General features: G+C 61.0%; 52 protein-coding genes, 1 tRNA gene and 3 pseudogenes (2 of these 56 only partly in view). 35 read left to right on the forward strand and 21 right to left on the reverse strand.

Annotated elements, in window-relative coordinates; translation table 11 throughout:
* The 9 genes and pseudogenes from nifA (NKJ08_RS08765) to NKJ08_RS08805 form a co-directional block, all read left to right on the forward strand.
* Positions 1-627 (forward strand): annotated as a pseudogene (gene nifA / locus NKJ08_RS08765) (nif-specific transcriptional activator NifA); it begins 1,136 nt to the left of the window's first position.
* A gap of 237 nt (positions 628-864) precedes the next feature.
* Positions 865-2,343 carry a nitrogenase cofactor biosynthesis protein NifB gene (nifB, locus tag NKJ08_RS08770; RefSeq protein ID WP_352781658.1) on the forward strand — a complete coding sequence of 493 codons (1,479 nt, stop codon included), beginning with the start codon at positions 865-867 and terminating at the stop codon, positions 2,341-2,343.
* Positions 2,344-2,374: 31 nt separating this feature from the next.
* A complete protein-coding gene (locus NKJ08_RS08775) occupies positions 2,375-2,569 on the forward strand; it encodes a 4Fe-4S dicluster domain-containing protein (protein WP_352457023.1) in 195 nt (64 codons plus the stop codon).
* Positions 2,570-2,668: 99 nt separating this feature from the next.
* The gene (locus tag NKJ08_RS08780; protein WP_352516056.1) at positions 2,669-2,989 is read left to right on the forward strand and encodes a nitrogen fixation protein NifZ; all 321 of its coding nucleotides are present in this window, start codon (positions 2,669-2,671) and stop codon (positions 2,987-2,989) included.
* Positions 2,986-3,198 carry a putative nitrogen fixation protein NifT gene (gene nifT / locus NKJ08_RS08785; protein WP_023678250.1) on the forward strand — a complete coding sequence of 71 codons (213 nt, stop codon included), beginning with the start codon at positions 2,986-2,988 and terminating at the stop codon, positions 3,196-3,198. The genes NKJ08_RS08780 and nifT overlap by 4 nt, the downstream gene beginning before the upstream one ends.
* A gap of 38 nt (positions 3,199-3,236) precedes the next feature.
* Positions 3,237-4,142, forward strand: a complete 906-nt coding sequence (locus NKJ08_RS08790; protein ID WP_352781659.1) for an SIR2 family NAD-dependent protein deacylase — start codon at positions 3,237-3,239, stop codon at positions 4,140-4,142.
* A gap of 73 nt (positions 4,143-4,215) precedes the next feature.
* On the forward strand, positions 4,216-6,084 hold the full coding sequence (locus NKJ08_RS08795) for an ABC transporter ATP-binding protein (protein WP_352781660.1): 1,869 nt from the start codon (positions 4,216-4,218) through the stop codon (positions 6,082-6,084).
* Complete coding sequence (locus tag NKJ08_RS08800) at positions 6,084-7,979, forward strand: ABC transporter ATP-binding protein (RefSeq protein WP_352516059.1); 1,896 nt, start codon at positions 6,084-6,086, stop codon at positions 7,977-7,979. Before NKJ08_RS08795 ends, NKJ08_RS08800 begins: the two co-directional genes overlap by 1 nt.
* Positions 7,980-8,138: 159 nt before the next feature.
* Positions 8,139-8,342: a hypothetical protein gene (locus NKJ08_RS08805; RefSeq protein ID WP_352457028.1), complete on the forward strand. Its 204-nt coding sequence runs from the start codon at positions 8,139-8,141 to the stop codon at positions 8,340-8,342.
* Positions 8,343-8,588: 246 nt separating this feature from the next.
* Here the strand turns inward: NKJ08_RS08805 and NKJ08_RS08810 are convergent, their stop codons facing one another.
* From NKJ08_RS08810 to nifA (NKJ08_RS08820), 3 genes are all read right to left on the reverse strand, one after another.
* Positions 8,589-9,629, reverse strand: coding sequence for an LLM class flavin-dependent oxidoreductase (locus NKJ08_RS08810; RefSeq protein ID WP_023678254.1), 1,041 nt, complete (start codon positions 9,627-9,629; stop codon positions 8,589-8,591).
* A gap of 91 nt (positions 9,630-9,720) precedes the next feature.
* Positions 9,721-10,860 carry a histidinol-phosphate transaminase gene (hisC, locus tag NKJ08_RS08815; RefSeq protein WP_352781661.1) on the reverse strand — a complete coding sequence of 380 codons (1,140 nt, stop codon included), beginning with the start codon at positions 10,858-10,860 and terminating at the stop codon, positions 9,721-9,723.
* Between the two features lie 235 nt (positions 10,861-11,095).
* A complete protein-coding gene (nifA, locus tag NKJ08_RS08820) occupies positions 11,096-12,868 on the reverse strand; it encodes a nif-specific transcriptional activator NifA (protein ID WP_352781662.1) in 1,773 nt (590 codons plus the stop codon).
* A gap of 741 nt (positions 12,869-13,609) precedes the next feature.
* Between nifA (NKJ08_RS08820) and NKJ08_RS08825 the strand changes: the two genes are divergently transcribed.
* From NKJ08_RS08825 to NKJ08_RS08835, 3 genes are all read left to right on the forward strand, one after another.
* Positions 13,610-13,819 carry a hypothetical protein gene (locus NKJ08_RS08825; protein WP_156937379.1) on the forward strand — a complete coding sequence of 70 codons (210 nt, stop codon included), beginning with the start codon at positions 13,610-13,612 and terminating at the stop codon, positions 13,817-13,819.
* A gap of 54 nt (positions 13,820-13,873) precedes the next feature.
* Positions 13,874-15,202, forward strand: a complete 1,329-nt coding sequence (locus NKJ08_RS08830) for a dicarboxylate/amino acid:cation symporter (RefSeq protein WP_352523373.1) — start codon at positions 13,874-13,876, stop codon at positions 15,200-15,202.
* A 303-nt stretch (positions 15,203-15,505) separates the two neighbouring features.
* Positions 15,506-16,537, forward strand: coding sequence for a LacI family DNA-binding transcriptional regulator (locus NKJ08_RS08835; protein ID WP_352523372.1), 1,032 nt, complete (start codon positions 15,506-15,508; stop codon positions 16,535-16,537).
* Positions 16,538-17,118: 581 nt separating this feature from the next.
* Here NKJ08_RS08835 and NKJ08_RS08840 read toward each other — a convergent pair.
* Complete coding sequence (locus NKJ08_RS08840; protein WP_352523371.1) at positions 17,119-18,048, reverse strand: LysR family transcriptional regulator; 930 nt, start codon at positions 18,046-18,048, stop codon at positions 17,119-17,121.
* A gap of 266 nt (positions 18,049-18,314) precedes the next feature.
* On the opposite strand from NKJ08_RS08840, the gene NKJ08_RS08845 reads away from it, so the two are divergent.
* From NKJ08_RS08845 to NKJ08_RS08885, 9 genes and pseudogenes are all read left to right on the forward strand, one after another.
* Positions 18,315-18,908, forward strand: a complete 594-nt coding sequence (locus tag NKJ08_RS08845) for a NodA family N-acyltransferase (protein WP_352523370.1) — start codon at positions 18,315-18,317, stop codon at positions 18,906-18,908.
* The gene (gene nodB, locus NKJ08_RS08850; RefSeq protein WP_352523368.1) at positions 18,905-19,564 is read left to right on the forward strand and encodes a chitooligosaccharide deacetylase NodB; all 660 of its coding nucleotides are present in this window, start codon (positions 18,905-18,907) and stop codon (positions 19,562-19,564) included. The genes NKJ08_RS08845 and nodB overlap by 4 nt, the downstream gene beginning before the upstream one ends.
* Before the next feature lie 14 nt (positions 19,565-19,578).
* Positions 19,579-20,904 carry a chitooligosaccharide synthase NodC gene (gene nodC, locus NKJ08_RS08855; protein WP_352466667.1) on the forward strand — a complete coding sequence of 442 codons (1,326 nt, stop codon included), beginning with the start codon at positions 19,579-19,581 and terminating at the stop codon, positions 20,902-20,904.
* Between the two features lie 80 nt (positions 20,905-20,984).
* Positions 20,985-21,581, forward strand: a complete 597-nt coding sequence (gene nodS / locus NKJ08_RS08860) for a nodulation methyltransferase NodS (protein WP_352523407.1) — start codon at positions 20,985-20,987, stop codon at positions 21,579-21,581.
* A 35-nt stretch (positions 21,582-21,616) separates the two neighbouring features.
* Positions 21,617-21,850 (forward strand): annotated as a pseudogene (locus tag NKJ08_RS08865) (carbamoyltransferase N-terminal domain-containing protein); the annotation flags it as partial.
* A gap of 55 nt (positions 21,851-21,905) precedes the next feature.
* Positions 21,906-22,817: a nodulation factor ABC transporter ATP-binding protein NodI gene (gene nodI, locus NKJ08_RS08870; protein ID WP_023719311.1), complete on the forward strand. Its 912-nt coding sequence runs from the start codon at positions 21,906-21,908 to the stop codon at positions 22,815-22,817.
* 3 nt (positions 22,818-22,820) lie between these two features.
* Positions 22,821-23,609, forward strand: a complete 789-nt coding sequence (locus NKJ08_RS08875) for an ABC transporter permease (protein ID WP_352516374.1) — start codon at positions 22,821-22,823, stop codon at positions 23,607-23,609.
* Positions 23,610-23,676: 67 nt separating this feature from the next.
* The gene (locus tag NKJ08_RS08880; protein WP_352523367.1) at positions 23,677-24,627 is read left to right on the forward strand and encodes a LysR family transcriptional regulator; all 951 of its coding nucleotides are present in this window, start codon (positions 23,677-23,679) and stop codon (positions 24,625-24,627) included.
* 31 nt (positions 24,628-24,658) lie between these two features.
* A pseudogene (locus NKJ08_RS08885) lies at positions 24,659-24,925 on the forward strand (hypothetical protein); the annotation flags it as partial.
* Between the two features lie 111 nt (positions 24,926-25,036).
* On the opposite strand, the gene NKJ08_RS08890 reads toward NKJ08_RS08885, so the two are convergent.
* Positions 25,037-25,270, reverse strand: a complete 234-nt coding sequence (locus NKJ08_RS08890) for a hypothetical protein (protein WP_352516376.1) — start codon at positions 25,268-25,270, stop codon at positions 25,037-25,039.
* A gap of 555 nt (positions 25,271-25,825) precedes the next feature.
* Here NKJ08_RS08890 and NKJ08_RS08895 point away from each other — a divergent pair.
* From NKJ08_RS08895 to NKJ08_RS08910, 4 genes are all read left to right on the forward strand, one after another.
* Positions 25,826-26,617 (forward strand): calcium-binding protein, encoded by a 792-nt coding sequence (locus NKJ08_RS08895; protein WP_352523366.1) that lies wholly within the window; start codon positions 25,826-25,828, stop codon positions 26,615-26,617.
* 354 nt (positions 26,618-26,971) lie between these two features.
* On the forward strand, positions 26,972-28,780 hold the full coding sequence (locus NKJ08_RS08900; RefSeq protein ID WP_502896047.1) for a type I secretion system permease/ATPase: 1,809 nt from the start codon (positions 26,972-26,974) through the stop codon (positions 28,778-28,780).
* The gene (locus NKJ08_RS08905) at positions 28,755-30,068 is read left to right on the forward strand and encodes an HlyD family type I secretion periplasmic adaptor subunit (protein WP_352781663.1); all 1,314 of its coding nucleotides are present in this window, start codon (positions 28,755-28,757) and stop codon (positions 30,066-30,068) included. Before NKJ08_RS08900 ends, NKJ08_RS08905 begins: the two co-directional genes overlap by 26 nt.
* Before the next feature lie 668 nt (positions 30,069-30,736).
* Positions 30,737-31,954: a tyrosine-type recombinase/integrase gene (locus NKJ08_RS08910; RefSeq protein WP_352523364.1), complete on the forward strand. Its 1,218-nt coding sequence runs from the start codon at positions 30,737-30,739 to the stop codon at positions 31,952-31,954.
* Between the two features lie 21 nt (positions 31,955-31,975).
* Here the strand turns inward: NKJ08_RS08910 and NKJ08_RS08915 are convergent.
* Positions 31,976-32,051 (reverse strand) — tRNA-Ile (locus NKJ08_RS08915).
* 172 nt (positions 32,052-32,223) lie between these two features.
* On the opposite strand from NKJ08_RS08915, the gene NKJ08_RS08920 reads away from it, so the two are divergent.
* The gene (locus NKJ08_RS08920; protein WP_352523363.1) at positions 32,224-32,934 is read left to right on the forward strand and encodes an SIMPL domain-containing protein; all 711 of its coding nucleotides are present in this window, start codon (positions 32,224-32,226) and stop codon (positions 32,932-32,934) included.
* A gap of 133 nt (positions 32,935-33,067) precedes the next feature.
* Here the strand turns inward: NKJ08_RS08920 and NKJ08_RS08925 are convergent, their stop codons facing one another.
* Together NKJ08_RS08925 and NKJ08_RS08930 are read right to left on the reverse strand one after the other, a co-directional pair.
* On the reverse strand, positions 33,068-33,424 hold the full coding sequence (locus NKJ08_RS08925) for a hypothetical protein (protein WP_352776710.1): 357 nt from the start codon (positions 33,422-33,424) through the stop codon (positions 33,068-33,070).
* A gap of 248 nt (positions 33,425-33,672) precedes the next feature.
* On the reverse strand, positions 33,673-34,119 hold the full coding sequence (locus tag NKJ08_RS08930; RefSeq protein WP_352523406.1) for a YcgN family cysteine cluster protein: 447 nt from the start codon (positions 34,117-34,119) through the stop codon (positions 33,673-33,675).
* A gap of 223 nt (positions 34,120-34,342) precedes the next feature.
* Between NKJ08_RS08930 and NKJ08_RS38980 the strand changes: the two genes are divergently transcribed.
* Together NKJ08_RS38980 and NKJ08_RS08945 are read left to right on the forward strand one after the other, a co-directional pair.
* A complete protein-coding gene (locus NKJ08_RS38980) occupies positions 34,343-36,493 on the forward strand; it encodes an OmpA family protein (RefSeq protein WP_502896043.1) in 2,151 nt (716 codons plus the stop codon).
* Between the two features lie 237 nt (positions 36,494-36,730).
* Positions 36,731-37,246, forward strand: a complete 516-nt coding sequence (locus NKJ08_RS08945) for a TIGR00645 family protein (RefSeq protein ID WP_352523358.1) — start codon at positions 36,731-36,733, stop codon at positions 37,244-37,246.
* A gap of 30 nt (positions 37,247-37,276) precedes the next feature.
* Here NKJ08_RS08945 and NKJ08_RS08950 read toward each other — a convergent pair whose 3' ends face one another.
* The gene (locus tag NKJ08_RS08950; protein ID WP_352523357.1) at positions 37,277-38,143 is read right to left on the reverse strand and encodes an SDR family oxidoreductase; all 867 of its coding nucleotides are present in this window, start codon (positions 38,141-38,143) and stop codon (positions 37,277-37,279) included.
* Between the two features lie 180 nt (positions 38,144-38,323).
* Between NKJ08_RS08950 and NKJ08_RS08955 the strand changes: the two genes are divergently transcribed.
* Together NKJ08_RS08955 and NKJ08_RS08960 are read left to right on the forward strand one after the other, a co-directional pair.
* The gene (locus NKJ08_RS08955; RefSeq protein ID WP_352523356.1) at positions 38,324-38,590 is read left to right on the forward strand and encodes a type II toxin-antitoxin system VapB family antitoxin; all 267 of its coding nucleotides are present in this window, start codon (positions 38,324-38,326) and stop codon (positions 38,588-38,590) included.
* Positions 38,587-38,976 (forward strand): type II toxin-antitoxin system VapC family toxin, encoded by a 390-nt coding sequence (locus NKJ08_RS08960; protein ID WP_352523355.1) that lies wholly within the window; start codon positions 38,587-38,589, stop codon positions 38,974-38,976. The genes NKJ08_RS08955 and NKJ08_RS08960 overlap by 4 nt, the downstream gene beginning before the upstream one ends.
* A gap of 7 nt (positions 38,977-38,983) precedes the next feature.
* Here NKJ08_RS08960 and NKJ08_RS08965 read toward each other — a convergent pair whose 3' ends face one another.
* Both NKJ08_RS08965 and NKJ08_RS08970 read right to left on the reverse strand, forming a co-directional pair.
* A complete protein-coding gene (locus tag NKJ08_RS08965) occupies positions 38,984-39,619 on the reverse strand; it encodes a helix-turn-helix transcriptional regulator (protein WP_352523353.1) in 636 nt (211 codons plus the stop codon).
* A gap of 7 nt (positions 39,620-39,626) precedes the next feature.
* Positions 39,627-40,496, reverse strand: coding sequence for a S1C family serine protease (locus tag NKJ08_RS08970; RefSeq protein ID WP_352523352.1), 870 nt, complete (start codon positions 40,494-40,496; stop codon positions 39,627-39,629).
* Between the two features lie 170 nt (positions 40,497-40,666).
* Between NKJ08_RS08970 and NKJ08_RS08975 the strand changes: the two genes are divergently transcribed.
* Positions 40,667-41,614: a S1C family serine protease gene (locus tag NKJ08_RS08975; RefSeq protein ID WP_352523351.1), complete on the forward strand. Its 948-nt coding sequence runs from the start codon at positions 40,667-40,669 to the stop codon at positions 41,612-41,614.
* A 103-nt stretch (positions 41,615-41,717) separates the two neighbouring features.
* Here the strand turns inward: NKJ08_RS08975 and NKJ08_RS08980 are convergent, their stop codons facing one another.
* Complete coding sequence (locus NKJ08_RS08980; protein WP_352523350.1) at positions 41,718-42,629, reverse strand: arginase family protein; 912 nt, start codon at positions 42,627-42,629, stop codon at positions 41,718-41,720.
* Positions 42,630-42,745: 116 nt separating this feature from the next.
* Complete coding sequence (locus NKJ08_RS08985) at positions 42,746-43,168, reverse strand: VOC family protein (protein WP_352523349.1); 423 nt, start codon at positions 43,166-43,168, stop codon at positions 42,746-42,748.
* A gap of 66 nt (positions 43,169-43,234) precedes the next feature.
* On the opposite strand from NKJ08_RS08985, the gene NKJ08_RS08990 reads away from it, so the two are divergent.
* Positions 43,235-43,861, forward strand: a complete 627-nt coding sequence (locus NKJ08_RS08990) for a TetR/AcrR family transcriptional regulator (RefSeq protein ID WP_352776707.1) — start codon at positions 43,235-43,237, stop codon at positions 43,859-43,861.
* Here NKJ08_RS08990 and NKJ08_RS08995 read toward each other — a convergent pair.
* On the reverse strand, positions 43,794-44,750 hold the full coding sequence (locus tag NKJ08_RS08995) for a LysR family transcriptional regulator (RefSeq protein ID WP_352523405.1): 957 nt from the start codon (positions 44,748-44,750) through the stop codon (positions 43,794-43,796). The genes NKJ08_RS08990 and NKJ08_RS08995 overlap by 68 nt on opposite strands.
* Positions 44,751-44,859: 109 nt before the next feature.
* Here NKJ08_RS08995 and NKJ08_RS09000 point away from each other — a divergent pair, with 109 nt between their 5' ends.
* From NKJ08_RS09000 to NKJ08_RS09010, 3 genes are all read left to right on the forward strand, one after another.
* Positions 44,860-45,504 carry an FMN-dependent NADH-azoreductase gene (locus tag NKJ08_RS09000; RefSeq protein ID WP_352523347.1) on the forward strand — a complete coding sequence of 215 codons (645 nt, stop codon included), beginning with the start codon at positions 44,860-44,862 and terminating at the stop codon, positions 45,502-45,504.
* Between the two features lie 76 nt (positions 45,505-45,580).
* Positions 45,581-47,014, forward strand: a complete 1,434-nt coding sequence (locus tag NKJ08_RS09005) for a 3' terminal RNA ribose 2'-O-methyltransferase Hen1 (protein ID WP_352523346.1) — start codon at positions 45,581-45,583, stop codon at positions 47,012-47,014.
* Positions 47,011-49,587, forward strand: a complete 2,577-nt coding sequence (locus NKJ08_RS09010; protein WP_352523345.1) for a polynucleotide kinase-phosphatase — start codon at positions 47,011-47,013, stop codon at positions 49,585-49,587. Before NKJ08_RS09005 ends, NKJ08_RS09010 begins: the two co-directional genes overlap by 4 nt.
* 7 nt (positions 49,588-49,594) lie before the next feature.
* Here NKJ08_RS09010 and NKJ08_RS09015 read toward each other — a convergent pair whose 3' ends face one another.
* The 7 genes from NKJ08_RS09015 to NKJ08_RS09045 all read right to left on the reverse strand — a co-directional run.
* Complete coding sequence (locus tag NKJ08_RS09015; protein WP_352523344.1) at positions 49,595-49,885, reverse strand: HlyU family transcriptional regulator; 291 nt, start codon at positions 49,883-49,885, stop codon at positions 49,595-49,597.
* Between the two features lie 114 nt (positions 49,886-49,999).
* The gene (locus tag NKJ08_RS09020) at positions 50,000-50,671 is read right to left on the reverse strand and encodes a PadR family transcriptional regulator (protein WP_352776706.1); all 672 of its coding nucleotides are present in this window, start codon (positions 50,669-50,671) and stop codon (positions 50,000-50,002) included.
* A gap of 186 nt (positions 50,672-50,857) precedes the next feature.
* A complete protein-coding gene (locus NKJ08_RS09025; RefSeq protein ID WP_352781664.1) occupies positions 50,858-51,238 on the reverse strand; it encodes a thiol-disulfide oxidoreductase DCC family protein in 381 nt (126 codons plus the stop codon).
* Between the two features lie 207 nt (positions 51,239-51,445).
* Entirely contained in the window at positions 51,446-51,739 is a 294-nt protein-coding gene (locus NKJ08_RS09030) for a GYD domain-containing protein (RefSeq protein WP_352523340.1), read from the reverse strand.
* A gap of 201 nt (positions 51,740-51,940) precedes the next feature.
* On the reverse strand, positions 51,941-53,962 hold the full coding sequence (gene rpoD / locus NKJ08_RS09035; protein ID WP_352776705.1) for an RNA polymerase sigma factor RpoD: 2,022 nt from the start codon (positions 53,960-53,962) through the stop codon (positions 51,941-51,943).
* Positions 53,963-54,335: 373 nt separating this feature from the next.
* The gene (dnaG, locus tag NKJ08_RS09040) at positions 54,336-56,297 is read right to left on the reverse strand and encodes a DNA primase (RefSeq protein WP_352523336.1); all 1,962 of its coding nucleotides are present in this window, start codon (positions 56,295-56,297) and stop codon (positions 54,336-54,338) included.
* A gap of 130 nt (positions 56,298-56,427) precedes the next feature.
* On the reverse strand, positions 56,428-56,473 hold the end of the coding sequence (locus NKJ08_RS09045; RefSeq protein ID WP_352523333.1) for an RcnB family protein. It continues 344 nt past the right edge of the window; 46 of the gene's 390 nt are visible here — the last part of the coding sequence; its start codon lies beyond the right edge, outside the window — the gene reads right to left on this strand; the stop codon is at positions 56,428-56,430.

A 56,473-nucleotide genomic window follows, 5' to 3' on the forward strand; every position in this document is an offset into this window, starting at 1 on the left:
GCCGTCATAAAAGGGGAGTTCAGGGCCGACCTTTATTACCGCATCAATGTGGTGCCAATTATCCTGCCTCCGCTCAGAGAGCGACCCGGCGATATTCCACGCCTTGCGAACGCCTTCCTTAATCGATTCAACAAGGAGAACGGTCGCGCACTCGCCTTCGCGCCGTCGGCGCTTGACCTGATCTCGCAATGCTACTTCCCTGGTAACGTCCGCGAGCTGGAGAACTGCGTCCAAAGGACGGCCACACTTGCGCGTTCAAGGACGATCACGCCATCCGATTTCGCCTGTAAGAAGAGCCAGTGCCTTTCCTGGCTCCTCTGGAAGCGAGCCGACCGCTCGAATGGCGGCAATACCATCGACGATCTCGCACGGGTCAACGCAGTGCCGGTCGGATTGCGGCTGCCGGCCAGTCGCATCGGTGCCTCCGCAGGCAACGTTTCTCCCGTTACGGCCGGCGATCCGAACGATCCCGCTTGTCCCCCGCGTCTGACGGAACGCGACCGGCTGATCGACGCGATGGACAAGGCCGGTTGGGTTCAGGCCAGGGCGGCTCGTATCCTCGGCCTCACGCCGCGGCAAATCGGCTACGCCCTGCGCCGGCATGGTATCGAGGTGAAGAAATTCTAGACGTTGTGATGACGTCAAACGTAAGCCCGGAGTAGTCTCCCTCACACTCTGCGCGCCAAGGCTGGTAGCCTTCGCGACCCGATTTGCTTGTCCACTGTCGGAAGCCCGACAAAGGTGTGTCGGAGCAATCCGACGGAATCCGACACGAAAGCCAATTCGTGAACCAAAACCGCTCTTTGAGCTGGCATAGCTCTTGCGGTTTGAACTGCGACATTCACCCAGCAACGGAGCCGTTCGATGTCCGCACCGGCAATTTCGCTTGAGAGCCTCAGCACGACATTCGATGACCAGTTGCTTGCCACCGTGAAAGCCGGTGGCTGCGCGTCTTCGTCCTGCGGCTCGTCGATAAAGCCGGACGACACGGATCCGGCTGTCTGGGACAAGATCAAGGATCACCCCTGCTTTTCAGAAGAGGCGCATCACTATTTCGCGCGCATGCACGTCGCGGTCGCGCCCGGCTGCAATGTCCAGTGCAACTACTGCAATCGCAAATATAACTGCGCCAACGAAAGCCGGCCTGGGGTGGTCTCCGAAAAGCTGACGTCCGACCAGGCGCTACGCAAGGTGATCGCGGTCGCCAACGAGGTGCCGCAGCTTTCCGTGCTCGGCATCGCCGGACCTGGCGATGCCTGTTACGACTGGAAGAAGACGAAGGCAACGTTCGAACGAGTCGCCAGGGAAATCCCAGACATCAAGTTTTGCATCTCCACGAATGGGCTCGCGCTGCCGGACCATGTCGATGAGCTTGCCGACATGAATGTCGATCACGTGACGATCACCATCAACATGGTCGACCCTGAGGTCGGTGCAAAGATCTATCCTTGGATCTTTTACGACCATCGCCGCTACTTCGGCATCGAAGCCGCCCGGATCCTGCACGAGCGGCAGATGTTGGGTCTGGAGATGCTGACCGCGCGCGGCATCCTCACCAAAATCAATTCGGTGATGATCCCCGGCGTGAACGATGAGCATCTGATCGAGGTGAATAGATGGGTCAAGGAGCGAGGCGCGTTCCTGCACAACCTCATGCCGCTGATTTCGGACCCGGCGCACGGCACGCACTACGGACTGAGCGGGCAACGCGGCCCAAACGCAATGGAGATGAAGGCTCTTCAGGATCGTGTCGAAGGCGGCGCCCAGTTGATGCGCCACTGCCGGCAGTGCCGGGCAGATGCCGTCGGCCTGCTCGGTGAGGATCGTGGCCAGGAATTCACACTCGAGCGGATTCCCGGCGAGGTCACCTACGATGCCAGCAATCGCAAGGCCTATCGGGAGCTGGTCGCGGAGGAGCGCCGTGATCACGTGGCGGCTAGGAGAGAAGCGATCGGATTGGTCAAGGCAGCGAGCCCCGGCAAGTCCCTTCTCTTCGCGGTGGCGACCAAGGGCGGCGGCCGCGTCAATGAACATTTCGGCCATGCGAAGGAATTCCAGGTTTATCAAGCCTCGCTGAGAGGGATCAGTTTTGTCGGGCATCGGAAGGTCGAGCAGTATTGCCTCGGCGGCTGGGGCGGAGAAGCCGCCCTCGATGGCGTCATCGCAGCGCTTGAAGGCATAGATATCGTGCTGTGCGCCAAGATCGGAAACTGCCCGCAGGATCAGCTCGCGGACGCTGGAATCCGAGCCACCGACACTTATGCCCATGACTATATCGAGACCGCAATCAGCGCGATTTACGCCGCCGCGTGTGGGACCCCCGCACTCGCGGCGACGGCCTGAGCTGTCTCATTCATTCGGACCAGGAGTTAAAATGGCTTTCAAGATCATCGCATCCCAATGCACCCAATGCGGCGCCTGCGAATTCGAATGTCCCTCCGGCGCGATCAAGTTCAAAGGCGAGAGCTACGTGATCGAGCCCCACAAGTGCACCGAGTGCGAGGGGGTCTTCGATGCGCAGCAATGTGCCTCGGTATGCCCGGTGCCGAAGACCTGCGTTCCTGCGTGACGGACATTGGGCTGCCGACATGGTCGGGGCTGCCTGCGCAGGACGCCTGGAACGCCTTGTTCACAATCTGCAGCCTCAAGGGAAAATCAGGGAACGGACATGTCGCTCGGACGCGAAGAGGAGGTCGAAATCCGCAGGCCTCCACGATTCATGCCGGGAGAGCGGGTACGTGCCACTCGCCATATAAAAAATGACGGCACCTATCCTGGCAGGGAGATCGGCGAAAATCTCGTGCGGAAGGGCGACGAGGGATATGTGCGCGACATTGGCACCTTTCTCCAGCAGTTCTTCATCTATGCGGTCGAATGGATCGACCGTGGCACCGTCGTCGGCATGCGAGCGCGTGAACTGATGAGCCTCGACAAAGCCGAGGCGCCCTGCAGTGCTGATAGCAATACCAATGAAGGGACGGCCAGATGAAAGTCATGATCCGCAGGACCGATGCTGGCTTGTCGGCGTATGTCCCGAAGAAGGACCTCGAAGAGCCGATCATCAAGCTCGAGAAGGAAGAGTTGTGGGGCGGAACTGTGACGCTCAGGAACGGGTGGCGGCTCCTCCTACCCGATCTTCCACGGGATACGCGTCTGCCGATCACCGTCGAGGCAAGGAAGGTTTCCGAAGAGGACTGATGCTGCCCGTTCACAAGGTGCGTCGCGAGGAAACGAGCATGAACACGATCCTGACATCGGGCCACCTGGTCATCGTGCGGGACAGTTTTGCCGAAAAGCTGCTTGACCTGGCGAAGGAAGCGCTCGCCGCCGATCAGGTGATCCCCTATCTCGGTCCGGGTCTTCTTGGGTTCAACTGTGCGGAACCGCCTGTGCCGCATGCGCCCGAGGTCGTTGCCGCGGCACTCAATGCACGGGCGCCAGCCCCTTCCAGGATCCGCACCAATATGTGGTCGGTTGCGCAGTTCATCGAACAGCGCCGGCATCGCCGGACGCTTCAAGCTTGGATGACCGACATATTCGCAGCGCCGGTGGCGCCTACCCTCCTCCACGCCTGGCTCGCAAGGCTGCCGCTCTCCCTCATCGTCGACAGCTGGTACGACGGCGCGATGCGCACGGCTCTCGTAGAGACCGGCCGAACGGACGTCGTTGAGATACAAGGCGTCACGCGGGCGAACGAAATCGGTAACATTTGGACGAAAACCTACGATTTGTCCGGGAGGGAACTCGACCCCCGATCGGGGGCAAAGACGGTTCTCTATACACCTCACGGGAGTATTAGGCCGGCGCAAAACTTTCTCGTCGCAGATTCCGACTATGTCGAAGTCCTGACCGAAATCGATATCCAGACACCGATCCCAGACGTGGTGAAGGAACGGCGCATCACCCGTGGACTTTTCTTCGTTGGCTGCCGCTTCAACGATCAGATGCTGCGCACCTACGCCAGGCAGATCATGAAGCGCTCCCGAGGTCCACATTGCGCGGTAATGGACGCGGAAACGCTGACCAGAAACGAAGCGCGTTTCCTTGCGGCAAGCGGAATCACGGTGATCGACATGCCAGTAAGTGAAGCCGCGGCTCGGCTTATAGGAACGGGCACTGCTGCAGGTGGTGGACAGGATTAACAATGGCGGGCCCCTTTGATGATTGGTCCTTCGGCTTGCCTCGAAGGCGCAAAATGCAGTCGGGAATACACCCGTGAGCAGTGATGCTATCGGCAGCGCAACGAACGCTCTAAATTCGTTGACCCATGTGGAAGCGGCGCGCTGGGGCCGGGATTTGAGTACGCTGTTGCGCATCACGCGTATGAATTTGCGGCATCCCTGGCAGGTCGCCTTCGCTATGGGCTCGACGGTCCTGGCGGCAATCCTCCAGTTGCTCATTCCCCAGCTTCTCGGCCGGGCCGTCGACCTGACCCAGACAGCCATCGGGGGCGGTGTCGCGGGGACCGCGGCAGGACAAGCGCTCTGGATCCCGGCTCTCCTGCTGCTCGCCGTCAGCGCGCTACGCGGCCTTTTCACGATGGCGCAGAACTATTTTGCCGAAGCCGTCGGGCATCATGTCGCGTACGAACTGCGGCTCGCCTACTACGACAAGATCCAGCGTCTCAGCTTTTCCTTTCACGACCGGGTCCATTCAGGCGATCTGATCACCATCGGAATGCTCGATCTCCAAGGCGTGCGGATGTATTTTTCCACCGCGCTCGTTCGCGTGCTCCTGCTCACCATGCTGATCGGGATCGGCGCCTACATGATGATCTCGACCGATCCCATGCTCGGCCTGGTCGCGCTGAGCTTCGTGCCTTTTGTCGCCTGGCGCTCATCGGCCACACAGCTTAGGCTGCGCGCCACCTGGCTCGACCTGCATGAGCGGCTTTCAGTACTAAGCCGCGTGATGGAGGAAAATCTCGCAGGCATCCGCGTGGTCCGCGCTTTTGCGGCTCAAGCCTATGAGATGCTGAAGTTCGACGGCGCTTCCAAGAACGCGCTCGACCTCGCCAACGACCGCGTCGACATTTACGTGCCCAGCACGTCGGCGATGACCTTGTCCCTCTTTTTCGCAATGGGATTGGTGCTCTGGATCGGTGGCAGCAAGCTCGTCGCTGGCGAGATCAGCGTCGGAACGGTGGCGACCTTCCTGACCTTCATGACAATCCTGCAAATGCCAGTCCGCCAGATCGGCCTCATGGTCAATGCCTTTGCCCGCGCTTCTAGCTGCGGTTCGCGGCTTTTCGGTCTCCTCGACCAGGAGATCACAATCAGGGATGCTCTCGAGGCCAGACCGCTCGAGATAAGCGACGGCACTCTGCGCTTCCACAATGTCTCGTTTGCGTACCCCAGCGCCGAAAACCGCGCCATTCTGAAGAACCTCAGCTTTGAGGCCCGTAGAGGCGAGACGATCGCGATCGTCGGTCCGCCGGGTTCGGGCAAATCGACGATGGCTCATCTGGTCCCCCGCTTTTACGACGTGACCGGTGGCGCCATCACGCTGGACGGCCAGGACATACGCAATGTCACCCTCGCGACGCTTCGCAAGGCGGTCGCCGTCGTACAGCAGGATGCATTCCTATTCACCACCACGATCGAGAACAACATCGCTTATGGCGATCCCTGGGCGAAGAGACAGCGAATCGAACGCGCTGGCGAATTCGCCCAGCTCCACAACTACATCCTCGGGCTCCCAGCAGGCTACGAGACGGTCGTGGGCGAACGCGGCGTCTCTCTCTCTGGCGGCCAGCGCCAGCGTCTCACGATTGCTCGCACCATGATGCTGCGCCCCTCCGTCGTCGTTTTCGACGACGCAACGGCCGCGATCGATGCCGGCACCGAGCAGCGCATCCGCGCGGCGATGCGGCGCTTCGCCAAGGATCGGGTGACGATCATCATCGCGCACCGGCTGAGTGCGCTTATGCATGCCGATCAGATCCTTTTTGTCGATAACGGCGAAATCGTAGAACGCGGCACGCATCAAGAGCTTTTGGCGAAGCGGGGACGCTACAGGGCCCTTTACGATCTCCAGACGCGCCCGGGTGATGACATTATGACCCAGTATGGGGGCGCCCGCTGATGGCGCAGGGCCGCGCCGGCGAACTCGAAGCCGAACGTGACGACGGCAGACGCCCTCCGCGCGCGGTTGTCGGCTCGCACCGCATCGAGGAGGAGATGTTCGGCCGGGCTTTCGACAAGAGCATCCTCCGGCGCATCTGGGCCTTCGTCCGTCCCTATCGGGCCAGGGTAGTCATCACGATTGCAGCAATGCTGATCTTCACGGGGACGCAGCTTCTCATCCCGTTGATCATCCGCTACGCGATCGACCAGGGCATGAACCCGGCAAGGACCGATCGCTCAGCCCAGCTTGCGGCCGTCGGCGCGTTCGTCTTGGCGATTTTGGTCAATTTCGCTGCCGGCTACATGCAGGAAACTGTGGTTGGGAAAGTGGCCGAAACTGTCCTGTTCGACATCCGCCGCGCCATGTTTGGCCATCTGCAGAAGGTTTCGCTCTCCTTCATGGACAAGACCGAGGTCGGACGCCTCATGTCGCGCCTGCAAGGCGACGTCAACTCCATACAGGAATTCCTCGAAACCTCGGTATATTCCGTAGGCGATGTTGCGCTCCTCTTCGGCATCGTTTTCGTAATGCTGTCGCTCGACTTCCGCCTCGGCCTCCTGACGCTCTCGGTTCTGCCGGTCCTGGTGATCGTCCGCATTGTCTGGCTGCCGCGTGCCCGCGACGCCTTCATGGCCGCACACGAGACTAATTCCGTCGTCAACGGCGCGCTGGCCGAAGCCATTCACGGCGTGCGCACCGTCCAGTCAATGGACCGCCAGCAGGTGAATTTCATCCTTTTTGACGACAAGGCCCATGCCAACCTCAGGACCCACCTGATCGCTGCCAAATATGCACTGGTCATGGTGCCTATCGTCGATGGCCTCACCGGCCTCGCCATGGCCGCCGTTATTGTGGTCGGCGGCTCGATGGTCATGAATGGCCGCATAGATGTGGGCGTATTGGTTGCCTACCTATTTTACATCCAGCGCTTCTTTGACCCGATCCGCTCACTCACCCTGCAATATTCGGTCATGCAGCGCGCCATGGCCTCAGGCAAGCGCCTGACCGATGTGCTCGACGTCAAGATCGATGTTCAGGACAAACCCAATGCCGAGGTGCTTTCGCCCGAAATGGACGGCTCGGTCGAGTTCAGGGACGTCACCTTCGGCTACAATCCGAACCGTTCGGTGCTGAAAAATGTCTCCTTCCGGGTCAATCCCGGCGAGACGGTCGCACTGGTGGGGCCGAGCGGTTCTGGCAAATCGAGCGCGATGGCCCTGGTCCACCGCTTCTATGATGTTCAGCAGGGCCAAGTGCTGGTCGGCGGACATGATGTGCGCGATCTCACCCAGGAATCGCTCGGCCGCCAGGTCGCCATGGTGCTGCAGGAGCCGTTCCTGTTCACCGGGACGGTCTTCGAGAACATTCGATACCACAAGACGGAAGCCACGCGCGACAAGGTGATCGAGGCCGCCAAGGCGGTCGGCGCCCACGATTTCATAATGAGCCTCGCCGACGGGTATGAGACCCAACTTGGCGAACGCGGCGACAACTTATCTCTCGGCCAGCGCCAGCTTATCAGTTTCGCCCGCGCCCTCGTCGCCGACGCCAAGATCCTCGTGCTCGACGAAGCTACCGCCAACATCGACAGCTACACGGAAATGCAGATTCAGAAGGCTCTGGTAAAGCTGCTTGAAGGGCGCACTGGCCTCGTCATCGCCCACCGTCTTGCCACGACCCGGGGTGCCAACCGCATCATCGTGCTTCAGAATGGCCAAGTTATTGCGACTGGCAATCACGATCAGCTAATAGCCATGGGGGGCCTGTATTCCAAACTCTACAATCTCAACTACGCCTCCTTCGACGATATTCCCGAACACGATACGACCGTACAAGCCGGCTCCCAGACCTGACGTCTTGTCGGCCTTGTGGTACTGGCATTGACTTCGGGCGTGCCGGCGGACACTCAGGCCGCCGCAGACGAGGAAGCAGGCAGCATTCATGCAAAGCACTCGCGCGGATCGTGAAGACCGGCTGCGAACGATTTCCTCCAGCGTCGTTATCCGACCGCGGTGCACGCCGCGACATCGGGCGAACTCGCTCCAGGTGGTGTCGCTCGGCGTAGCAAAGCCGCTCGCGAGCGCGCCCTCAACAGCGCCGTAGCGAGTGACGGCTTTGCTACCGCCGAGCCGCTGATGAAGCTGGATGCGGGAGCCGCCACCGGCGCCGCCCCGGTCGAGAAGAACCTCTTGCGGCGGGCTATGGGCAACGACTAGCGCGAGCGCGACGAGCAGATGCGTGCCGGCATCGTGACGCGCTCGGCCATCATCTCCTTAGGATCGTGCAGTCTCACACCGTGCCCAGATGCCGGCCAACGCACAAACCTGGTAATCTGTGCCGCCGGCTCGTGGTCAGTTTGGCCTCCCTCACGATTTCCCAATCCCCACCACGTGCACGCTCGAGCAATGTGAGGGAGCGCTGTTACAACGATTTACCTTCGGATCAGACCGCGAATTTCATGGTCAGCCAAGTCGAGCCATGATTTCGGATTGAATGGTCGTCGCGGTGTATAGGGAAGCATCGAGCGGCAGATTCCCAAATGCCAGTTGACAAAGAAGGTAGTTAGCACCTGCCTCTTCCAACTGACTGAGCAGAGCTTCTCGCACAGACGCTGCTGATCCTACCACGCACAATTCACTCTCGACTGCCGCATCGAAGGTCAGCGGCAGGTTGGGTGGAGTGGGGATAGCGTTAAGCTCGTAAAGGAATTGGAAGCTCTTGAGCCATCGTTCGTAAGCAGGTGCCGCGAGCGAATAGGCATGTGTGTCACAACGCCCAACCACGACCATGCGGAGCAATCCAATAAATGGCGCTCGATCGCCCGCGCCAGTGTTGTCCTCTTGATAGGCGCGGAACGCATCAGTAGTTTTGCGAACAGAAGAGGAAGGTCCTACACACGCGATATTTGCTCCATTCGCAGCGGCCCAGGCTGCGGACTCGGGTCGATTGGCGGCGACCCATGTCGGCGGATGTGGACGCTGATGAGGTCTTAGCGTCAAAGGAACGTCATTGAGCTCAAAATGGCGGCCTTGATAGCACAGCGTGCCAACCTTCATGGCATTAACAAGTATTTCAACAAGAATTTCGCTGGCTTCCGCATAGCGGCCCGGCACCGCGTCCGCACCAATCCCGAAGTAACCCAATTCGATCGGGAGAGCACCGCGCCCTATGCCCAGTTCGAGCCTGCCACCGCTCAACTGGTCCAGCATACAGATCTCTTCGAACGCACGCAGCGGATGATAAAGCGCAAGCAGCATCACCAAGGGTCCGAGACGCAGGCGCCGGGTGCGCTGGGCGACGCTCGATAAGAACAGATTCGGCGATGGACCTCTCCCATGGGGGGTACAGTGGTGCTCTGCGAGATGATAGGCATAGAACCCTAGCTGATCGCACGCCTCTGCTAATATCAGGCGATCTTCGTACTGCCGGGCGATATCGAGGCCGTCCTCGTCCAGATGATCGAAGATGCCGAAGGCTAGGTTTGAAGGAAAGACGTTTGTCACTCGATATTGTCCCCGATTTTAAAGAAAAATGTTGTCGTGCTTGGGTGACCAAGCAAGCCTAAAGATAGCAATGTGTGATATCGGATTAGCGTCAGCGTACCGAACGAGCAGAGCCTGACGCTCCCCTGCCCGTGGCGCTTGGTATGTTTAAGCTTCCAACTATATCGCGAGCGGCAGCAAGAAATGCATCCAATTGCTCTTTTGTGCCGATGCTGACGCGGATGCAATGTTCCAAACCATTGTCCGGAAAGTAGGCAACGAGTATCTTTTGCCTTTCCAAGGCTGCTTGCCACCATGAGCCGTCCTGTCCCGCTGGCACACGGGCTAGCAAGAAATTTGCGTGGGAGGGCGTTACGGAAAATCCAAGTTGCGACAGTGCGGCTGTCACTCGCTGTCGTTCATGTCTGATGTGCTTGTGGTTCTCTGCGTAGGCGCCGCGATGCGCAAGCACGCTGATACCAACCGCATGCCCGATCACGTTCATGTTGAAGACGTTCTGGATGTTGCGCAGCCTGCCAATAATCTCAGGGTGACCGAAACCGAAACCGACGCGAATGCCGGCGGCGGCATAGCTCTTCGAAAATGTTCTCAAGATCAGAAGGTTCGAATAACGGTTGATGAGGCGCAGCCCGTGATCGGGTGCAAAGTCGACGTAGGCCTCATCAAGGACGACCAGGCGATCCGATTGTGCCACGAGGCGTTCGATATTGCTTATCGAGAGGAATGTTCCGGTCGGATTGTTTGGATTGGCCACCAGAATGAACTTGGCGTCTTTTGCCGGACCGAAAAGCAATTGCTCCATTGGCAGCGAATGAGTTTGACATCCGATCTCGAGAAACTCAGCACCATGCAACATGGCAAGTTTGCGGTTGAACGAAAACCCTGGCGATATCATCGCCACCTTGTCGCCAGGGGCGAGGAAAGCTCTGTAGATGAGTCCGAGCAGTTCAGACGACCCGTTGCCTGCGATGACCTGATCCGTGGATACGCCATAGGTATTGGACGCTGCTTCCCTCAAGCTGATGTTATCGTCGTCCGGATACAGATACTGGCGATTGAGGGCCGCCACTGCACTTTGCATTATGATTGGCGGCAACGGAAACGGGTTCTCATTCGTATTCAGCTTGACAAAACTTCTGTCCGGCGCTGGTCCGTTGGACGGCAGAGCATCTAGCTGTCGCGTCCCTTGCGGAAGAGACGAAAGCACAGCTTGCAGTTTTGCATCGGACATATTTTATCTCCGTTTCAGTCGCACAGGGGCATCCGTATGAGCTCGCAACGAGAGCAACATGGCGGACGGATTGACGATGGCAGCGTCGCCTTTCACAAGATGGTCGCAACGCCGGCTGCCACGGGAATTCGGCCAGGCTGTCCTCGGTCGGATCGACTTGACGCGGACGCGGATCTGCATCCCTGCGCGGGCCAAGCCGCTAAGCGGTCTCAGCTAATCCGCCTGAGTCATGCTTTCACAGACGCTTGACCTCGATGCCGTATTTCCTCAGCACGTAGCCAATCTGGCGCGGGGTCAGTCCAAGCAGGCGCGCCGCCTTTGCCTGCACCCAGCCACATCTTTCCATGGCAGCAATGACGCGCTCGGCGTCGGTGGTCCTCGCGCCCAATGAGTGGGTTGCTCCGGCAGGCGGGACTGTGGTGGCGGCCGAACGAGCGGCCGCATCCGGCGGCGTGGCCGGATTCGCTGCCTCTGGCACGATTGGCGCTGGTTGCAGCGCGGCCTTGCCCGATCTGCTCTTCCGCAGCGCCTCGGCAAAGCATTGGTCGTGGGAGCACGCAAAGTCGTTTCTCCCGATTGATCGTCCCTCCGCCAGGATCGCTGTCCGGTGCACGCAATTTTCAAGCTCGCGAATGTTGCCGGGAAATTCACATTTCATCAGTACTTCAATCGCACGCGCATCGAAGGTCAGCGTACGGCCGTTCTCATCGTTGAAATTCTTGAGAAACTCAGCTGCGAGGAGCGGAATATCGCTGCGCCTTTGGCGTAATGCCGGCACCAGCAAGGGAACCACGTTGATGCGATAATATAGGTCGGCGCGGAACTCATTCCTTGCAACCGCCTCTTCAAGGTTCCTGTTCGTGGCGGCAATCACGCGAACGTCGACCTTGATGGTCTGGTTGCTGCCGACGCGCTCAAACTCCTGCTCCTGCAGCACGCGCAGTAGCTTTGCCTGGAAGGAGGCCGAGATCTCGCCGATCTCATCCAGAAACAACGTCCCCTTGTCGGCGAGCTCAAAGCGACCCTTGCGGGAATTGAACGCGCTTGTGAAGGCACCCTTCTCATGACCGAACAATTCGGATTCCAGGACAGTCTCTGGCAGCGCTGCACAATTGAGTTTGATGAAGGGCCGCTTGGCGCGCGGCGACAACTCGTGAATTGCCTTGGCGACCAGCTCCTTCCCGGTACCGGATTCGCCTCGCAACAGAACCGTGGTCTTTGCCTTAGCTACCACTGCGATCTTCTCGAGCAGCGCGCTTAGCGCCGGACTATCGCCAATCATTCCCTTGACGTGAACCTTCTTGCGCTGCGGTGCAGGGTGCTTGACATCAGAGAATTGCGTTTGCAGCCGATCTTCCACCTCTGTCGGTCGTTCGCGGTCGCCCGCGGAGAAGCGGTGCAACTTGACTGTCTGTCCCACCATGTTGGCGATCATGGTGAGCAGCCGGACATCATAATCGAGCCGATACGTTGACCTGCTGTCCAAGGCGCGGTCGATAGTCAGCGTGCCTACGGCGTTCCCATCAACACGAATGGGAACGCCGATGAACGACACGGGGTCGGAGGCCCCAAGCACCTCTATGTCAGCGGCAGTGAAGGCCGAATGCACGGCTATGTTCTCGGCGACGAGCGGCGTGTCCGTCGTCACAATCCGATCGATTGCCTTGCGCGGCAGACGCATCCGGGAGCGCTCATCGCTGTTCTCGTCGCAGCCGGTGATTACGGTGATGTCCAGTATGCCCTCAGCGTCGAAGAGAGCGATGATGCCGTGCCGCATCTGCACAAACGAGGGCAGGAGATCGACGACCTTGGCCAACGTGACTTCGAGCCGGGCGGGGTCGGTGAGTACTTTCGATATTTCGAAGATGCCGGTAAGCGCGTGCTCGTGCGATGGCACAAAAGGGACCGCGGTGTTCGTCTCGGACTTTGGGTAAGCCCTTTTCGCATCCGGAAGCGAAATGCGGCACTCGCTGGCATTTTGTTCTGATTTGGGAATGTTGTGGTGCATGTGATCCTCGATCTCGCGCCATGAAATGCATGCCTGCGGCATGTGCGCCCGCGACGTCGCGGGCAAGCGCGAAAATGCTCTGACGTGAACTCGTGCCACCGCCGTGTGGTCGAGTGCAAAGCGGGTCGACCCCTGACGCATCGCTTGGCTCTCCCTCCACGAAGCTTGGTCACGTTCTCGGCTTGCACGGGGGCAACCACACGTTGATTTTCAAAAGACTGGAGCGAGGCGGGATAGTCAATCGAGCTTTCTTTCATTCGTGAAAGGAAACCTCGCGGCCTATGATAGAATTCATCAGTTCTAATTTTTGTCGGCGATGTTGAACGACAGAAATACGGCGCCGGCGATGCGGTGCCCGAGCGGCTGACCGCGCCGAGTATAAATTGCCGGGCCGTGCCATTCACCAGCGCCTGCGAACCAGGGGCGGCAGCGATAATCACTGCCGACGACACTGGTCGGTCGCGGCAACCGCCATTTCCTCGATATTGATGACGCAGATAAGGCGGCGGCGTCGCGTGTGAAGGCGCGAAGCTGGCGGTCGAGCGCGGCTTTCTCGCCGGTGCTCGGAACTTCTGAACCGCATCGTCGCGGTCAGCACCAGCGGCGTCAATCCCTACGTCTCGACGTCGCTTTCAAGCTGTCGCTGCAGCGGCAGCGCGGCAAAGAACACGGCAATTCTCCGCTCTGGTGCCAGCGATGCGGCCCTTCCCAAAGTCGGCAAACCGAGGAGCCCACCACGATGTGCAGCAAAACCGCAAGCCAGAGAGATCGACCGGCAATCTGCCGGAGAACATCAAGCGCGTGCTGGACGGCGGCCTTGTCATTCCCGTCTTGTGCCACCGCATTCATCCCATCATTGGCGAGCCCAACGTCAGTTCAGGTCATGCGGATCCATTTGGCATGGGTATTGCGGCGGCGTTGGTGCAGCGTTCGACCGGAGCGCCGCGATAGGGAGAAGCCCGGGAGAAGTCACGCCACCTCGATCCGGTCAGGGAGAGAGAAACAGTGTCAGCTGCACAAGTCCGCGGCGCGAGTCCCGCGCCCCGCAAACCCTTCTATGCCAAGCTTTACGCGCAGGTGCTTGCCGCCATCGCCCTCGGCGTCGCAATTGGCTATTTCTATCCGGGGACCGGCGAGAGCCTGAAGCCGCTGGGTGATGCCTTCATCAAGCTGGTCAAGATGATCATCGCGCCTGTCATCTTCCTGACAATTGCGACCGGCATTGCCGGCATGAACGATCTTCACAAGGTCGGCCGGGTCGCCGGCAAGGCAATGGTCTATTTCCTCACTTTCTCGACGCTGGCGCTGATCGTCGGCCTCATCGTCGCCAATGTCGTCCAGCCTGGCGCCGGCCTCAACATCGATCCGGCCTCGCTCGATGTCCAGGCCGTGAATACCTATGCCGCAAAGGCCCACGAGCAGTCGGTCACCGGCTTCCTGATGAACATCATCCCGCCAACGATTGTCGGTGCCTTCGCGGAAGGCGACATCCTGCAGGTGCTGTTCTTCTCGGTTCTGTTCGGCATGGCGCTCGCGATGGCCGGAGAGACGGGCAAGCCTGTCGTTTCCTTCCTACAGGCGCTCATCGCGCCTGTCTTCAAGCTCGTCGGCATTCTCATGAAAGCCGCGCCGATCGGCGCCTTCGGCGCAATGGCCTTCACCATCGGCAGATATGGCATCGGTTCGGTCGTCAACCTCGCGATGCTGGTCGCGACGTTCTATTTCACCGCCTTCCTCTTCGTGTTCGGGGTTCTCGGCGCGGTCTGCCGCTACAACGGCTTTTCGATCTGTTCTCTCATTCGCTACATCAAGGAAGAGCTGCTGCTTGTCCTCGCAACGTCCTCCTCGGAGGCCGCGCTCCCCTCGCTCATGCAGAAGATGGAGAAGGCGGGCGCCAGGCGTTCGGTTGTGGGTCTCGTCATCCCGGCCGGATATTCGTTCAATCTGGACGGCACGAATATCTACATGACCCTGGCGGCCCTCTTCATCGCGCAGGCGACGAACACGGATCTGTCAATCGGCGATCAGGTGCTGCTGCTGCTCGTTGCGATGCTTTCCTCCAAGGGCGCTGCAGGTGTAACAGGTGCGGGCTTCATCACCCTGGCTGCTACGCTCGCCGTAGTTCCGAGTGTTCCCGTTGCTGGGATGGCACTGATACTCGGCATCGACCGCTTCATGTCCGAATGCCGGGCGCTGACGAATTGCGTCGGCAACGCAGTGGCATCCCTCGTCGTTGCCCGCTGGGAAGGAGAATTGGACCGAGCGCAGATGAAAGCCGCCTTCTGCGGTCATCAGCTTGCCGAGGCATCAAACCGGATATCCTCCGCCGAGTAAGGGCGACGCACCGCGACCGGTTTCGCCAAGCTGGTCACATGACCTGAACGATCGACTCGCAGGCTCTAAACGGCGCCTCACGGACCATGTATCAGAAGCGCTAAATGTGTGAGTGCAAATCGTCGCCGCCCTAAGCGAATGAACCTTCCGTTATACCCGGCCGGTCTACGTCTGGAGTAGCCCAATACGCTGTCGATCATTCAGTATGCGGGCGTCTTCACTTTTGCCCACCCGAAACCATTGTCGAATCGCGCTAGGTGACAGAGAGCCAGCCTGCGTCAAAAACCAATCAGAATAGGACCCATGACCAAGCGCCCCACAATTGCCGATCTCGCCCGCGAAGCCCGAGTCAGCGTAGCAACGGTCGATCGGGTTCTGAACGCCCGCCATCCGGTGCGCGAGGAGACCGCGCGGCGGGTCCACGACGCCGCCCACGCGATCGGCTATCATGCTGCCGGGCTCATCAAGCAGCGCTTTCGGCGAGACCTACCGTGCTACCGTCTGGGCTTCATCTTGAGAAAACCGGCCCAGCATTTCTACCAAGACTTTGCGCGCGAGGTCGAAGCGTCGGTCAATTTGGCCCAGTCCTTCCACGGCATTCCGCTCATCCAATTCGCCCCGTCACATATGCCGAGCGACCTAATCGCACCGCTCAAGGATTTGGGCGCACGCTGCCATGCGATCGCGATGGTGGCACCGGACCACCCAAAAATTACAGCAGCGGTTGAGGACCTCAAGGCCAAAGGCATTCCAGTTTTCTCGCTGCTTTCCGACTTCGCCGCCGGCGTGCGACAGGGCTATATCGGCCTCAACAACCGCAAGGTGGGGCGCACGGCCGCTTGGATGGTGTCCAAGGTCGCAAAACGGCCCGGCAAGGTGGCGGTGTTTGTCGGTAGCCATCGTTTCCAGGGGCACGAGCTCCGTGACGTCGGCTTTCGCTCCTATTGCCGTGAGAACGCGCCGACGTTCGAGGTGCTCGATCCGCTTGTGAACCTGGAGAAACGGCAGATCACCTACGAGGCAACGCTTGATCTCATGCAGCGGGAACCCGAGCTCGTCGGCTTCTATGTCGCCGGGGGCGGCATGGAGGGCGCCATCTCCGCGGTCCGGGAAGAGGGTAAAAGTCGCGATCTCGTCGCGATCGTGAATGAAATCACGCCGGAATCTCGGGCGGCACTCGCTGATAACATCATCACGATGGCGGTCGCCACGCCAATGCGCCGGCTTTCCCAGGAGCTGATAACGCTGATGATGCGGGCTATCGAGACCGGCACTGCTGAAACACCAGGACAGACATTTCTGCCGTTCGACATTCATCTGCCGGAAAATATATGAAACTGATGGCTTCTATCGTAAGCGGGGAAGTTTCCTTTCATAAATGAGAGAAAGTTGATTGATGATCCCATCCACGCGGGGTAGCCGCACCCCACAGGCCTCAGCCGCGGCCCAGGATGAAGCGCCAATTGGGTGAACGGATCGGCCACGCGTTCAGGCGGAAGCGCGAGGTAAATTCCCTACATCCGCAGCGTCAATCGCGACCGGCTTCATTGCCAACATCTCGACGTTGTCGGTGCAGGGCGGTGTCGTCAAGGATGCCTCACGCCAGTAGCCGAGCGAGGCCGGCACAGTCCATTGGGATTGACCTCGTCGACCGGCATCTCCTCGCCTGGCCGCGCGTGAAAAGCCGCGGCAAGGCCGGCAAAGTTGGCATTTGAGTGGGGCTAAACATCTTCTGGGACTTCGCACGCGAAATCGGAGGCGGCAGTCAACTCAGCACCAACCCGGGCATGTGTTCTGCTCGTTCCTGGCCCTCGTACTCAGCAAGGAACTGCGCCGCTCTGCCGAGCCAAAGGCCTGACGCCCGAATGGCAACCGCTCCTACGCGATCAAGACCGCCTCCAGGAAGCCCGAGACGCTCAATAGCTTTCAAGCAATGGCGCCAGGCGAGATGCCTCCTGCAACATCATTTCCCGCATCCACAGGCTTGCCGGATCAGTATTGTGAAGCGCAGGCCATTGGACGGCCTCCGTGAATGCGGGATGAGGAAGTGGCGGCGGAAGTCCGACAATCCGCAGGGGTGTTGTTTTTGCGAAATGCTGCGCCAGCCGTAAGGGCATGGTCCCGATGCGGTTGGTGCCTGATAGGACGGGCGCGATCAGGCTAAAGCCCTGTACGACGACCTCGATACGTCTCTCGAAACCGTGCTCGAGCAAATACCACTCCTCCATGGTGGGCTGCCGGGTATGCCTGAATTTGAGCACGACATGCCCCATCGACAAGTATCGCTCGAATGTAAGTGGCTCTGACAGCTGCTTGTTCGTGCCGCAGCCTACGCATACGAGCATATCTTCGAACAGGGCTGCGCGAGGATGTTTCGACATGAACACTTCCGGCATAATCAGAAAATCAACGTCGCCGCGCCGGAGAAGCTCCTCGGGGTCGTCGCAAATAGGCAGACATTCGAAGCGGACGGCGGGAGCTTCCCGCGCAGTACGCTCTACGATCCCCTTAAAAAGCACGAGCGTGAGGTAATCGGAAAGCATGATTCGGAAGAGACGATCCGATTGGGCTGGGTTAAAGGCGTCGGAGGAAATAATCGATAGCTGGATGTGCAGCAATGCGTCCCGGACTGCTGGGGCAAGCCCCTCCGCGCGCGGTGTCAAAATGAGCTCGCGGCCGTTCATCGTAAATAGCTCATTGCTGAAGTAGGCGCGTAACCGAGCGACGGCGGCGCTCATGGCCGGCTGGCTCAGATTAATACTGTTGGCCGCGGCAGTGACTTTACGCTCCCTGATCAGAGCGTCCAGCACAACGAGGAGATTCAGATCCAGCCCCTTAAACCGCATATCCTGATCTATCCAGCGTGTGGATGGGCATCATCTAAACAATCAATTTTACGAATTTACGAACCATGCATTAGAGGAACGTAAATGACCGACGTCAAGCTCAAATCGACGGCGCCGACACGGGCGGGAACATCGAGAGAGCTCATTGGCGAGCCCCACCGGCTGGCTCACCTTCGCTAACGACAACGGTTGAGTGCAGCCAACAACGCCGCCGCTTTGGCCGGGTAATGCGGCCCGCAAGAAACTATTTTGAAGAGAGGTCCTGAATGCGCCCTCAGGTGCAGTGGAAATTGTGCTGGGAAAACGAGTTGCAGCTCTCCGATCACGTCGAGCTCGCCGAGTTCTTTCGTGATACCTACGGGCCGACTGGGGCGTCCAACGCAGAACCGTTCGTGGGTAGTCGAAGCTGGGCCGGAGCCAGGCCTGAACTCCGCGCAATCGCCTATGATTCAAGCGGTGTAGCGGCTCACCTGGGCGTACTGCGCCGTTTCATCAAGGTTGACGCGGTCGACCTGTTGGTGGCTGAGCTGGGCCTGTACGGGGTACGTCCGGACCTTGATGGTCTCGGAATCGCCCATTCAATCCATGTCATGCTTCCAATACTGCAGGAGCTTGGCGTTCCATTCGCTTTCGGAACGGTCCGGGACGCGCTGCGGAATCATGTTGAGAGGTTCGGGCGGCGATACAGCCCTTTGGCCGTTTTGTCGGGAATTCGCGTGCGCTCCACCCGACCAGAGGCGCGCCTCGACCTGCCGCCCACACGCATCGATGACGCACTCACCATTGTTCTGCCAGTTGGACGGCCGATCAGCGAATGGCCCACGGGCACGATGATCGATCGGAACGGACCAGAGCTATGAGCCGTCCCGATTGCTTGTACGAAGTGCGCCGTGAGTGCTCTGACGGCACCGGCCGTCGCAGCGTTTATCTGACGTTTGACGACGGTCCCAATCCACTTTTCACACCGGAGATTCTCGATGTGCTGGCAGAGCAGCGGGTACCGGCGACTTTCTTCGTCATCGGCGCCTACGCCTTAGAGCACCCGGATCTCGTCCAACGAATGTTTGCAGAAGGGCACGAGCTAGGCAACCACACGATGACTCATCCGGATCTGTACAAATGCGGCTTCGGCGAAGTGCAACGTGAGATCTTTGAAGCGAACGGCGCCATCATGAGGGCGTGCCCGCAGGCCTCAGTGCGCTATATTCGCGCGCCCTATGGCGCCTGGAGCGAAGAAGTCTTCACAGCGTCACAGATCGCCGGGCTGACGGCCCTCCATTGGTCCGTCGACCCACGAGATTGGTCTCGCCCTGGGGTCGACGCGATTATCGATACCGTGCTCGCCTCTGTCCGGCCGGGCGCAATCGTACTCTTGCACGACGGATGCCCTCCCGGCGAGTTGAGCCAGGGCGCTCACGCCGGTCTGCGCGACCAGACGGTCACGGCGCTGTCCCGGCTGATTCCAGCACTTCATGAGCGCGGATTTGTAATCCGCTCACTTCCTCAACATCACTGAACAAACGAGATCCCATGACTCTTCTTGGTACAACCAGCACTGTGGCCATTTCGCTTTATGCACTGCTCTCGACTGCTTATAAGAGCATGCAGGGGATTTATGCTCTGCCGACAAACGACTCATCGGCGTTGGAGGATCTCGTCGGCTCCGATCAACTGCCCAGCGTGGATGTCATCGTCCCCTGCTTCAACGAGGATCCGCGCACGCTTTCAGAGTGCCTGGCGTCCATTGCAGACCAAGAATACGCCGGAAGACTTCGGGTCTATGTGGTTGATGACGGTTCTGGAAATCGCGAAGCCGTAGGAACTGTCCACGAAACCTACGCGCGCGACCCTAGGTTCGACATCATTTTGCTTCCCGAGAATGTTGGAAAGCGCAAGGCGCAGATCGCCGCGATACGCCGCTCATCCGGGGATTTGGTGCTTAACGTTGATTCAGACACGATACTCGCGTCCGACGTCATCACCAAGCTTGTACCGAAGATGCGAGATCCAGCGGTCGGCGCAGTCATGGGTCAGTTGATTGCCAGTAACCGGAGCGAGAGCTGGCTGACAAGGCTGATAGACATGGAGTACTGGCTGGCTTGCAACGAGGAGCGCGCGGCACAGGCTCGCTTCGGTGCCGTTATGTGCTGTTGCGGCCCATGTGCCATGTACCGCCGGTCTGCGCTCCTTTTGTTACTGGACCAGTACGAGTCGCAATTTTTTCGGGGCAAGCCAAGCGACTTCGGGGAGGATCGCCATCTCACTATCCTCATGCTGAAAGCAGGCTTTCGAACCGAGTACGTTCCGGGCGCCATCGCGGCCACAGTCGTTCCGAACAGACTCGGACCGTATCTGCGCCAACAACTCCGTTGGGCACGAAGCACATTCCGGGACACGCTGCTTGGGCTGCGCTTGCTGCCCGGCCTCAATAGCTATCTCACGTTGGACGTGGTCGGACAGAATCTCGGGCCGCTACTCCTCGCCCTATCGGTACTAACGGGCCTCGCACATTTCGCACTGACAGGCACTGTGCCTTGGTGGACAGGACTGATGATTGTGTCCATGACCATGCTCCGATGCAGCGTGGTAGCATTTCGTGCTCGACAGTTTCGATTTCTGGGCTTTTCCCTGCACACGTTCATCAACATCTTTCTCTTACTTCCCTTGAAGGCCTACGCGCTGTGTACATTGAGCAATAGCGATTGGCTGTCGCGAAGCTCTGCTGTCGCTACATCGAACACTGGGGGAAAACAGGCCCCCACCCAAACTCCGATCACTGGATCAAGCAGGGCAGAATTCTCACCGCATGCGGCTCCGCTTCGCAGGCTCAATCTTGCGCGGATTCTTCGGGATTAGCGCTGTCGAGCAACATCTGCGGCGACGAGTGATCGCTAATTACCTAGGTGGACGAGAGGTGGACGAGTTTGACCCAGAACATGAATCATCAGTTGCTCGATCGGGAATTGGCCGCAGACGATCCGTGGCGCCTCGACGGCAATCCGTTCGAGCGGGAGCGCCACACGCAAATGCTCCAGCTGGCGCTTGCCCAAGGCTCCATTACAAATGCCCTCGAAGTCGGGTGCGCTGCCGGCGCATTCACGGAAAAACTAGCTCCCTACTGCCAAGGGCTCACCGTCATCGATGTCGTGGCGCAAGCGATTGCTCGAGCACGTCAACGGATAAAGGAGCCGTCGCGCATCAACTGGATAGTCTCCGATGTTCAACAGTTTTCGACCGACCAGTTGTTTGACCTGATCGTTGTGGCGGAGGTCCTATACTACCTCGAAGACATAGCCGAGATGCGCGCGGCCGTCAAAAACCTGGTGCGGGTGCTTGCGCCAGGCGGGCATCTGATCTTCGGATCGGCAAGGGATGCTAATCGCCGTCGCTGGGGTCACGCCGCTGGTGCTGAGCCGGTCATCGCCATGCTGAACGAAACGTTGATCGAGGTAGAGCGTCTTGAGTGTCGGGGCGAGTCGGCTAACGAACACTGCTTGCTCGTCCGTTTCCGGAACCCGCTTTCCGCTTCCTGATGAATCGAATTTATCGCCGTTAACGTGGAGACACTATGCGCATCTGTGGTATCAAGCTGACCCATGACGGGGCGATCGCCCTTGTCGAGGATGGACGGCTCGTCTTCTGCGTTGAGCAGGAAAAGCGGCACAACAATCCGCGTTACCAAACCATCGATAATCTCGACGCAATTGTCGCCGCTTTGGCGGAACAGGGGCTAAATCCTTGTGATGTCGATCAATTCGTTATCGACGGCTGGGATGGCGAAGACGAGTCACAGTTTCAGGTCGGGCAGGCAACCAAGCAACCGCCAGTCTTGGCGACCCTCTCGGTAAAATGAACCCATGTCCATGGTAGCGATCGATCTTACTGACGTAAGCAAAACTTATGACAAGCTCGTTGTCGACAGACTGTCGTTCCGCGTTGCAGCGGGGGAATGCTTCGGGCTCTTGGGACCGAACGGTGCGGGCAAAAGCACGATTGCGCGTATGGTCCTCGGCATGACATCGCCTGATGCGGGGAAGATTACTGTGCTCGGCGCTCCAGTGCCGGCGCGCGCGCGTTTGGCACGTATGCGCATCGGCGTGGTCCCGCAGTTCGACAATCTTGATACCGCGTTCACTGTACGCGAGAACCTGTTGGTGTTCGGGCGCTACTTCCGGATGAGCAGACGCCAGATCGAAGCGGTTATACCGTCGCTGCTTGAGTTCGCCCGCCTCGAGAACAAAGCGGATGCGCGCGTCGCCGAACTGTCCGGCGGCATGAAGCGGCGCCTGACGCTCGCGCGTGCGCTGATCAATGACCCGCACTTGCTGGTGATGGACGAGCCGACCACCGGCCTCGATCCGCAGGCCCGCCACCTGATCTGGGAACGGCTGCGATCGCTGCTGGCGCGGGGCAAGACTATTCTTTTGACTACCCATTTCATGGAAGAGGCCGAGCGGCTGTGCGATCGGCTGTGCGTTATGGAGGAGGGGCGCAAGATCGCCGAAGGCCGCCCGTCCGCACTCATTGACGAGCAGATCGGCTGTGACGTGGTCGAGGTCTACGGCGGCAATCCGCATGAACTGGGTGCGCTGATCCGGCCGTACGCACAGCGCATCGAGGTGAGCGGTGAGACGCTTTTTTGCTATGCACCCGATCCGGAGCAGGTGCTGGTGCAGCTACGCGGGCGCGCGGGTCTACGCCTTCTGCAGCGTCCCCCCAATCTCGAGGATGTGTTTTTGCGGCTAACCGGGCGCGAGATGGAGGACTGAACAATGGGCGAACGTTATGCGGCGGGCATGCCCGCCAATGCGTGGAATTGGGTCGCGGTTTGGCGCCGCAACTATCTTGGATGGAAGAAAATCGGGCTTGCATCGGTTCTCGGCAACCTCGCCGATCCGATGATCTATCTGTTCGGTCTCGGCTTTGGCATCGGAACAATGATAGGTCCCGTTGATGGCACTTCGTACATTGCGTTTCTCGCGGCTGGCATGGTTGCCACAAGCGCGATGGCATCGGCGACCGCTGAAACGGTTTACGGGAGTTTCGGCCGCATGGACCACCAGCGCACCTGGGAAGCAATGCTATGCACTCAGCTGACGCTCGGCGATATCTTACTCGGCGAATTGGCGTGGGCAGCCACCAAGGCCCTGATGGCGGGCACAGCAATCACTATTGTTGCCACCACGCTCGGCTACGCATCGTGGCCATCCATCCTCTGCTTGCTGCCAGTCATCGCTCTCAGTGGCCTCGCCTTCGCGAGTCTAGCGATGGTCGTCACGGCGCTTGCGCCCAGTTATGAATATTTCATATTTTATAATACGCTTGTTATAACACCCATGCTGTTCCTTTGCGGCGCGATGTTTCCGGTCAACCAATTGCCCGGCGCTTTTCAGGACGTCGCCTCCTTGTTGCCGCTCGCACATGCAATTGACCTCATTCGTCCGGCGATGCTTGGCCGTCCGGCCGGCAGCATGGGCCTGCATATCGGCGCGCTTTGCATATACACGGTTTTGCCGTTCTTCCTATCGGTTGCTCTATTTCGTCGTCGGCTGATGCGTTGACGCTACTCACCATTCGTAAAATTGATTCTTTGGGCGATACCCATCCACGCGTCGGATAGGTCAATACATGCGTTTTAAGGGACTCGATCTAAATCTCCTCGTTGTGCTGGACGCTTTGATCAGGGAGCGTAAAGTCACCGCCGCGGCCCGCAGTATTAACCTGAGTCAGCCGGCCATGAGCGCCGCCGTCGGTCGGTTACGCGCCTATTTCAGCGATGAGCTATTTACGATGAACGGCCGCGAACTCATTTTGACACCGCGCGCGGAGGGGCTCGCCACAGCAGTCCGGGAGGCATTGCTGCACATCCAGCTGTCGATTATTTCCTGGGACGCCTTTAACCCGGCCCGATCGGATCGTCGCTTCCGCATCATCCTTTCCGATTACCTCACACTCGTATTTTTTAAGAAGATCGTAAAGCGTGCTGCGCGGGAAGCTCCCGCCGTCCGCTTCGAATGTCTGCTTATTTCCGACGACCCCGAGGAGCTTCTCCGGCGCGGCGACGTTGATTTTCTGATTATGCCGGAAGTGTTCATGTCGAAACATCCTCGCGCAGCCCTGTTCGAAGATATACTCGTATGCGTAGGCTGCGGCACGAACAAGCAGCTGTCAGAGCCACTTACATTCGACCGATACTTGTCGATGGGGCAGGTTGTGCTTAAATTCGGGGACACCCGGCAGCCCTCCATCGAGGAATGGTATTTGCTCGAGAACGGTTTCGAGAGACGTATCGAGGTCGTCGTACAGGGCTTTAGCATGATCCCGCCCCTTCTATCAGGCACCAACCGCATCGGGACAATGCCCTTACGGCTGGCGCAGCATTTCGCAAAATTAACACCCCTGCGGATTGTCGAACTTCCGCCGCCACTTCCTGCCGCATTCACGGAGGCCGTCCAATGGCCTGCGCTTCACAATAATGATCCGGCAAGCCTATGGATGCGGGAAATGATGTTGCAGGAGGCATCTCGTATGATTACCCCGCCTAAGAGCACCGGACGTCTCAGTTGTCGGCCGAATTGAGAAACTGACCCCCTCGGTTATGAGAGGAGGCATGGATGGCGATTGGGATTGGGCGATTCCTGCATTGTCGAGAACGATGCAGGGAGAGCAGATCCTTCAGCCTGAAGAGGTGGCAGCGATGCTGCGGCTGCATGAGCTTGGCTGGGGAATGAACCGACGGGCGAAAGAATTCGGGTGCGCTCGCAACACGGTGCCTCGGTATCTAAGCGAGGGCGGGACTGATCCGTTTCGCAAGCCTGTGCGGCCGACCGCGTTTGACGGACTGGACGATTGGCTGCGGGAGCGCTTCTTCCCCCATGGCTCGGGCTGGATGACGATCTCGACCCGCTCCAGATGCGCCGGGAACGCCTTGCGCGGTCGCGCAGCACGTCGCGGCTCGCCTGTCGGTCTTGCGGCCTCGAGCTCGGACTCAATCGCGCCGAGCCCGGTCTGATTTCGAAGGCGAAGGCCTGCTGGGCACGTTCGAGCTTCTCGGAGCTGCGACCGAAGCGGCGCGCTCCAGCTGCTTGACGATCCCATGAAGGTCGGCGATCCTCTCCTGGGCAGGCTCGTTGAGTGTCGCCATCCGGACGATCTCGGCCTTGAGTGTTTCGCTCCGGAGTTGTTGCAGTTCGGCCTTCTCCGCCGCCATGGCGACGAACATCGCCTTGAGCGTATCGATTTCGTGGGGACGGGGCGAAGCGCTTCTCGTCATGACGCCGACAGAAGCTTATTGTGCACGGCCTGAAGCCCGCCTTTTGCGCCTGAGTCACTTCGCCACGGCCTATCCGGCCGACCTCGGACGCCGTCTCCGTTCGGCTCAAACGAGCCAGTCCATGCCTTCCGAGCGCCATCAGTTCGGCGCGGCAAGCCGGATCACGCCGTTCTCCACCCGCGGCCAGCGGAACTTGTCCCCGTCCAGCGCTTACGGTGCGGGTATGCCGGCGTCGAGCAAACAGAGAGAAGTTTGGGGCCGAACCAGGTCGGCCCCGTTACGAAGTGTTGTCCTGGTGGTTTGAGTGTCGAATCTTCAGATCGATTGCTTGGGCGACCAGCGTCCCCGCCGCCAGCGAGCCCGCAACTGCTCAGCAGAAGGGCGAAGTGAACGTGAGTGCATCCATTTCGTAAATGTGTGTCTATCCAAGCAATCGATTTCTCTAATTATCCGATGAGGAATATCAAGGCGTCAGGCAGGGTGCATCACTAGGAGTATTTTGCGATGGTAAAGATTATCGAGGGTGGCCCGGGTTCCGAAACACTCCTCGGCACCGAGCTTGAAGATTGGATGGAGGGTTTCGGAGGCAATGACTGGATTGAAGGTCGTGGCGGCAACGACGAGATCTCGGGTGGCGCGGGCAGTGACCGAGCCATCGGCGGCGAGGGTAACGACCGCATCTTCGGCGGAGATGGCTGGGACGATCTCTCCGGCGACAACGGCCGCTTCAACCCGCGCGTCTCCGGTGAGGACAATGACAGGCTCAGCGGCGGTCCCGGCCAGGATGTCCTCTACGTGGGTGACGGCCAGGACACGTTGACCGGGGGCACCGACAGTGACACGTTCGTGTTCCAGTTCCACAATCCGGTGCCTGGGGTTGTCGGGTCGAAGTCGGACATTTCCACTATCACCGATTTCAACCCGGCGGAGGACAAGTTCGCCTTCGATGCGGTGGGCCTCTACAACGACGGTTTTGGCGCGAACTTCGTCAACAACGCCAGCATACAGTCCGGCTACCCGGTGAGCAGCTTCTACAGTGGTGCGGCCTCGGGTGCGAACGGCGAACACGTCGTGGTGATCACTGGCGAATCTTTCAACTCTGCTTCTGAAGCCGCGAGTGCGATCTCCGGCGAGCACGCCGGCGACATCATTGTCTACCAAAGCAGCTACACCGACAGAGTCGCAACTCTGGCCTATGTGACCGCCGACAACAGCGCGCATGAGTTCGCCCACCTGGGCGGTGTGGTCACCGTGGCCGACCTAGGCCTGACCGCGTCGGACTTCACCTTCGTTTGATCCAGAAAACCCATACGGTACATCGCCCCGCCCCCCCGGGGCGGGCGCTTTCCGTTTCCGCTACTTGCGATGGGCCGGGGCGCCCGGGAGCAGTCGCAGCGTGTACAGCTTGACGAAGCCCTGCGGGTCGCGCTGGTCGTACACCGAAATCTCCCCTGAAGGTGTGGGCGGTAAGCCTGTTCGGGCCCTTGCGGCCGGCCACGATGACGTTGCCCTTCCAAACCTTCAGCCGGACGGTGTTGTTGTTGACCCGCTCCATTAGATGCCAAACCAAACATATTCGGCGGGAGCACTGATCCTGAATCAGCGAGTCGGTTGCCGCTCGGGGAGCAATATAGGGAGCTGGGTCGCCAGATCCTCACGGAGACCTACGTGAGTAACCATTCCTTGAAGGATTCAGCTTTGAGACCTTTCCCTCTGACTTCCGCTATTTGGGGAGTTCTGTTGATCAGCGGCGTGGTCAACGTGCTTGCGCTGATCTCGCCGCTGTTCATGCTTCAGGTCTACGACCGCGTTCTGGCAAGTGGCAGCGTATCGACGCTAGTGGGGCTCGTCGTGCTTGCTGCAGGGCTTTATGCGTTCCAATGCCTGCTCGACGTTTTGCGCGCCCGCGTGCTGCTGCGGATTGGCGAGCGTTTCGATGAACAGTTTTCCGGACGCGTTCACGATGCGATCGTTCGCCTTCCGCTTTTAACGCGCATGCCGGGCGACGGCTTGCAGCCGCTTCGCGACCTCGACAATATTCGCGGATTCTTAGGTGGAAACGGTCCGACAGCGTTCTTCGATCTGCCATGGATGCTGCTTTATCTTGCCATTTGCTTCCTCCTTCATTTCTGGATCGGCATGACGGCACTTATCGGGGCGATCGGTCTCACATCTCTGACACTTCTTACCAACACTCTCTCGCAACGGCCGATACGCGAGACCATTGCCCACGACATGGTGCGCAATGGCCTACTGCAAGCAGCGCGTTGCAATGCCGAGGTCGTGCAAGCTCTCGGTCTCGGAAAGCGGATCGCTGCCCGATGGCACAAGGCCAATGCCGAGTATCTGGCCGCCAACCGGAAAGCTGGGGACGTGGCAGGTGGGCTGGGTGGCATTGCAAAGTCGTTGCGCGTGCTGCTGCAATCGGCCATTCTTGCCGTCGGCGCGTACCTTGTCATCAGGCAGGAGGCTACGGCCGGGGTCATGATTGCCAGTTCGATCATGATGGGGCGTGCGCTGGCTCCGGTCGATCTGGCCATTTCAAGCTGGAAACCCTTCCTCATGGCGCGCCAGGGTTGGGCGCGGCTGGAGGACCTCCTGGGAACGGTTCCTGAAACCGCTTCTGTTATGCCAATGCCTGCACCTGAACGCGAACTGCGCCTCGAAGGCGTGACAATCGTTCCGCCCGGCGAAAGGAAGCCGACCGTGACCGGCCTTGCGTTTGCCGTTCAGGCGGGAAGCGCACTCGGGATCATCGGTGCATCGGGTTCCGGCAAGTCGACACTCTCGCGCACCATCGTCGGCGCATGGGCGCCGGTCGCCGGAAAGGTTCGCATCGACAGCGCAAGCCTCGATCAATGGGACCGGGAAGCACTAGGCCGTCATATCGGCTATCTGCCGCAAGGTGTTGAACTGTTCGACGGCACCATTGCCGAAAACATCGCTCGTTTTGAAGATAATCCTGACCCTGAGGCTATTGTCGCCGCGGCGAAAGCAGCGGGCACGCACGAACTGATCCTCCGATTTGAGCACGGCTACGAAACTCCAATTGGTGAGGCCGGATCGGCACTTTCCGCCGGGCAGCGCCAGCGTATCGGTCTTGCCCGTGCTCTTTATCGAGACCCTTTCCTTGTTGTGCTCGATGAACCCAATGCCAATCTCGATGCGGAAGGCGAGGCTGCGGTCGTCAAGGCGATCGCCTCCGTGCGCGGGCGCAAGGGCATTGCGGTTGTCGTCGCCCATCGGCCGAGCGCCATCCGCGCCGTGGATTTGGTGTTGGTGATGGAAGGTGGACGGCAGCGAGCATTCGGTGCGCGTGATGAAGCGCTTTCCAAAGTCCTGAAGGGGGCAGCGATGGCACGAGGCGCTGGCGTCAAAGCCATCGAATCTACACAGGATAACGTGGGAGAGCGCGCTGACATGGAGGATCCCGGTGTCCGGCATTCATCAGAACAATGACGTTTCCAGCTCCATTCGCCGGCACCTGGTGGCGGGCCTTCTGGCGAGCGTGATCTTTGTTGGAGGAGCCGGAGCCTGGGCGGCCTTCACGAATCTCTCCGGTGCGGTTGTCGCGTCCGGACACTTTGTCGTCGATTCCTATGTGAAGAAGGTGCAGCACCCGACCGGTGGGGTGGTGGGAGAAATCCTGGTGAGCGAAGGTGATAAAGTAAAAGCCGGCGACATCCTCATGCGGCTCGACGCCACCCAGACGCGCGCCAATCTCGCTGTAGTCACCAAGCGGCTCGATGAGCTGGCCGCCAACCTGGCACGACTCGAAGCTGAGCGTGACGATCTGGCGGAGATCGCCTTCCCGGACTGGCTGCTCGCCCGCAGAGATGTTCCGGACGTAGTTTCGGCAGTACATGGCGAGACGCGGCTGTTCGAATTCCGCAGACAATCCCGCGACGGAAGGCAGGCGCAGCTAGCGGAACGCATCACTCAATATGAGCACGAGATCGAGGGACTCAAGGCGCAGGAAATTGCTTGTGAGAAAAGCACCGAGATCCTCCAAAAGGAAATTGCTGCCCTGAGTGGGCTGCGCGACCAAGGCATTGTCTCGGACCAACGCTTGAACAGTCTGAAGACGCAGGTTGCCACTTTCGGCGGCGAACGCGGTGAGAAGATTGCACATCAGGCACAGACGGCAGCCCGCATAGCCGAAACGCGCCTGCAGATCCTGCAGATCGATCCGGATTTCAAGACGGAAGTCGGCCAGGAGCTCAGAGAGGTTCAGGCGCAGGTTGGGGAGTATGTTGAGCGCAAGGTGGCGGCTGAACAAGAACTGCGACGGATCGATATTGTCGCGCCGCAGTCAGGCGCCATTCAACAACTCGCAGTTCATACGGTCGGAGGAGTGATCACGCCCGCCGATCCGATTATGCTAATCGTGCCGGAAGGCGACGATCTTGCGCTTGAAGCACGAATCACCCCGAAGGACATCGACCAAATCCAGCTTGGTCACAAGGCCGTGCTGCGGATGTCAGCCTTCAATCTGAGGAGCACGCCGGTATTGAACGGATATGTCAGCCGGATCGCAGCCGATCTGGCGACGGACGAAAAAAACGGCGTTTCGTATTACCTGGTGCGTCTGTCGGTTCCGCATGCGGAACTGACGAAGCTCAAGGACCTGACGCTCGTGCCCGGAATGCCGGCCGAAGCGATGATCCAGACGGGCGAGCGTACGGCGCTTTCTTATTTTGTGAAGCCGCTGTCGGACCAAATCAGTCGCGCATTCCATGAGGAATGAAAGTGATCCACAGAAATATTTTGTTATTCTTGTTGGTTGTTACGCATGCATGAGAGTCATAACCGTCTGAAAACACAACCATGCCGTTCCTCAGTTGGATTGCGCCTCTGACTCAGATACGTGGTTCCGCGGTCATTTTGCCCTTGCAAGTCGCCGCCCATTCAGTTCTTGGCCTCGAGCGCATTAAGATACCCATCATCGTACACAAAGGCTGGAAAAGAGTCCGGTGTCTTGAGCGATCCTAGGTCTGGAGACCTAGGGTGAGCCTGCAAGCACAGGGCCAGGACATGATTGAGCGTCTGCAATATTCGGACAGGTGCATAGAAAGACAGGCAGGCGCCAAAGACGCGCTTTCAACGCACTAAACCGATGCTGCGCACCCCGAGCGTCTTGCCGCCCTCGCTCCCGCCGGTAGGAATCAATCGCGAGCAGGCTGCGACGTTCATCGGCGTAAGCTCAACGACCTTTGATGAAATGGTCCAGGACGGCCGGATGCCGCAGCCACGAATGCCGAGCAAGGGGCGCATTGTTTGGGACGTCGAGGAACTTGTATCGGCGTTTCGAAAGCTCCCTCACCGCCAAATCGGAGGAGCACCAAAGCTTGACGAAGATTCGCCGCCACTAGACAATCCTTGGGATCGAAAACCACGAACATGACGGATGAGCCCGTGAAGGTCGATCTTAAGGGCGTAGTGAAGGACACTGATCGCCACGGCAATGATCGGTACTATTTTCGCGCACCGGGTCGGAAGAAGGTCCGGCTCCGTGAACCGACCGGCAGCGACGAGTTCCTCGAGGAACTGCGGTGCGCGCGCGCCGAGGTCACTTATGTTCGGCCCGGCACTCTTCCCGAGATTTGCCGGCGCCTCCCCAAGCCTTCCGAGCCAGCGAAGAAAGGCACGTTGCTGTGGCTTTGCCAGGAGTATTACCGTCGGGGCGGCACGGAAATCACCCAAGACACTATGGCGCGCCGACGAGCAATTCTGGAGCGCGTATGCGAATTACCTCATCCCCTCGAAGGTGACCCGGATCCTCAGTATCCCACCAAGGGATCTCTGCCATTCGCCGGTATGAAACGGTCTCATGTTAAGGAGATCAGGGACACCAGGCTCGACGCCCTTGGCGCGGCAAACAATATCGTAAAAGCCATCAGCGCGATGTTTGAGTGGGCAAAGGACACAGAGATTCCGGGCGTCGACTCCAATCCCGCCCGCGGCATCAGACGGCTAAAGAGCGGCGACGGCTGGCACCCATGGGACGTGTCGGAGATCGTTCAATATGAGAAGCGGCATCCGCTGGGTACCGCAGCCAGACGTGCGCTCTCGATCTTCATGTTTACTGGCCTGCGGTTGTCCGACGTCGCGATCTTCGGTCGACAGCACATCACGCTCGTCTACAACGAGGAGACCGAGCAGTGGGAGAAGTGGATCAGAATTAAGCCTGGGAAGACCAGTCGTAACAAGGATGCGGTGTTGGTGGAGCTCCCGCTTCTGCCCGAACTAGAGGCGGAACTTGAGCACACGCCCTCCGACCAGATGACCTTCCTGGTCAATGAGTATGGTCGCCCGTTCTCGGAGAACGGTCTGGGCAACAAGATGCGCCAGTGGTGTGATCAAGCTGAGCTGCCGCACTGCAGTGCTCATGGAATTCGCAAGGCCGGCGCGACGATCGCCGCTGAGAACGGCGCGACGCACGAGCAGCTGAAGGCGATATATGGGTGGACTACGTACCAGCAGCCCGACCACTACATCAAGAAAGCGCGTCGCCGGAAGGTAGCGAGAGCGGCGAAATACCTGCTGGTTATCGATCGAAAAGAGAACAAAATTGTCCCACTTTCTGAGGGGGTTGAAAGAGGTGGGACAAAAATCGCCAAAAAATCCAATTAAATCAACGGCCACAAAAGCCAATGGTGGGCCCGGAGGGACTCGAACCCCCAACCAAGCGGTTATGAGCCGCCGGCTCTAACCATTGAGCTACAGGCCCCACGGCGCTGGATTAGTGTTTTTCCCTGAACCGCACAAGGCTTTCCGAGCAGGCGTTCCAAGGGGCTGGCAGAGATCGCCCAAATCAGCCCATATTGATAACCTATTGCACGTAGCCCATTGGACGCCGCTCAACACTCGGCTGTCTTGGGATCGCAGATCGAGGAGATTTCATGACCAGACGTATTTTGCCCCTGGCAATTGCCGCCGCAATCGCATTTCCGACGATCGCCGGGGCCGCCGATTCGCCGCCGCCACCGCGCATCGTCGTCACCGGCGAAGGCGAGGCGGCGATAGCACCCGATCTGGCTCTGCTGACGCTCAGCGTCATGCGCGAGGCCAAGACAGCACGTGCAGCGCTCGATGCCAATAACGACGCCATGGCCGCGGTGATCGCCGCGATGAAATCTTCCGGCATCAAGGAGCGCGACCTACAGACCGCGGGCATCCAGATCAACCCGCGCTATAACTACACCAACAAGCCCGACGGCAGCCAGGAGGCCGAGCTTGTCGCCTATCAGGTGACCAACACGCTTTCGGTGCGCATCCGCGACATCGACAAGACCGGTGACATTCTCGACAAGGCGGTGTCACTCGGCGTCAACCAGGGCGGCGGCATCTCCTTCTCCAACGACGATCCGGCGGCAGCCGTCACCGAGGCCCGCAAGAAGGCCGTCGCCAATGCTATGGCGAAAGCCAAGACGCTGGCCGAAGCGGCCGGCGTCGGCATCGGCCGGGTCCTGGAAATCACCGACCAGAATTTCGCACCACCGCCGATGCCGATCAACGCCAAGGCTTTCGATGCCGCCGGCGCATCGGTTCCGGTGCAAGCCGGCGAAAATTCCTATACCGCGCAGGTGACGGTGACTTTCGAACTGAAGTGATCATCGCTCGCAGCATGAAAAACCCCGGAGGATCGATCCCCCGGGGTTATTTGAGCCGCGCCCTTCCGTCCTGGCGGAAAGGGGCTCCGCTACTCTACCGGCTGCAAGTCAGCCGGCCGCAAGCCCGAAGATCTTAGCGATAGAGGACCGGACAGCCGCGGTCGTTGGCGAATACGATCACCACGCGGTCGCCATACTGGCGGCCAGCGACCTTGACCGTACGGCGGTTGATGTCGATGATGCGGATGCGGTGCAGGCCCATGCGTTCGGCCTTGTCGAGGGCACGCTCCGGCGAACAGGACCGGCGCCAGTTGCCATGACGGCGGTGTTCGCGGTAATTGCCATCGTCGTCGCCGGTATAGACGCCAACGCGCGGGTCCTGGTTGTTGCCGAAGCCGAGATAGATGCTGTCTGCATGGGCCGGGATGGCAGCAAGCGTGCCAAGGCCGACAAGAGCCGAAAGAGCCGCCATCTTGATGGTGTTGAACATTGTAATTCTCTCCTTGTTGAGGGTTTCCACCCGTTTTCTTCAAACCGATGGGAGGAGAATGCACCCGTCTGTCTGAATTTTTTACGAACCGGCCGTTCATCTCCAGTTCATGCGGCAGAAACGGGGATAGTCTCTCGCTCCTGGAACCGGTGCTATGGACGGCGGTGCTATATAGGGTGGATGGGCATAGGTGGATGGGCAACGTCCGTTTTGCCGTCGGTTCCGCGTCCTCGATTCCGGAGTGACTCCTACGGCTCGTCAGCGAGCATATGGTCGAAATAATCGTCCGGCTCGGCAAGGTCGGTCTCGCTGGCGCTGACGCGGCCGCGCATCGAGATGCCGGCCTCATGTACGGTCTCGTCGCTTCCCGACACCAGCCGGTGCCACCAATAGAGATCGCGGCCCTCGGCAACCAGCCGGTAGGCGCAGGTCTTGGGCAGCCAGCTGATGGTGCGCACATTCTGCGGCGTCAGCCCGACGCAATCTGGAACGCGCGCCAGCCGGTTGGCATAATCGGAGCAGCGGCAGCTTCCGGCGTCGAACAGCCGGCAGCCGACGCTGGTCCAGTAGATATCGCCGGTGTCTTCGTCCTCGAGTTTGGCCAGGCAACATTTGCCACAGCCGTCGCAGAGCGATTCCCACTCGACCGGGGTCATCGCCTCGAGCGTCTTGGTTTTCCAGAACGGCTTTTCCATTGTCGGCATGTGGCCCTCGGACGCGTCAAGGTCAAGCACGGCAACGCGTGCACCCTCGTCCGAACCATACGCGGGGACCATACGCCGGGACATACGAATGACATGAAGTCGCCTTCAAAACGCCGGTCAATCGCCCTGTACCACCGCTAAAACCTACAAACAGGAACCAAACATGGTTGCTGAAAGTTTGGGCGGGGATGGGACGCCACAAGGAGTGTTTATGATGAAACGCCAACCACGGATTCTGGCAGGCACGGCGCTTGGCCTGTTGATGGCGTCCGCGCCGTTAGGCGCGTTCCCGCTGCAAGGCAGTGCCGCATTCGGCCCCGCCCAGAACAGCGCAATGCTTATCCCGGCGCAGTCGAATTGTGCCGAAGGCGAGTCGGCCGAAGCCTGCGCCCAAGGCGGAAAGTCGGAGCCGGAACGGAAGCCTGGCAAGAGGCGCGACCGGCAGCAGCAAACCGAAGCGGCGCCCGCCGAACAATCGAGCGAGCCCGAGCAGAAGCCGCGCAGGAACAAACGCGAGCAGCAGCAGAGCGAATCCGCACCCGCCGAACAGCTTGCGCCTTCCGGCGAAGAGCAGGGCAATCAACGCAGGAAGAAAAACAGACAGCAGCAGCAGATCGAAGCCGCACCGGCCGACCAGCAGGCCGCTCCTGCGAACGATGATCAGCAGCAGCAAAAGCCACGCAGAAAGAAGCGTGACCAGCAACGACAGGAAGCCGCACCTGCTGAACAACCCGCCGAGCAGCTTGCCCCTGCAAACGACGATCAGCCGCTCACGCCGCGCAGGAAGAAGCGCGACCGGCAACAGCAGGAAGCCGCGCCTGCCGAACAGCCGGCCGAGCAGGCTGCCCCCGCAAACGACAACAACCAGTTGGGCAATCCGCGCAAGAGGAAGAACAAGCAGGACCAGCAGATCGAGGCGGCGCCGGCCGAACAGGCGCCGCGCAAGAAGGAACGCCCCGCCGGCGAGCCTCTCCCACAGACCGAGCCACTTCCAACCGACAAGCAAGCGGCTCCTGTCCAAGGCGAACAGCCCCAGGACCAGGCGAAAAAGCGCGGCAAGAAGCCCGTTGGGGAAGAGCCGGTGACAGGCGAACGGCAGCCCGCAACCGGTGAGCAGCCCGCCACGGGCGAACAGGCAGCACCCGCCGAGGGTGGGACCCCTGCTCAGGGCGAAGCCGCGGCCAACCCGAACGAGGCGCCCATCCTCGACAGCCAGAAGGATGTCAGGCGCAGGCACGGCAAGGACCAAGGCGGCCAAAACGCGGGTCGCCAAAATGGCGGCAAAACGGGTGGTCAGGAGAGCAACCAGCCTGTCGAGCAGAACGGCAACCAGGCGGAAGTCTCGAAACCGGCTCCAGTCGACCAGGGACCGCCGCCCACCGACGACCGGACAGCCCAGCAGGAGATCAAGCCTGAAAAGATCGCTCCAGTGACGGAGGAAAAAGGCAAGCGCATCGAGCGCTCGGCCGATTTCGAGGACGTTCGTCGTAGGCGCCGCCCGCAAGGCGCCAACGTTCTCAGGGAATTCGGCGACCGCGTCATCCTTCAGTTCAACAACCAGACTTACGTGGAAAGCAGCGATGCACCGCGCATGCACCGCGGCGCCAGAAATGTCTATTATGAGGACCTGTCGGGCGATCGCACCCGGGAAATCGTCGAGCGTGACAATGGTGTCCAGATCGTCACCATCCGCAACCGCTACGGTGATGTCATCCAGCGTTCACGCATCGCGCCTGACGGGCGCGAATATGTGCTGAGCTATGTCGACGAGCGCAACTATGACGATGATGCAGACTGGCGCGACCCGGGCGACGACCTGCCGCCGATGCGCCTTACCATTCCGCAAGAGGAGTACATTCTGGATTCCGAAGAGGTCGAGGATCCGGACGACTACTACACCTTCCTCGAACGGCCGCCGGTGGAGAGGGTCCAGCGCCTCTATTCGATCGACGAGGTCAAGCGCTCGGCCCGCGTGCGTGACATCGCCCGCCGGATCGACCTCGACACGCTCAACTTCGAGTTCGGTTCGGCTTCGATTTCCGACATCGAGGTCCAGAAGCTGGAGGGTGTTGCCAACGCCATGGAGAAGCTGCTGAAGAAAAACCCGGCCGAAACCTTCCTGATCGAAGGCCATACCGATGCAGTCGGCACGCCGGAAGCGAACCTCGCTCTGTCCGACCGCCGCGCCGAGGCGGTCGCCGAAGCTCTGACCAATGCCTTCGGCATCCCGCCGGAGAACCTGACGACACAGGGCTATGGCGAGGAGTATCTCAAGGTAGACACGTCGGGACCCAATCGTGAGAACCGCCGCGTCGCCATCCGCCGCATCACCCCCTTGGTGGCGCCGGTGGCCAGCGCCCAATAAACCGCAATGTGAACCGCGCGATTCGATCAACCATTGAATCGCGCGGTCATCAATCTTGAAACGCGCGATCACCAATCCCAAATTCTGGACAGGGCGTTCCCTGCCCCGTCCCGACTCCAGCGGGACACACGAGCCCCGCCGGTCCCCTCCCGGCGGGGTTTCGTTTTTTAGGACCTTGCAAACCGCCGCAGCCTGCCCGAAATACGGCGCTCCGACAACGGAGCCCGGAACCGCCGCATGAAGCGCCTCGAACTCGCCGTCGAATCGATCATTCTCGCCTCGCGCTGGCTGCTGGTCGTCTTCTATCTCGGACTGGGCGCGGCGCTTGCCATCTATGCCGTGTCCTTCGGCAAGAAGCTGTTCGAGTTCGTTTCCGTGGCCTTCACGCTCGACGACACCGACACCATCCTGAAGATGCTCGGCCTCATCGACGCCGCGCTGGTCGCTTCGCTGGTGGTGATGGTGATCATCTCGGGCTACGAAAACTTCGTCAGCCGCTTCGATGAAAATGACGGCAAGGTGCATTGGCTGGGCACAATCGATGTCGGCTCGCTCAAGGTCAAGGTCGCCTCGACAATTGTCGCCATTTCCTCGATCCACCTCTTGCAGGTTTTCCTGAACTCGGTCTCCTACACGACCGACCAGCTGATGTGGCTGACCGTCATTCATCTGGCCTTCGTTCTCTCGGCACTGATGCTTGCCTATATCGACCGGCTGATGGGTCTGGGCAAAGCCAAGAAGGCAGAGGAGTGAGCACGCGTCGGTGCCCGCTTGATATTTCTGTCAGTAGATACTTTGGATTTGGGTATCCGTCCGGTCGAACACCTCGTCCGGCACAAAAAAGTCGCCGGCGAGCGGACCCGTCGTGCCCGGCGCATAGGCCGATAAATCGCTGACGCCCTCGGCGCGCAGCACTTCTTCGTCGATGTAGAAATTGCCGGTCGCCTCGCGCGACGGCCTGACCAGAATGGCGTATGCGGCATCGGCCATGATGTCGGGCGAACGGCTCATCGCCGCCACCGTCGCGCCGCCCAGGAGGTTGCGCACCGCCGCCGTGTCGATGGTCGAGATCGGCCATAGCGAATTGACCGCGATGCCGTCCCTGGCGAACTCCGCGCTCATGCCCAGCGTGCACATCGACATGCCAAACTTCGCCATCGTATAGGCGACATGGTTCTTGAACCACTTGGCCTTCATGTCGAGCGGCGGCGCCAGATTCAAAATGTGAGGATTTTCCGCCAACTTCAAGTGCGGAATACACATTTTGGAGACGAGAAAAGTGCCGCGAGTGTTGATCTGGTGCATCAGGTCGTAGCGTTTCATATCGGTCTCCAGCGTACCGGTGAGCTGGATGGCGCTGGCGTTGTTGATGCAGATGTCGATGCCGCCGAACGTCTCCACGGTCTTGGCGACGGCTTCGGCGACCTGTGCTTCGTCCCGGATGTCGCACAGCGCGGGCAGCGCCTTGCCGCCGGCCTGCTCGATCTCTTGCGCCGCCGTGTAGATCGTCCCCGGCAGCTTCGGATGCGGCTCGGCGGTCTTGGCCGCGATCGTCACATTGGCGCCGTCGCGCGCGGCGCGCAGCGCAATCGCCAGCCCGATGCCGCGCGACCCGCCGGAGATGAACAGCGTCTTTCCCTTGAGCGACATCCTTGCGCCTCCCTGTGCTACTCTCTTTTCTCCTTGCGATCCTTGCCTGCACCGCCGACGGATACAAGCGCCCCTAACCCTTAGCGGTGGTGACGCTACGGAGGATCGTGGATTTCGCGGGGCGCGTTGAAACTGACGGCAACTTGGTATATATTCTATACGAGAAGGGAGAATATATAAATGGCTTTGTCGATCAAGAATATGGAGGTCGAGCAACTGGCACGTGAGCTCGCCCGCCGCCGCCGGGTATCGGTGACGGAGGCCATCCGTCAAAGCCTCGAGCGCGAGGTTGCGCGCGAGCGGCTTGTGCCGCGCGACGACACCGGTGACCTTTTTCAACGTCTGATGGCGATTGCCGAACGAGCCGCACGAATACCGGAGCGCAAAGACGCGATGAGCGACGATGAAATTCTCGGTTACGACGAGCTGGGTATCCCGACGCGATGATCATCGATTCCTCGGCGCTGGTCGCCATTTTACGCACGGAGCCGGGCTACGACCGCTTCGTTTTGGCGATCGCCCAGGCTGAAAGACGTTTGCTTCCGGCACCGACACTGCTCGAAACGACAATGGTGCTCGTCGGCCGCTGGCAGGACCAGATTATCGATCGCTTCGAAGCCTTTTTGCGCACCGCCTCGATCGAGACGATGCCCTTCACGGCCGACCACGCCGCGGTCGCTCGTCAGGCGTTCCTGCGCTATGGCAAGGGCCGGCATCCGGCAGCCCTCAACTTCGGCGACTGCATTGCCTATGCTACGGCCCGTATCGAAGCCATGCCATTGCTGTTCAAGGGCGACGATTTCCGGCTGACCGACATCGAACCGGCTGTTTGATCCACGGTTAGACCAGCACCAGGCCCTGCCGCATGGCGATGGCGATCGCATCGGTGCGGTTGGCAGCACCGAGCTTCGTCAGGATCGCCGCGACATGGAACTTCGCCGTGTGCACGGAGATGTTCAACCGCCGCGCGATAACCTTGTTGGGCGCGCCTTCGGCCAGCAGTGCCAGCACCTCGCTTTCGCGCGGCGAAAGCGTCGGCCGGACGATATGCTCGTCAGTCGGCTCCTCCTCGAACCGGTCGCTGTCATGAAAGGCAAAATCGTCATGCCGGTCGGACAGAGCGTGGCTGTCACGAGAGACACGGTAGCCCGCCGCCGCCAGCCGCGCGGCGGCGGCGATCAGCAACTCGTCCGCTGCCGCCGGCAGCACGGCAAACACTGTATCGGCCGGCCGCTGCCGGGTCGCCCGCGACGACAGCAGCACCCGGGGCATAGCGGCGTCGACGAGCCTGCCTTGCACGTCATGATCATCGACGATGGCGACATCCATCGCCCCGCTCCCGTCGACTTCGCCCGCCAGAACCGGCCGCAGATCATCGGTCGCGGCAAGAGCTGCGGACAGACTTCGCGCGCGCTCGACGTCGTCGAGGGCGATCAGCACCGTCAGCCGTCTGCCAGCGACCTCACCGCTTACCATCTATCCCTCAGCTCAGTGGCTTTTCGCCGATGGTCAAGGAGACCTCACGGTTCTCGCCGCCGCGCACCACGCCGAGCGTCACCAAGGCGCCGGCGCTGTCCGGCCCGAGCTTGCGGATCAGTTCGCGCGGGCCATGCACCGCCTCTGCGTTCCACGACACGATGATGTCGCCGAGACTGAGACCGGCCGCTTTCGCCGGGCCGTTATCGTCGAGGCTCATCACCATGGCGCCCTGTGTATCACCATTGCGGACCGGATGCAGACCCGCGCCAAGATAGCCGCGCGCCACATGACCCTTCTCGCGCAGCGTCGTGACTGCCCGCTCGATCGTCTCGTAAGGCATGACCAGCGCCCGCCGGCGCGGTCCGAACAGCAGCATGCCGATCAATCCGCCCTTGGCGTCGAGCACGGGGCCGCCCTCGAAACGGCCACCGGCATTGACGGCAAGGTTGATGCGCTGGTCGATCGTGCCGCCGCGCATCGAACGCCAGGCCGGACCGACCTCGCCGACCGTGCCGAAGGTGGCGAGCGCCGCACCGCCGCTATTGCCCGCGACGATCGCCAGATTGCCCGGCCGCACCGCATCCGCCTTGGTCAGCGACGGCATGCTCGGCGCGCCGGCCGGTTTCAAAACGGCCGTGCCGGTGGACGGGTCGCGGCCGACCAGTTCGGCCTTGACTGTTTCGCCCGAAGAAAACGTCAGCTCGATCTCCTCGCCGGCCTCGACCGACTCCTCGGCAGTGACGAAATAGCCGTCCCGCCAATGGAAAGCAGTTGCCGTGCGGTGGTGCGTCGCGAAGCTGGCCGTCGCTGGTGCCGCAGCTGCCGCTATGTCGGCAATGGCGTCGGAAAACGTGCTCAGATTGAAATCGCTCATGATTTGTCTCCTGGGTTCTTCGTGACCCAGATATCGCTCGGCAGGGCGTTCGCGAATACTCGCCTGACGGCTAGTTGGGCGTTTGACTGGCCATCTGGTCAGGTCGCGGCCGGTCTAGCCGCTCCGCACATATAGGCATCCTTCATTTTAAAAGACACGGAGCCCCGCAGATGGCCCTGCCCGCCCAGCAATTGCAATATGACGATGCCCTTCTCGATGCCTATTCGGCGACCGTCGCCGATGCCGTCGACCGCATCGGACCCGCCGTCTGCCGCATCGAGCGCGTCGGTGGCCCCGGCGGCCATGGCTCCGGTTTCGTTATCGCGCCGGACGGGCTGGTCGTCACCAACTTCCACGTCGTCGGCGATGCGCGCAGCGTGCGCGTGTCGATGCCGGACGGCGCCTCCAGGGAGGGCCGCGTGCTCGGCCGCGATCCCGACACCGACATCGCGCTCGTTCGCGCCGACGGCAGCTTTGCCGATATCGCGCCGCTCGGCGATTCCAAGCGTTTGAGGCGCGGCCAGATCGCCATTGCCATTGGCAACCCGCTCGGCTTCGAATGGACCGTCACATCAGGCGTCGTCTCGGCGCTCGGCCGCTCGATGCGTGCCTCCACCGGCCGGCTGATCGACGACGTCATCCAGACCGACGCCGCGCTCAACCCCGGCAATTCCGGTGGGCCGCTTGTGTCTTCGGCGGGCGAGGTCATCGGCGTCAACACCGCGATGATCCATGGCGCGCAAGGCATCGCCTTTGCGGTTGCCTCCAACACCGCCAATTTCGTCATCTCGGAAATCATCCGCTTCGGCCGCGTCCGCCGCGCTTTTATCGGCGTTTCCGCCGACACCACCAACCTGCCGCGCCGCGCAGCACTTTTGTCGCAAGTGTCGAGCAGCACCGCGGTGCGCCTGCGCAGCGTCGAGAAGAACAGCCCGGCGGACAAGGCTGGCCTCAGGGAAGGCGACATCATTGCCGCCATCGACGGACGGCCGGTCACCGGCGTCGACGATCTGGTGCGCATGCTCGACGCCGAGCGCATCGGCCACGAGACGCTGTGCACGGTGGTGCGCCGCTCCGGCATTACTCAGGTCACGGTGATGCCAGTGGCGCGAAGCTGAGCTCTCGACCATGATCCCGAAAAGTGGGAACCGGTTTTTCGGACAAGATCATGGTCAAACAAAAGATAGAGCCCCATCCCGATCCATCGGGATGGATGAGGCTCTATCGCGGCGCATAGATCCGGCTAAGCAGCGAGACCAGCAGCGCTGCCAGCTCGCCAGTCGGATCGAGATCCGGATCGAAAATGGTCATGTCCATTCCGGTGCAGCGCGGATCCGCCACCAGCGCCGCGAGGATGTCGACGAGATCGTCCGGATCGATGCCGGGGCTGCCCGGTGAATCCACCGCCGGCATCACTGTCTGATCGAGCGCATCGACGTCGAAATGCACCCAGTAGGGCCAGCCGGTTCGCGCCAGCGTGTTCCAGGTCTTGTCCAGGACCTTCGCCGCGCCAAGCTCACGCACGGCAAAGACGTCGATCAACGTCATCGCGGTCGAATTGATGTCCGGCCAGCCGAAGTCGGGGTTGCGGTTCTCGCGTTCGCCGATCTGTATCACCTGTTCGTCCGCCACAAGCGGTCTTGCGATATCAGGCCAGTCGGTCAGCAACGGCTCACCACGTCCGGTTGCAAGCGCAAGGTCCATGCCGGGGGCCGAGCCGAGTAAGGCGTTGACGTCGTAGTTGCCCGGATGGCGGAAATCGCTGTGACCATCGACATGGACCAGTGCAACCGGACCATATCGCCGTGCGGCAGCCAGCGCGCCAAGCAGGACGGCGCAGTCGCCGCCCACGACCAGCGGGAACTCGCCTCGTCCCAGCGCGCCGGCAACGACCTCGGCGAGTGCGAGATTGAAGCTGCGTATCGCGTTGCCGTTGCGCAGCCGGGTGCCCGGCTGTGGCTCGGTGAGATAGGCGGGCCGATCAAGATCAACCACCTTGGCGGGCGAAAGCATCTCGACCAAGCCGGCTTCGGTCAGAGCCTGCGGCGCGTGCCAGGTCCCCGGTATATGATGCGGCCGGAGCGGACGGAGGCCAAGGTTGGAAGGTGCGCGGACAAGGCAGATTTCACGCATGGAGAAGGCCCAAGATTGATGAACCCTAACCATAGACCGCAAAGGCGTGATCGGCCACGCGGCTGAAGCCTTCACGTCGCGTCTGCCGACAGTTCCTGCCAGCGGCGCTGTCTCGCTCAGCCCGCCGCGCCATCGGCATATTGCGCCAGGAATTCCGGGCGCGGCGGGATCGGCCTGATCACGTCGATCAGCACGCCGTTGGGGTCGCTGGTGATGAAATGGCGCTGGCCGAAGGGTTCGTCGCACAGCGTTCGCAGGATCGGCAGGCCGGCGGCGGTGATCCGCTCATAGATGGCATCCGGATCCCTGACCTCGAAATTGATCAGCAGGCCCGACGTGCGGCCCCGCCCTTCCTCCGGGATCGTCTCATGATCGCCCTGGACGATGCCGAGATTGACGCGGCGATCTTCGGCTGAGCGCAGATGCACGTACCAGTCGGCCTCGAATAGCGGCCTGAAGCCGAAATGCGCGACATAGAAGGCTGTCGTGCCGGCAACGTCGCCCGTCATCAGCACCGGATAATAGCTCGTCGTCCTCATCTTTCCTTCTCCTAGCGAATAACATACAGTCTGCATGTATATTGAATTAACATACAGGCTGCATGTATGCAAGAAGAATCCACGCGCCGCTCCAACCGCGATCGCACCGAAGCGACCCGCGCAGAACTCATCGCCGCGGCGCGAAAACTGTTCACCGAAAAATCCTATGCCGAGACCGGCACACCTGAGATCGTCGCAGCCGCCGGCGTCACGCGCGGCGCGCTCTATCATCACTTTGCCGACAAGCAGGCGCTGTTTGCCGCCGTGGTCGAGCAGGAGGCGCAGGCTGTCGCGGAAGAGATCGAGCGCGCTTCGCCGCCCTCGCTGCTTGCCCGCGACGCGCTGATTGCCGGCTCGGATGCCTATCTGGTCGCTATGCGCGCTCCCGGCCGCACGCGGCTCTTGCTGCTCGACGGACCGGCCGTGCTCGGCCGCGCCGCCATGGACGCGATCGACAACCGCCATGGCAACCGTTCGCTGCGCGAGGGCCTTGTCGCCGCGATGCGCTCGCAGTCCATGGCGAGATTGCCGGTGGAAGCGCTGACCGCCTTGCTTGCCGCCGCCTTCGACCGCGCAGCGCTCGCCATCGAAGCGGGCGCGTCGACCGAGGACTATCGCGCCGTTCTCATGGCGCTGATCGACGGTCTATCTCCGACTCCTCCTCAGGCACCTCGCCCGGCTCGAACTCGTTGAAGCAGCCGAGCTGGCGCTTGAACTGGTCGATCAGCCAAGCCGCCGCCGGTTTCGGACTGCGGTCGGCCCGGTGCATCGCATAGAGTGGCGAACGCACCTCGCTGAACGGCTCCAGATCCAGTTCCACCAGCCGGCCACTCGCCAGATCGTCGGCAATCAGCCAGCGCGGCAGCCCACCCCAGCCCAGCCCCTCGCGCATCAGCATATGCTTGGTACGCAGATCAGTCAGCCGCCAGGTGCGGTAGGCAAAGACCCCAAAGTCGCGCCCCTTGGTGCGCTCGGACTGGTCGGTGACAACGAGCTGAGTGTGTTCGCGCGCATCCTCGATCGCCACCGGCTTCGGCAGCAGCGCCAGCGGGTGGCTGGGCGCGGCGGCCAGCACTATCGACATGAAGCCGATGCGCACGAGGTGGACGTCGACCTCGCCCAGCAGGCCGCCAACACCGAGATCGGCGTGCCCGCTGACGACATGATCGGGGATCAGGCCGAGCGTGCCGATATGCAGGCGCAGCATCACGGTCGGAAACCGGGCCTCGAACGCCTTCAGCACCCGCACCAGCACCGGTGAGGGCAGCGCCGCATCGACCGACAACGCCACTTCGGCCTCCAGCCCCTGATGGTGGCCGTCTACGCGCGAGCGGATGCGCTGCAGCACACCCGTCATGCGCCGCGCATCCTCCAGCATCGCCCGGCCGATCTCGGTCAGTTGCGGCTCGCGCATACCCTCGCGCTCGAACAGTTTCAGCCCAAGCTGCGCCTCGAGGTTGGCGATGCCATAGCTGATAACGGACTGCGCCCGGTTGAGCTTGCGGCCGGCGGCCGAGAAACTGCCGGCTTCGGCGACGGCCACAAAGATCTGAAGTTGGTCGAGCGTCGGGTTGGGTTGCATCATAATATCCACTTTATAGATGGATAGTATAGAAAATATACCAGTTTTTCGAATGGGTCGATGGCCCCATATCCAGCGGATAAATTATTTCAACCCTGGAGAGCCCACCATGTCCATCCTTCTCGTCACATCGAGCCCGCGCGGCGCTGCCTCGCACTCGACCCGCATTGCGACTGAATTCGCTGAAAAGCTTGTCGCCGCCGACTGGTCGAACACGCTTGTCGTGCGCGACCTCGTCGCCAACCCGCTGCCGCATATCGATACGGATTATGCGACCGGCATCTACACACCCGTCGAATCCCGCACCCTGCGCCAAGCGGAAGTGGTCGGCGTATCTGACACGGTGCTAGACGAGCTGTTTGCGGCCGACACCGTCATTCTCGCCACCGGCTTCATCAACTTCAACATCTCGTCGACGTTGAAATCCTGGGTCGACCACGTCGCCCGCTCCGGCAAGAGCTTTGCTTATGGCGAGACTGGCCCGAAAGGCCTCGTCACCGGCAAGAAGGTCTACATCGTGCTGGCTTCGGGCGGCATCTATTCCGAGGGCGCCGCGGTGCAGCTGGACCACGCCATTCCTTACCTGCGCAGCGTTCTTGGCTTCCTCGGCATGACCGACGTCGAGGTCATCCGCATCGAAGGCGTCGGCATGGGCGCCGATGCGGTGGCAGCAGCACTCGCCAAGGCATCGGCCAAGGTCGACGCCATTGTGGCTGCGACCGGGAATACCGAGGGCGTCGCTGCGGCGGCGTAAAGCGTCAGCATCGTCTGAATTGAATGAGGGCAGGCGCCCAGCGCCTGCCCTTGTTTGTCGTTAGCGACAGCCTGTGGTGGACCACACAACCGCCATTGGTTATTCCGCTTGTCTGCGTTATCCGTCGCGGATGTTTCTTTCCGTTGCCACAACGCACCGTCCGGCCACCGATCTCGGTTTCTTGCTGCACAAGCATCCGGATCGCCTGCACGAGACTGACCTGTCCTTCGGCAAGGCGTGGCTGTTCTATCCCGAGGCAACCGAAGACCGTTGCGAGGCTGCACTCCTGCTCGACGTCGACCCGGTGGGGCTCGTGCGGGGCAAGGGCCAGGCAGAAGGCTTGCTCGACCAATATGTGAACGACCGGCCTTACGCGGCATCATCCTTCATGTCGGTGGCACTGAACAAAATGCTGCGGACGGCGATGACCGGCATATCGAAGGAGCGCCCGGAACTGGCCCACAGCGAACTGCCGCTGGAGGCCGTGGTCACTCCACTGCCGATGCGCGGCGGTGAGGCTCTGGTTCGAAGTCTGTTCGAACCCTTGGGCTGGACAGTCAACCTGACGCCGATCGAAGGAATCGGGTCTGCTGGGGCCCCTAGGTATGGCCATCTGAAGCTGACCGGCACGGGCCGGCTAAGTCGTCTGCTGAACCACCTTTATGTGCTCATCCCGGTAATGGACGATGCCAAGCATTATTGGGTCGGTGAAGCAGAGATCGACAAGCTGCTGTCCAAGGGAGAGGGCTGGCTGGAAAAACACCCGGCCAAAGACCTGATCGTGCGCCGCTATCTTGGCAATCGCAGGGCCTTGGCCCGCATCGCCCTGGAGCGACTGGCTCCCGAGACGGCCGGCGAGGCACAACTTGCGGAGCTGCGCGTCACGCCGGAGGAGGCGCTGGAGACGCCGATCCGGCTGAACGATTTGCGCATGGAAGCTGTGGTTCAGGTCATTCAGGCGACGGGGGCAACTTCGATTGCAGATTTGGGATGCGGCGAAGGCAAGCTACTCTATCGGCTCGTGCGCGAGCGATGGGTGCACAAGCTGTTCGGCCTCGACCCGGCCGCCCGCGAACTGGAATGGGCGGCAAAGCGTCTCAAGCTGAACGAGTTCGGCGGGCCGCCCGAGGGCCGGGTCACGCTGCTGCATGGATCGCTGACATATCGGGACAGCCGCTGGGCCGCGGTCGACGTCGCCGTGCTGGTCGAGGTCATCGAGCATCTTGATGAGGACAGGCTGCCGCTGGTCGAGCGCATCGTTTTCGGCGAGACGGCGCCGAAGTCCGTGATCGTGACCACTCCGAACGCGGACTATAATGCGTTGTTCGCCAGACTGGCCCCCGGCGCATTTCGCCACCCCGATCACCGTTTCGAGTGGAGCCGGGATCAGTTCGAAGCCTGGGCTGCCAAAATCGGAGAGACCTATGGCTATGCAACCGCCTTCAGCGGTATTGGCGCAGAGGACCCAGTTCTCGGCGCACCAACGCAGATGGCGGTGTTCACGCGATGAGGGAACCCGACAAGACCGACCTCGCCATTCCTGACTTCGCCCTCGTGGTGCTGATCGGCTCGACCGGATCGGGCAAGTCGACTTTCGCCGCCAGGCATTTCCTGCCGACCGAGATCATCTCATCGGATCAGTGCCGCGCACTTGTTTCCGACGACGAGACCGACCAGGACGTCTCTGCAGATGCCTTCGATCTGGTGCGCGAAATTGCCGGTAAACGGCTTAAGCACCGCAAGTTCACCGTCATCGATGCCACCAACGTACGAGCCGCCGACCGCAAGGCCTGGGTTGAACTGGCACGCAAGTGGCACGCTTTGCCCGTCGCAGTGGTCCTCGATCCAGGTGTCGAGGTCTGCGTCGCGCGCAACGCGGTTCGAGCCGACCGACCGTTCGGCGCCGGGGTCGCCCAACGCATGACGACCGAGATCCGCAAGGGTCTTGGCGGCCTGCAACGCGAGGGCTTCCGCCAGGTCTGGAAACTCACCAGCGAGACCAGCATCGACGCGGCCAAGGTCTCGCGCCAACCGCTGTGGACCGACAAGCGCGACGATCACGGTCCGGTCGATATCATAGGCGATATCCACGGCTGCGCCGATGAACTTCAGATCCTGCTCAGTCGACTCGGCTACAGTGTCGCTTGGTCCGAGGATCGCGACGAACGAACGGTCACCGTGATCCCGCCGGAGGGCCGCAAGATCGTTTTCGTCGGCGACCTCGTCGACCGCGGCCCCAACGCGCCGGACGTTCTGCGCATCGCCATGAGCATGGTCGCGGCCGGGACAGCCTACTGTGTCCAGGGCAACCACGAACGCAAACTCAGCCGCTGGCTGGAAGGCCGCAAGGTTACGGTCGCCCACGGCCTCCAGCAGACTATCGACCAGCTAAGTGCACAGGACCGTGGTTTGCGAGAGGCCCTTCCGGCCTTTCTCGACGGTCTGCACAGCCATGTCTGGCTCGATGGCGGAAGCCTCGCCGTCGCCCATGCCGGCCTCAAGGAGGAGATGATCGGACGCGGCTCCGGCGCCGTGCGCGAATTCGCTCTGTACGGCGAGACCACAGGCGAAACCGACGAGTTCGGGCTGCCTGTCCGCGCCGACTGGGCCGCGGCCTACCGTGGCAAGACAGCCGTAATCTATGGACACACCCCAACGCTAGCCGCCGAGTGGGTCAACAACACCCTGTGCATCGACACTGGCTGCGTATTCGGCGGCAAGTTGACGGCCTTGCGCTGGCCGGAACGCGAATTGATCGAGGTGCCGGCAATCCAGACCTGGTCGGAACCGATACGTCCGCTGGGCGGGTCCGGTCCAGGCAAACCGGCGCAGGCCGACGCCGACGGCGTGCTCGATTACCAGGATGTCTCGGGTCGCCGTTGGATCGAGACAGGACTGCGGGGTCGGATCGTCGTGGCCGAGGAGAACGCCTCGGCAGCACTGGAGGTAATGAGCCGCTTCGCGCTGTCGCCGCAATGGCTGATCTATCTGCCGCCGACCATGTCGCCCTCCGAGACCAGCAGCAAAGACGGCTGGCTGGAACGTCCGGAGGATGCCTTCGCTTACTTCCGCGAGCGCGGTGTCGCTCAGGTCGTGTGCGAGGAGAAGCACATGGGTTCGCGGGCAGTGATCGCTCTGTGCCGGAACGCGCAGACGGCGCGCAACCGCTTCGGGACCCTGGGCAATGAGACCGGCGCAATCTGGACCCGCACCGGACGTTCCTTTTTCAACGACCGCGCCATGACGGAGGGTCTGCTCGCGCGTCTCTGCGCCGAGGTCGAGGCGGCGGATCTGTGGAGGGAACTGAGCAGCGACTGGTTGCTGCTGGACACCGAGATAATGCCCTGGTCGGCCAAGGCCGGCAGCCTGATCGAAAGCCAATATGCGCCGGTGGCGACATCCTCTGCCGCTGGTTTCAAGGTCAGCCGTGATGCCCTAGCCCGTGCAATAGCGCGCGGCGTCGATGCAGCCGGCTTGAACGCACGTCTTGAGGACCGGGCTGCCCGAGCGGCCAAATACGCCACGGCCTGGGCGCCCTACGTGTGGCCAGTCTCGGGCGTCGACGACCTGAAGATCGCGCCCTTCCACCTGCTCGCCAGCGAGGGGCGTGTTTGGTTTGACCAGGACCACGTCTGGCACATGACGCTCGCGGACCGTCTGGCCGCTGACGATGGCGTGGTCACGCCAACGCGGTGGCGAACGGTTGATCTGGTCGACGGCAGCGCCTGTGCGGAGGCCGTGTCGTGGTGGGAGGCGCTGACTGGCTCAGGCGGCGAAGGCATGGTTGTCAAGCCGCGCGACTTCGTCAGCCGCGGCAAGAAGGGGCTCATCCAGCCGGCGCTGAAGGTCCGCGGCCCGGAATACCTGCGCATCATCTATGGCCCCGAATATGACGCGCCGGACAATCTCATCCGCCTGCGAGAACGCGGCCTGGGCGGCAAGCGCAGCCTGGCACTCAGGGAGTTCGCGCTCGGTCACGAGGCGCTGACGCGATTTGTCGCCAAGCAGCCGCTACGCCGGATTCACGAGTGTGTTTTCGCCGTACTGGCGCTGGAGAGTGAGCCAATCGATCCAAGGCTGTAGTAACGATCTACCCGAAGATCTTCTCGCCCTGCTCATCGACCAGCTGGATGCCCTTCTTGATCGAGACGTCGACGGCGTCGTCGAGCCCGGCAAAGCGGTCGGCGCGGATGAATTTGTGCTCCTTCATCACGCCGTCGATCTCCTTCAAAACCACGCCGCAGGTCTGGTATTGGCCCTCCGCCTTGTAGGGCGTGGCGCTGATCAAAAATCCCTTGTGCTCGATCTGCTTTACCGGCGCCGCTGTCTTTGGCTCAGCGGCCTCGTTGCCGCCGCCGAAAAGACGCTTCAGAAAAGACATGGGGTAATCCTCCAACGGCAATCATCCTGCACCACATAGCGTGGTGCAGGATGATTTTCAGTACCGGTCCTTGGCCGAGCGGGCAAGGGCCGCAGCTGGCTTGGCAGTCAGAGGTCAGTCGCGTGACAGCGCTTCCAAGGCCTCTGCGGCAGCTTCCAATATGCTGATTGCCTCGGCCTGCTTTCCTTCAGGCGCATCGACGATTTCACCGAGCGCGGCGCGCAGCCGGTGGCGCACGGCGCGGAACTCGTCGCGCTTTTCCGAGCGGCCGCGCCGGCCACCATCGCCGTCGTCGTTCCAGCCGAACCAGTCGCGCGCCTTCGCCATCTTCCGGCCGAAGCGCTCGAGATGGTCGAGCACGCGGTCGACCATCTCGCGATTTTCATTGAGATGCGCCTGCCCCGCCTCGGTGATCGAAAACACCTTCTTGTTGCCTTCCGCCGAAGAAACGGCATAGCCGGCCTCTTCCAGGAAGGTCAGCGTCGGATAGACCACGCCGGGGCTTGGGCTGTAGACGCCGCTGGTGCGCTCCTCCAGTGCCTTGATGATGTCGTAGCCGTGACGCGGCGCATCGGCCAGCAGCGAAAGCGTGATCAGCTTGAGATCGCCGTCGGCCAGCATGCGCCCGGCGCGGAACATGTCGCCCGGCCCGCCGCATCTGCCGCCTCTCATGCCATGCCCGAACGGGCCGAAGCCGCCGCCGCGTCCGCCGAACTTGCCGGCCGTATGCATGAAAACGCGTTCGGCGCGTTCGCCAAAATGATGATGTCCGAAATGTTTGTGCATCGTCTGCTCCTTGAGTTATGTCTTACGATATATCTCAATTAGCTACCCGCGATGGCCTCGTCAAGATATATCTTACGATGTATCTGAAGATAGCCCGGCCGGAATGATTTCTCAAGCGACGGCAGCCAGAAGGCACATGAGGGTCGGGACCGCTCCGTAAGCGTCTCCGATGCAAACGAATACCCGTCACCAGCGGCCTTTGCGCCGGTTCCAGGCATAGAGAAGATCGGCGAAGCGATCATAGGCATAGCGCGTCAGAGGCAGTGCGGCGGGATTGCCGAACAACCTCGCCAGCCAGCCTTCGCCGGGTGTCGCCCGCCACACCGCAATGGCAACGTCGGCGCCGCCCCGCAAATTGGGGGCGGCGTCGGTCGCATGCAGCCGGCGCCGGATGTCCTCCAGCCCGATACGGTATCCGGCCAGCGCCGCCGGTTCGGCATTGATGTCGCGAAATTCGATTCGCCCGGCCTTGATCGCCTCGATCAGCCGTCGTTTTTGCCGGCTGATGCCGGCATCGCAGACGGGGCAGCGCGTATTGTACCAGACGGTCAGCAGAGGCTCGGCCATGTTTCGAAACGGCACCTGAGGGACGCGCACGGATTATCCGAGAAATGCCGTTGCGCCGCAACGTGCCACGATACCGGCGGAATGGCCGGCTTCGCTGATGCATGTCGCCCAAAGGCTACGCAGCGGTTTTGCGATAACGACATGCATAAAAGAGCTTAAAGCGCGTCGCAAGGGCCGTTCAGCGCGACGCGCTTCAGGAGCAGCGGCTCACCCGAGCGAGGTGATGATCTCGCGATAGGCATCCTCCGGGAAAGCCTTGAGCGTCCGGGTCCTGACGTTGCCAGCCGTCGCCAGCATTAACGAGAAACGAGCCAAGACGGCATCGTCGGGCGCTTCGACCACCGCCACCATGTCGCAATCCCCCATGGTGAGATAAAATGCCTTGAATGATCCGCCCATGTCCCCCAACATCTTCTTGGCGGCATCGAGCCGCTTCGGCGACTCGCGCACATTTTTGGCGCCTTGTTCCGTCCAGTTGATCAGCACGATGTAAGTTGTCATGGCACACCTCCCTCCGGGGCCACGGAGCACGGCGTCAACCGCCGGGGCGGGCATCCGGGTTTGTCGCCCAGAAATGCATCCGATACGAAATTATCCTCCCGCAAGCCGCAGGCCGCAAGAGCGATAGCGTCGAATAGCCGATCGCCTATGCACAAAAAAGGGCGCCGACGGCGCCCTTTGAATCCCTAACCCTTGTTGGCCTCAGCTGTCGAGGAAGCTTCTGAGCTTGCGCGACCGGCTCGGGTGCTTGAGCTTGCGCAGCGCCTTGGCTTCGATCTGGCGGATGCGCTCGCGGGTGACCGAGAACTGCTGGCCGACCTCTTCAAGCGTGTGGTCGGTGTTCATGCCGATACCGAAGCGCATTCTGAGCACGCGCTCTTCGCGCGGCGTCAGCGAGGCCAGCACGCGCGTCGTCGTCTCGCGCAAATTGGCCTGGATCGCCGCGTCGATCGGCAGGATCGCCATCTTGTCCTCGATGAAATCGCCGAGATGCGAATCCTCCTCGTCGCCGACCGGCGTTTCGAGCGAGATCGGTTCCTTGGCGATCTTCAGCACCTTGCGCACTTTTTCCAGCGGCATTGCGAGCTTTTCCGCCAGCTCTTCCGGCGTCGGCTCGCGACCGATCTCATGCAGCATCTGCCGCGAGGTGCGCACGATCTTGTTGATCGTTTCGATCATGTGCACCGGAATGCGGATAGTGCGCGCCTGGTCGGCGATCGAACGGGTGATCGCCTGCCGGATCCACCATGTCGCGTAGGTCGAGAACTTGTAGCCGCGGCGGTATTCGAATTTGTCGACCGCCTTCATCAGCCCGATATTGCCTTCCTGGATCAGGTCGAGGAACTGCAGGCCGCGATTGGTGTATTTCTTGGCGATGGAGATGACGAGGCGCAGATTGGCCTCGACCATTTCCTTCTTGGCGATCGCGGCTTCGCGCTCGCCCTTCTGCACCTGGTTGACGATCTTGCGGAATTCCTGGATCGAAATCGCCGTCTCGGTGGCGAGGTTCTGGATCTCGGCGCGCAGGTCGTGGATCGCGTCCTTCTCGTTCTTGGTGAATTCCTTCCAGCCGCGCGAGGTCAGATTGCCGATCGAGCGCGTCCAGTTCGGATCGAGCTCCGAGCCCTGATATTCCTTGAGGAACTCTTCGCGGCGCACGCCATAGCTTTCGGCCAGCCGCAACAGCTTGCCCTCGTTCTGCACCAGGCGCTTGTTGATGTCGTAGAGCTGCTCGACCAGCGCCTCGATGCGCGCCGTGTTCAAGGACAGCGACTTCACCGCCTTGATCAGCTGGTCCTTCAGCTCCTTCAGCCGGCGGTCCTGACTGGGCGACAGCGTTCCGGCGGCGGCCAGCCGGTTCTCGACCTGCTGGTCCTGCAGCTTGCGCAGCTTCTTGTAGGTGTCGGCAATGACGTCGAGCGTCTCCATCACCTGCGGGCGCAGTTCCGCTTCCATCGCCGCCAGCGACAGGCTCGCCTCGTCCTCGTCTTCCTCGTCGTCATCCACCAGGCCACGGGTGTCGCCGCCGACATTGGTAATGTCGTCCTCGTCCTCGCGCGAACGGCGCGGCTTTTCCTCGGTCTTGGCTTCCTCGATACGCTCGACCACCGGCGCCTGCTTGGCCTCCGGCCCGGCATAGGTCGCCTCGAGGTCGATGATCTCGCGCAGCAGGATCTTCGATTCGTTGAGCTCGTCGCGCCAGATGATGATGGCCTGGAAGGTCAGCGGGCTTTCGCAGAGGCCCGCGATCATCGTCTCGCGGCCGGCCTCGATGCGCTTGGCAATCGCGATCTCGCCCTCGCGCGACAGAAGCTCGACCGAGCCCATCTCGCGCAGATACATGCGGACCGGATCGTCGGTGCGGTCGGTCGGCTCTTTCTTGGTCGTGGTGGCGGCAACGGCGGTGCCGGTCTGCTCGGCAAGCTCGTTGGCATCTTCCTCGGCATCAGCTGCGGTATCGGCGGCTTCGGGCTCCTCGCCCTGCTCGTCGTCCTCGACCACGTTGATGCCCATGTCGGAAAGCATGGCCATCGTGTCCTCGATCTGCTCGGACGTCACTTCCTCCGAGGGCAGCACCGAATTCAGCTCGTCCATGGTGACATAGCCGCGCTTCTTGGCGGCTTTGATCATCTTCTTGACAGCATCGTCGGAAAGGTCGAGCAGAGGGCCATCGGTCGCGGCCTCGCGTTCGGTCTCGACTTCTTCCTTTTCTTTTGTCGCCATAGTCTTTATTTTCTCCAAGCGGCTGAGTATCAAAGCCGCGTAAGCTGCTAGTCCGGTCAAATTGGATGCGCTCCTTCCAGAACGCGCTTTACCGGGCCAGTAACTGCATCTCTCGTTAAGTCCAGATTAACCCTGATATCTGTGGCAAGCTGACCGCCTGTCCAGTGATCAGTACCTTACATCGCTGCATTCCCGTCGATGCCGGGCGGGTTAACGTTTCGAATCGACCTGATTCCGCCATTCTGCCGGAAGGTCAAGCGCCTCTCGCATGATTCGCATGAAAAAAGCGAATCAATTACCCGACTTAGAGCACCGCACGCCCGATTCAACGCGCAAGCACGTCCTTACATTTCAGTCTTCTGGAGGCTTCTGTCTAAACGCGCCCAGCCCTGCCCGACGATACGCCAAACCCTTCGATCAGCGCTTCCGTTGCCTGCACATCACGAAATTGCGCCTGGATTTCGACCAGGTGCCGATAGTTTTCGTCCGTGGGATCGCTGGCGAGCGCTGCTTCCGCCTGCTTCAGCTCCTTATGTAAGGTGCGCGCGCTGCGCTGCAAGTGGAGAGCCTGGCTGAACGCATCGCGGGCATCGTCGAGTGCCGCTGTTTCCAGCGCCGGCCATTGCCGCGCCCGCTTGATCAGCGTCACCGCGCGCTGCCAGATCTCGCCGCAGCCGGCCCGCTCGATCGTCGCGATCACTGCGTTGCGGTCGTTGGCCATATCATGCGCCATGGCGTCGAGGATCGCCGCATGCAGCCGCTTCAGATCGGAGTTGGCGAGATCGAGGAACTCGACATGGGCGAAATTCTCGTCGATCAGCACGGGATGGTTGACGAGGGCCGCAATGATCGTCGCCTCGCGTACCGACATGCCCTCGCCGCCGCGCTTGACCAGCGCCGAGCGGCCGAGACTTTCGGTGATCGCGGTGCGCCCACCGGCATTGCCGCCGCGCGCAAATTGTCCGCCGGGTGCTGAAGCCCTGCCTTGGAAACGCTCGCCGGGCCGTCCGTCCTGACGCCCCTGGCGTCCGCGCTGGGCACCGAAGAAGCTCTGCACCCGCTCGCGCATTTCCTGTTGGTAGTGATAGCGAAGGCTCTCGTCTCGGATGCGGCTGGTCAGTTCGCGCAGCGTCTTTTCGAGTTCGGCCCGCCGTTCCGGCGTGTCGAAGATGCCGCCGGCCGTCTCGCGCATCCACAAGAGATCGGCGAGCGGCCGCGCGTCGGAAAGCACGGCGCGGAACGCGTCCGGCCCTTCGGCCTTGACCAGATCGTCGGGATCCTTGCCCTCCGGCAGCAGGGCGAAGCGCACCGAGCGGCCCGCCTGGACCGCCGGCAGTGCCATGTCGGCGGCGCGCCACGCAGCCTTCAGCCCGGCCTGGTCGCCGTCGAAGCACAGCACCGGCTCTCCGGCCATGCGCCATAAAAGTTCGAGCTGGTTTTCAGTCAATGCCGTGCCGAGCGGCGCCACCACGTTCTCGAAGCCGGCCTGCGCCAGCGCGATCACATCCATGTAGCCTTCGACGGCAATGACCGTGCCGCCCTTGGCCAGCGCCCCCTTTCCCAGCGCTTGGCGCGCCCGAGCGAAATTGTAGAGCACGTTGCCCTTGTGGAAGAGCTCCGTATCGGGCGAGTTCATATATTTGGCCAGCGCATCCGGCGCCAGCGCCCGCCCACCGAAGGCGATGATCTTGCCCCTCGAATCGGGGATCGGAAACATGATGCGGTCGCGGAACCAGTCGTAGGAAACCGGGACGTCGTCGCCATGGCGCACCAGCCCGCACGCCTCGATGTCGGCCTTGGGGATACCCTTGGCGGCAAGATGCTCCTTCAGCGCATTGCGGCTGTCGGGTGCATAGCCGAGACGGAAGGACTGCTGCGTCGCCGGCGTCAGCCCGCGGTCGCGCAGATAGGCGCGTGCCTTTGCCCCTTCCGGTCCCTGCAGCCGTTCCTGGAAGAACACCGTCGCCATCTCCATGACATCGGTCAGGCTGGCGCGTTCCTTTTCGCGCCGTTCCTCATCGGCGTCGCGAACCGGCATCGGCACGCCGGCCATGTCGGCGATCTTCTCGACGGCCTCGGGAAAGCTCATCCCATCGAGTTCGGTCAAGAACTTGAAATGGTCGCCCGAAACCGAGCAGCCGAAACAGTGATAGCGGCCCTTCTTGTCCTCGCAATGGAAGGACGGGCTCTTTTCGCCATGGAATGGACAGCACGCCCAATAATCGCCGCGCGGCGCGTTGGTCTTCTTCCTGTCCCACGCGACGCGCTGGCCGATCACCGAAGAAATCGGCACGCGGTCGCGGATCTCATCGAGGAAAGCAGGCGGAAAGCGCATGGGGGGACAGCTCGTTTGGCCTCCATATAATCACGCCGGCGGAGTGCGACGACTCCTAATGGCGACCATACCCGGTTTTCACAGGGCGCACAAAGAAAAGGCGGCCACTGCGGGCCGCCTTCTGGATGATTCACTGCGTGGCGATGGCGCCGAAGATCAGGCCGGAGAGCACGCTG

It is taken from the genome of Mesorhizobium sp. M0244, from assembly GCF_040321795.1.
Taxonomy (GTDB): Bacteria; Pseudomonadota; Alphaproteobacteria; order Rhizobiales; family Rhizobiaceae; genus Mesorhizobium.

Excerpts from the sequence above, each read along its gene's own strand:
- NKJ08_RS08875 (WP_352516374.1), top strand. The coding sequence starts at position 22,821 with ATGGGCGAACGTTATGCGGCGGGCATGCCCGCCAATGCGTGGAATTGG.
- NKJ08_RS08895 (WP_352523366.1), top strand. The coding sequence starts at position 25,826 with ATGGTAAAGATTATCGAGGGTGGCCCGGGTTCCGAAACACTCCTCGGC.
- NKJ08_RS09000 (WP_352523347.1), top strand. The coding sequence starts at position 44,860 with ATGTCCATCCTTCTCGTCACATCGAGCCCGCGCGGCGCTGCCTCGCAC.
- hisC (WP_352781661.1), bottom strand. The coding sequence starts at position 10,860 with ATGTCCGATGCAAAACTGCAAGCTGTGCTTTCGTCTCTTCCGCAAGGG.
- NKJ08_RS09030 (WP_352523340.1), bottom strand. The coding sequence starts at position 51,739 with ATGACAACTTACATCGTGCTGATCAACTGGACGGAACAAGGCGCCAAA.
- NKJ08_RS08880 (WP_352523367.1), top strand. The coding sequence starts at position 23,677 with ATGCGTTTTAAGGGACTCGATCTAAATCTCCTCGTTGTGCTGGACGCT.
- NKJ08_RS08980 (WP_352523350.1), bottom strand. The coding sequence starts at position 42,629 with ATGCGTGAAATCTGCCTTGTCCGCGCACCTTCCAACCTTGGCCTCCGT.
- NKJ08_RS08800 (WP_352516059.1), top strand. The coding sequence starts at position 6,084 with ATGGCGCAGGGCCGCGCCGGCGAACTCGAAGCCGAACGTGACGACGGC.
- NKJ08_RS08925 (WP_352776710.1), bottom strand. The coding sequence starts at position 33,424 with ATGTTCAACACCATCAAGATGGCGGCTCTTTCGGCTCTTGTCGGCCTT.
- rpoD (WP_352776705.1), bottom strand. The coding sequence starts at position 53,962 with ATGGCGACAAAAGAAAAGGAAGAAGTCGAGACCGAACGCGAGGCCGCG.
- NKJ08_RS08990 (WP_352776707.1), top strand. The coding sequence starts at position 43,235 with ATGCAAGAAGAATCCACGCGCCGCTCCAACCGCGATCGCACCGAAGCG.
- NKJ08_RS08970 (WP_352523352.1), bottom strand. The coding sequence starts at position 40,496 with ATGAGCGATTTCAATCTGAGCACGTTTTCCGACGCCATTGCCGACATA.
- NKJ08_RS08950 (WP_352523357.1), bottom strand. The coding sequence starts at position 38,143 with ATGTCGCTCAAGGGAAAGACGCTGTTCATCTCCGGCGGGTCGCGCGGC.
- NKJ08_RS08965 (WP_352523353.1), bottom strand. The coding sequence starts at position 39,619 with ATGGTAAGCGGTGAGGTCGCTGGCAGACGGCTGACGGTGCTGATCGCC.
- NKJ08_RS08930 (WP_352523406.1), bottom strand. The coding sequence starts at position 34,119 with ATGGAAAAGCCGTTCTGGAAAACCAAGACGCTCGAGGCGATGACCCCG.
- NKJ08_RS08985 (WP_352523349.1), bottom strand. The coding sequence starts at position 43,168 with ATGAGGACGACGAGCTATTATCCGGTGCTGATGACGGGCGACGTTGCC.
- nodC (WP_352466667.1), top strand. The coding sequence starts at position 19,579 with ATGACTCTTCTTGGTACAACCAGCACTGTGGCCATTTCGCTTTATGCA.
- nodS (WP_352523407.1), top strand. The coding sequence starts at position 20,985 with ATGAATCATCAGTTGCTCGATCGGGAATTGGCCGCAGACGATCCGTGG.
- nifT (WP_023678250.1), top strand. The coding sequence starts at position 2,986 with ATGAAAGTCATGATCCGCAGGACCGATGCTGGCTTGTCGGCGTATGTC.
- NKJ08_RS09015 (WP_352523344.1), bottom strand. The coding sequence starts at position 49,885 with ATGTCTTTTCTGAAGCGTCTTTTCGGCGGCGGCAACGAGGCCGCTGAG.
- nodB (WP_352523368.1), top strand. The coding sequence starts at position 18,905 with ATGAGCCGTCCCGATTGCTTGTACGAAGTGCGCCGTGAGTGCTCTGAC.
- NKJ08_RS08840 (WP_352523371.1), bottom strand. The coding sequence starts at position 18,048 with ATGCGGTTTAAGGGGCTGGATCTGAATCTCCTCGTTGTGCTGGACGCT.
- NKJ08_RS08920 (WP_352523363.1), top strand. The coding sequence starts at position 32,224 with ATGACCAGACGTATTTTGCCCCTGGCAATTGCCGCCGCAATCGCATTT.
- NKJ08_RS08835 (WP_352523372.1), top strand. The coding sequence starts at position 15,506 with ATGACCAAGCGCCCCACAATTGCCGATCTCGCCCGCGAAGCCCGAGTC.
- NKJ08_RS09020 (WP_352776706.1), bottom strand. The coding sequence starts at position 50,671 with ATGCACAAACATTTCGGACATCATCATTTTGGCGAACGCGCCGAACGC.
- NKJ08_RS08960 (WP_352523355.1), top strand. The coding sequence starts at position 38,587 with ATGATCATCGATTCCTCGGCGCTGGTCGCCATTTTACGCACGGAGCCG.
- NKJ08_RS08955 (WP_352523356.1), top strand. The coding sequence starts at position 38,324 with ATGGCTTTGTCGATCAAGAATATGGAGGTCGAGCAACTGGCACGTGAG.
- NKJ08_RS08775 (WP_352457023.1), top strand. The coding sequence starts at position 2,375 with ATGGCTTTCAAGATCATCGCATCCCAATGCACCCAATGCGGCGCCTGC.
- NKJ08_RS08945 (WP_352523358.1), top strand. The coding sequence starts at position 36,731 with ATGAAGCGCCTCGAACTCGCCGTCGAATCGATCATTCTCGCCTCGCGC.
- NKJ08_RS08845 (WP_352523370.1), top strand. The coding sequence starts at position 18,315 with ATGCGCCCTCAGGTGCAGTGGAAATTGTGCTGGGAAAACGAGTTGCAG.
- NKJ08_RS38980 (WP_502896043.1), top strand. The coding sequence starts at position 34,343 with ATGAAACGCCAACCACGGATTCTGGCAGGCACGGCGCTTGGCCTGTTG.
- nifB (WP_352781658.1), top strand. The coding sequence starts at position 865 with ATGTCCGCACCGGCAATTTCGCTTGAGAGCCTCAGCACGACATTCGAT.
- NKJ08_RS09025 (WP_352781664.1), bottom strand. The coding sequence starts at position 51,238 with ATGGCCGAGCCTCTGCTGACCGTCTGGTACAATACGCGCTGCCCCGTC.
- NKJ08_RS08975 (WP_352523351.1), top strand. The coding sequence starts at position 40,667 with ATGGCCCTGCCCGCCCAGCAATTGCAATATGACGATGCCCTTCTCGAT.
- NKJ08_RS09010 (WP_352523345.1), top strand. The coding sequence starts at position 47,011 with ATGAGGGAACCCGACAAGACCGACCTCGCCATTCCTGACTTCGCCCTC.
- NKJ08_RS08995 (WP_352523405.1), bottom strand. The coding sequence starts at position 44,750 with ATGCAACCCAACCCGACGCTCGACCAACTTCAGATCTTTGTGGCCGTC.
- nifA (WP_352781662.1), bottom strand. The coding sequence starts at position 12,868 with ATGCACCACAACATTCCCAAATCAGAACAAAATGCCAGCGAGTGCCGC.
- NKJ08_RS08790 (WP_352781659.1), top strand. The coding sequence starts at position 3,237 with ATGAACACGATCCTGACATCGGGCCACCTGGTCATCGTGCGGGACAGT.
- NKJ08_RS08890 (WP_352516376.1), bottom strand. The coding sequence starts at position 25,270 with ATGTTCGTCGCCATGGCGGCGGAGAAGGCCGAACTGCAACAACTCCGG.
- NKJ08_RS08780 (WP_352516056.1), top strand. The coding sequence starts at position 2,669 with ATGTCGCTCGGACGCGAAGAGGAGGTCGAAATCCGCAGGCCTCCACGA.
- nodI (WP_023719311.1), top strand. The coding sequence starts at position 21,906 with ATGTCCATGGTAGCGATCGATCTTACTGACGTAAGCAAAACTTATGAC.
- dnaG (WP_352523336.1), bottom strand. The coding sequence starts at position 56,297 with ATGCGCTTTCCGCCTGCTTTCCTCGATGAGATCCGCGACCGCGTGCCG.